Source organism: Branchiibius sp. NY16-3462-2, assembly GCF_001594145.1.
Taxonomy (GTDB): domain Bacteria; phylum Actinomycetota; class Actinomycetes; order Actinomycetales; family Dermatophilaceae; genus Branchiibius.
Map to the genome: position 1 here is coordinate 57,672 of NZ_LVCF01000007.1, position 57,671 is coordinate 115,342.

The window sequence follows — 57,671 nt, forward strand, 5'->3', positions numbered from 1 at the left end:
ACGGGAGCCTCGGGCGCGTCAGAGGAGTCAGCCGGAGCGTTCTCCTCGACGACACCCAGCGACAGCTTGCCGCGCGGGTCGATCTCCTTGAGCTCGACCTGGACCTTCTGGCCGACCTTGAGGACGTCCTCGACCGCGTCGATCCGCTTGCCACCGACGAGCTTGCGCACCTCGGAGATGTGCAGAAGGCCGTCCTTGCCCGGGAGCAACGATACGAACGCACCGAACGTCGTGGTCTTGACCACAGTGCCCAGGAAACGCTCGCCGATCTCGGGCATCTGCGGGTTGGCGATCGCGTTGATCGCGGCCCGCGCCGCCTCGGCCGAGGGGCCGTCGGTCGCACCGATGTAGATGGTGCCGTCGTCCTCGATGGAGATGTCGGCGCCGGTGTCGTCCTGGATCTGGTTGATCATCTTGCCCTTCGGGCCGATGACCTCACCGATCTTGTCGACCGGGACGGTGACGCTGATGACGCGCGGGGCGTACGGCGACATCTCGTCCGGAGCGTCGATGGCCTCGTTCATCACGTCCAGGATGTGCAGGCGGGCGGTGCGCGCCTGGGTCAGGGCACCGGCCAGCACGTCGGCGGGAATGCCGTCGAGCTTGGTGTCCAACTGGATCGCGGTGACGAACTCGCGGGTACCGGCAACCTTGAAGTCCATGTCGCCGAAGGCATCTTCGGCGCCCAGGATGTCGGTCAGCGCGGCGTACTGCGTCTGACCGTCGAGCTGCGCGGAGACCAGACCCATCGCGATACCGGCGACCGGGGCGCGCAGCGGCACACCGGCGTTCAGCAGCGACAGGGTGGAGGCGCAGACCGAACCCATCGAGGTGGACCCGTTCGAGCCGAGCGCCTCGGAGACCTGACGGATCGCGTAGGGGAACTCCTCACGCGTCGGCAGCACCGGCATCAGGGCCCGCTCAGCGAGGGCGCCGTGGCCGATCTCGCGCCGCTTGGGCGAACCCACGCGGCCGGTCTCACCGGTGGAGTACGGCGGGAAGTTGTAGTTGTGCATGTAGCGCTTGCGCGTCACCGGCGACAACGTGTCCAGTTGCTGCTCCATGCGCAGCATGTTCAGCGTGGTGACACCCATGATCTGGGTCTCGCCGCGCTCGAAGATCGCCGAACCGTGCACCCGCGGCAGCACCTCGACCTCAGCCGACAGCGCACGAATGTCCGCCAGGCCACGGCCGTCGATGCGGACCTTGTCACGCAGGATCCGCTCGCGCACGAGCTTCTTCTGCAAGGACCGGTAGGCCGCGGAAACTTCCTTCTCGCGACCCTCGAATTCCTTACCCTCGCCGGCCAATTCAGCCTTCAGGGCGTTCTTGAGTTCATCGAGCTTCTCTTCGCGGTCCTGCTTGCCAGCGATAGTCAACGCGGCGGCGACCTGGTCGTTGCCGACCCGCTCGACGGCGGCGTAGACGTCGTCCTGATAATCCAGGAACAGCGGGAACTCCTGCACCGGCTTGGCGGCGGTGGCGGCCAGCTGCTGCTGCGCCTCGCACAGCACGCGGATGAACTTCTTGGCCGCTTCCAGACCCTGAGCGACGATCTCTTCGGTCGGCGCCTGCTTGCCCTGGTTCTTGACCAGGTCCCAGGTGGACTCGGTGGACTCCGCCTCGACCATCATGATCGCGACGTCGTCACCGACGATGCGACCGGCCACGACCATGTCGAAGGTCGAACGCTCGATGTCGGAGAAGTTCGGGAAGGCGACCCACTGGCCGTCGATGAGCGACACGCGGGTCGCACCGATCGGACCGGAGAACGGCAGACCCGAGATCTGGGTGGACGCCGAGGCACCGTTGATGGCCAGCACGTCGTACTGGTGGTCGGGGTTGAGGGACAGGACCGTGATGACGATCTGCACCTCGTTACGCAGACCCTTGACGAAGGCCGGACGCAACGGCCGGTCGATCAGACGGCAGGTCAGGATCGCGTCCGTGGACGGGCGACCCTCGCGACGGAAGAAGCTGCCCGGGATCTTGCCCGCGGCGTACATCCGCTCCTCGACGTCGACGGTCAGGGGGAAGAAGTCGAACTGGTCCTTGGGCTGCTTGCCCGCGGCAGTTGTCGACAGCAGGGACGTCTCGTCGTCCAAGTAGCACAGCACCGCACCAGCGGCCTGCTTGGCCAGACGGCCAGTCTCGAACCGGACCGTGCGGGTGCCGAAGTCGCCGTTGTCGATGACGGCTTCAGCGAAGGTGATTTCTGGACCCTCCATGGGCCCTCCTCTTCTTGTTTCTTATGTCAGACCGCGCATCATCGTTGTGCGCGGGCTTTCCCTACATACGCCGAAGAGACGGCCACCCCGTGGGTGACCGCCTCTCGGTCGTAACTCTGGTTCAGCGACGCAGACCCAGTCGCTTGATGAGCGAGCGGTAACGCTCGACGTCGACATCCTCCAGGTAGCGCAGCAGGCGCTTGCGCTGGCCGACCAGGAGCAGCAGGCCGCGCCGGCTGTGGTGGTCGTGGGGGTGCTGACGGGAGTGCTCGGTCAGGTCGGTGATGCGCTGCGTGAGCATCGCGATCTGCACCTCGGGCGAACCGGTGTCGCCCTCTTTGGTCCCGTATTCGGAAATGATCTTGGCCTTGGTGGCGGTGTCCAACGGCATAGTCGGGCGACTCCTTCTCGTGAGGTTGCGCGGTGCACCTGGGCATATCCACCAGGGCGCTCTGCGTCCGCGGCCGGTTGTACGGCGATCCAAGGCTACCAGCGGCGCGCCCACCGACCGAATCGGCGACTGCCGCACCTAGTTGCGCGGGTTATCGACGGATGCGCTGGTTACAACCCGCGCATCCGTTGCTAACCCGCGCAAGTCTCCACACCTACGGCAGGTCGTCGGGATAGAAGACCTCGATTTCCTCGATCGTCTTCGGGAAGTCCTTGCGATTGTTGGTCAGGAACGCGTCCGCACCTGCTGCAACCGCCGTCGCCAGATGGACCGCATCGGCCGCCCGCAGTTTGAAGTCCGCTCCATACACGACCGCCAGCTGTGCCACCGCGGAGTCGAGACTCCTCAACTCCACCTGTGCGAGCAATGAGGTGATCTCGGCGACCTCGATACCGCCGGGATCGAGTCGGGTCGGTTTCGCCAGCGTCTCGGGAAGGAGAAGGACCGACCCCACGCAAGCAGTCGCGGCATCCTCGATAACCGTGCGAATAGGCGCCCGCCAACGGTGGCTCGGCGTTCCCGCGTAGATCACCACATCTGCGTCGAACGCAACGACTGGCGGCATCAGTCCCGATCGCGATCTGCCCGGATCTGCCGGATCAGGTCCTCCGCAAACGCAGCCGACAACCCTCCCTCGTCGCGGAGGGGTTGGTTCCGAGCTTCCTCAAGTTGCCGACCGATCTCGTCGGCGCGCTGCCACACCTTCGACGTACGCCGAGTGCGCACCTGATCCGGACTGACCAGGACCGCGACGACCCGGCCATGGCGGGTGATCTCCACCTGCTCCCCCGCCTCGACGCGATCCAACTGCGCGGGCAGGGTCTGTCGCGCCACGGAGGCACTGATCGGATCGGTCATGTACACGATCGTACAACGACGTACAAAAGGGACGCAGCCGCAGATGCGCGGGTCATCGACAGACGCGCGGGTTACAACCCGCGCATCTGTCGATAAGCCGCGCAACGTCGACGCAGCCAGGTCAGCCGGGCCAGGACCAGCCGCTGATCTCCGGGTCGTCCTCGCCGTACTCCCTGGTGTAGGCCCGCGCCGCCAACCGGGCATCGGACATCTCCTGGCGCAACACCGCCTGCGTCGAACCCAGCCCCGGCACCCGGTCGATCACGTCGATGACCAGGTGGAAGCGGTCCAGGTCGTTGAGCATCACCATGTCGAACGGTGTCGTGGTGGTGCCCTCCTCCTTGTAGCCGCGCACGTGGATGTTGCTGTGGTTGGTCCGGCGGTAGGTCAACCGGTGCACCAGCCAGGGGTAGCCGTGGTAGGCGAAGATGACCGGCTTGTCGGTCGTGAACAACGTGTCGAAGTCTCGGGCGGACATCCCGTGCGGGTGCTCGCGCTCGTCCTGCAACCGCATCATGTCCACGACGTTGACGAACCGCACCTTCAGATCCGGCAGTTTCTGCCGCAGGATGTCGGTGGCCGCGAGCGCCTCCAGCGTCGGGATGTCACCGGCGCTGGCGATCACGACGTCGGGTTCGTTGCGGGTGTTGGATGCCCACTCCCAGATACCCAGACCACGGGTGCAGTGCGCGACGGCCTCATCCATCGTCAGATAGGTCAGCGCCGGTTGCTTACCCGCCACGACGACGTTGACGTACTGACGCGACCGCAAGCAGTGGTCGGCCACCGACAGCAACGTGTTGGTGTCCGGCGGCAGGTAGACCCGCACGACCTCTGCCTTCTTGTTGACCACGTGGTCGATGAAGCCGGGGTCCTGGTGGCTGAATCCGTTGTGGTCCTGACGCCAGACGTGCGAGGAGAGAAGGTAGTTCAGCGATGCGATCGGCCGGCGCCACGGGATGTCGTTGGTCGTCTTCAACCACTTCGCGTGCTGGTTGAACATCGCGTCGATGATGTGGATGAACGCCTCATAGCAGTTGAACAGGCCGTGCCGTCCGGTGAGCAGATACCCCTCGAGCCAGCCCTGGCACAGGTGCTCCGAGAGCACCTCCATGACGCGGCCGTTCGGCGCGAGGTGCTCATCGGTGTCCAGGCGCGAACCCTCCCACGCGCGGTCGGTGGCCTCGAACACCGCCTGCAACCGGTTCGAGGCCGTCTCGTCCGGTCCCATCAGCCGGAAGTTGTCCGGGTTCATCCGGATGACGTCCCGCAACCAGGTGCCGAGCACCTTGGTGGCCTCACTGACGGTGACTCCCGGGCGCTCGATCTCGATGCCGTAGTCACGGAAGTCCGGCAGCACCAGATCGTGCAGCAACGCCCCGCCGTTGGCGTGCGGGTTGGCACCCATCCGCCGCTCCCCCTCCGGCGCCAGCTCCGCCAGGGAGTCGATCAGCGCGCCCTCCTCGGTGAAGAGTTCCTCCGGTTTGTAGGACCGCATCCACTCCTCGAGCTGGGCGCGGTGCTCGGGGTTGGTGCGGGTCTCGGCCAGCGGCACCTGGTGCGCACGCCACGTCCCTTCGACCGGCAGCCCGTCGACGATCTTGGGCCCGGTCCAGCCCTTCGGCGTGCGCAGCACGATGGCCGGCCACGCCGGGCGCTCCCCCTCGTGCCCTTCGCGGGCATGGGCCTGGATCGCATGGATCTGGTCGACGGACTTCTCCATCGCCGCGGCCAACTGCTGGTGCACGGACGCTGGTTCGTCGCCGGTGACGAAGATCGGCTCGTAGCCATACCCCGCCAACAGCGACTCGAGTTCGGACTCGGGGATCCGCGCCAGCACCGTCGGGTTGGCGATCTTGTACCCGTTCAGATGCAGGATCGGCAGGACCGCACCATCCTGTGCCGGGTCGAGGAACTTGTTCGAGTGCCAACTGGCGGCCAGTGGGCCGGTCTCGGCCTCACCATCGCCGATCACGCATAGCGCGATCAGGTCCGGGTTGTCGAACGCCGCACCGTAGGCGTGCACCAGCGAGTAACCCAGCTCTCCGCCCTCGTGGATGGACCCCGGAGTCTCCGGCGCCACGTGGCTGGGGATCCCGCCGGGAAAACTGAACTGCCGGAACAGTTTCCGGATGCCGTCCTCGGTCTGCCCGATCGCGGAGTAGAACTCCGAGTACGTGCCCTCGAGGTAGGTATTGGCGACCAGCCCCGGGCCGCCGTGACCGGGACCAGCCAGGTAGATGACGTTCAGATCGCGCTCTTTGATCAACCGGTTCATGTGCGCGTAGATCAGGTTCAGACCCGGCGTCGTCCCCCAGTGGCCGAGCAGCCGCGGCTTGACGTGCTCGGGTTTGAGCGGCTCGCGCAAGAGCGGATTGTCCAGCAGGTAGATCTGACCCACCGACAGATAGTTGGCCGCCCGCCAGTACGCGTCGATCTGTGACAGTTGTTCGTCGCTCAGCGGCGCCGTGCTGGTGTCGGTCATCAGTGCCTCCCGGCCATCAGAAGAGAAACCCGTTGATGCTCCCAACGTAGCCCGACAGCGCCGCCCGGGCGCGCCTTCGGAAGAGGGATTGACGTACGCCGAGTGAACACTTGGTGCCGAGATCACCCCTGGGTGCGCAGCACGTCCCAGATCTGCCGGGCTACCGGTGCTGCCGCATCAGCCCCCGTGCCCGCCTGCTCCAGCATGACCGCGACGACGTATTGGTGGCCGCCGGCGGTCTTCGGCCCGTACGACACGAACCACGACGTCGGCTGCTTGCCGAAAACCTCTGCGGTGCCGGTCTTCCCACACACCCGGTAGCTGGACAGGTCGAACCCCCGGAAGGCAGCGAACGCCGTACCCCGATCACCCGCCGTCACCTCGCACAGCCCGGTCTCCAGGGTCGATCGCGCGGGTGCCGACAGCGCGACCGAGCCGTTCTTGACCGGCGCAACGCCCTGGGTCTTCCCGGCAGCCGTGATGGTCTCTGCCGCCACGTGCGGTTGCCACAGCGTGCCGCCGTTGGCGATGGCGCCGTACGCGACCGCCAACTGCAACGGGGTCACCGACACCGATCCCTGCCCGATCACGAAGTTCACCGCGTCGCCGGGCTGCCACTGGTAACCGGCCGCACAGTTCTCCTTGGCCACCGCGGTCAGATACTCAGCGCGGGCCTTGTCCTTGATCTCTGGATAACCCTTCGCCGCCCGCGCGCAGACCTGCGTCTTGGTCTGCTGCCACTGCTCCAGCTTCCAGGCACGATCCGGGATCAGCCCGGCCACCTCCGACGGCAGATCGACACCGGTGCGTTGCCCGAGGCGGAAGTCCCGCGCCGAGACCGCGAACGGGCTTGCGGTGGAGGGGGATGCCGCCAGACCGCCCTCCTTCTGCCACTGCTCGTAGGCCCACCGGTAGAACACGGTGTCGCACGACACCTCCAAGGCTGTAGTCATCGAGATCGAGCCGTAGGACTCCGACTCGAAGTTGGTGAAGTCGCGGTTGCCGATGCGTAGCGAGGACGGACACGAATAGGTCCCCGACGGGTCGGCGCCTGCGTTGATCGCTCCGGGCAGGGTGACTGCTTTGAAGGTTGATCCCGGCGGCTGCACCTCCGAGATCGCCCGGTTGGGAAGGGCATTGCTGATCTTGGTGTAGTCCGCCTGCGAGATACCTCCGGTCCATACCGCCGGGTCGTACGTCGGCGCGCTGGCCATCGCCACGACACCGCCATCACTGGCGTCGAGGACGACTACCGCCCCGGCGGGGGCCTTCGCCTTGGCCAGGCCAGCCGCGAGCGCCGCCTCGCTCTGGTGCTGGACGGCAGGGATCAGGTGGGTTCGCACGGTGTCGCCCTGGACCGGAGCGCTTTGTGCCGCAACGGAAACCGGTAGACCCCGATCATCGACGGCATAGGTGATCGTGCCCGGTGTGCCCTGCAGCGCCGCGTTGTACGTGCGCTCCAGACCGGCGCGTCCCACCATGTCCTGTGCGGTCAGCTGGGAATCAGCGGCAAGCTCCTGCTGGTTCACCGCACCCAGATAGCCCAGCACCTGCGCGAGGTTGATCCCACCCGGGTGGTCCTGCGGATAGCTGCGCTCGGGGTCTTGCCGCAGCGCGAGCCCGGGATAGTTCGTCGGCTGTTCGAGCATCCCCAGGACCTGCGTCATCGGCGGGTTGTCCAGGATCGGGATCGGCGCGACCGGACTGCCACTGAAGCACAGGGGCACCACCGCGGCACCCCTGGTGCCGCATACCTTGCTCCGTCCGATCAGGTCGGCTGCCGGCACCCCCAGTCCCGCAGCGACGCGGGTGAGCAGCGCGGTGCCGCCGTCCTTCTGATCAGCCAGCACCGTCGGGCTGATCGTGAGCACCGGGTGCAGGGCATTGCCGACCAGCACCGTCCCATCGGCCGCCTGGATCTGCCCACGGGGCGCGGTCACCGGGATGGACCGGGTCGCGCTCTGCCCCAGCAGGGCCGAACCCGGCGTCGCGTCGGTCAGTTGGATCTGGCCCAACCGGAAGATCAACCCGAGGCACACCAGAACGGTCACAGCGAGCACGGCAAGAAGACGCGCCGTCGAGCGAGCCCCGCCGGTCACGCCCACCTCCGCGCCGCGAGCCGGCGTTGCCACACCACCAGTGTTGGCAGCAGCAGCGCACCCAGCAGTGCGGTCAACGCGACGATGCCCAGCGCCGGGCCGATCGGCAGCGACGCACCGAGCGCGGCCCGGCCCAGAAGCCGGATCACCTGGACCACGGCTGCCGCCGCGGCGCTGATGAGGGCCGGAGCCAGCATTGAAGTGCGCCACCACCGGGCACAGACCCCGCCGAGCAGGCCGACGAGCAGATAGCTGAGTGCTCCCACGCCCAACGGTTGCCCGCCCGGGGGCACCAGGTCCAGTAGCCAGCCGACGGCGAGGCCGGCCGCGGCGCCCGCAACCGGTCCCGCGCTCAACCCGACCGACACCACAAGCACCGCCAGCAGGTCCGGTGCGAGCGGGAACCGGGGCAGGACCGTCCCGGCCAGCAGGACGCCGACCAGCGCGAACCCGATGCGCCAGGCCCGCAGCCCCGGCGGCCATAACGTCATGAGGTGAGCACCCCCACGACGTCGAGACTGCTCAGATCGATGGCCGGTCGCACGGTCGCCGACGGCGCCCGGGTGTCGCTGGCCGGGTCGACAGCAGTGACCGTGCCGATGACCAGACCCGGCGGGTAGGGCGTGCCACCGAGGCTTCCCAGAGTCGTGACCTGGTCACCGCGAGCGACCTGTCCCCCGGCGACGACGATCACGCTGACGTCACCGGGTGGGTGCGCCGCGACGCCCGTGGGCGACCTGCCCGTGACCGTTCCCAGTACGCCGCTTCCCACCCGGGCGGCCACCACACTTGACGGGTCGGTCACCAGAGTGACTTCACAGCTGGTTTTCGCGACGGCCGTCACCCGACCCACCAGACCGTCCGCACTGATCACGGCCCGGTCCTGATGGATACCGTTGTTGCTCCCCACGTCCAGGGTGATCCGTTGCACCACGGCCGTTTTCGGGTTGGTCTCAAAGGCGATGACCTGGGCCGCCCGCAACGTGTGGCCGGCGGCGGCCGACGATCCCAGCAGCTTCTCCACGGCGGCGCGGTCCGCGCGCAACTGCTGGGCGTCGGCCAGTTGGCGAGTGGCGGCATCACGCTGTTCGGTCAGGGTGCGCACCCGCTCGTCGGTCGAACCCGCGGCGCGCTGCAGAGGCGACCACACGTCGGCGGCGACGTCCCGCACGGGTGTGAACAGGTGCGGGCTGGCCTGGTCGACGACGGCGATTCCCAACGTTGCCGCCGCAGCCACCCCCACCCAGGCCTTCGCCGATGGTCGTCGCACCGCTCAGCGCACACTTTCGGTGAGCATGGATCGCATCCCGCGGAAGTCCTCGACACAGCGGCCCACGCCGAGCGCCGTACTCCACCGGGGGTTCTCGGCCACCCGCACGGGCACGTGCAGTCCCTCGGACAGGTACTCCGGCAACCCGTGCAGCAGGGCTCCGCCCCCGGTCAGCGTGAGCCCGCCATTGACCAGATCACCGGCCAGTTCCGGCGGCGCCTGCCCGATCAGGGCGGCGAGGGCATCCCGCAGTTCCGCGACGACCGGCGCAAGAGCCGCACGCACGTCATCCGGACTGACCACGACGGTTCGAGGGAGTCCGGAGTCGATGTCACGACCGCGCACGCGCATCGGGCCCACCGGGCCACGGGCACCAGCGGAACCGATCCGGACCTTGATGTCCTCGGCGGTGCGGATACCCAGCAGCAATCGGTGCTCCTGGGTCATCCAGTCCACGATCGCACGATCCAAGGTGTCACCGCCGATGGGCAGCGTCCGGGCCACGACCGTCCCACCCAGGCTGATCAACGCCAGGTCGGTCTTGCCGGCACCGATGTCAGCGATGAGGCATGCCGCCGGACCACTGACCTGTTCCTGCGCTCCGATAGCGGCCGCCAGGGTGCCGTCCACCGTGAAGACCGACCGGGCACCACTGCGCAGCACCGCATCCTCGACCGCGGCCCGCTCCAACGGGCTGACGTGACCGGGCAGTGCCACCGCCATCCTCGGCCGCACGATCCGCGAGGGACGCAGCGAGGTCACGAGATGGCGCACCATCCGCTCGGCGCCGACCGGATCCCGGATGACGCCCCCCACGAGCGGTCGGACCAGTTGCACCTGGCCGGGGGCCCGGCCGAGCATCTCGTAGCCGTCCTGACCCACGGCCAGCAGGGCCCCGGTGCGGGGATCGGTGGCGATCAGCGAGGGCTCGTCGAGCATCACGCCCGCGCCACGCTGGTAGATGACGGTGGTCGCGGTGCCGAGGTCGATGGCCAGATCCGCCCCTAACCCCCACCGCGTCGCCACTGGTGAATGCTAACCGCCCGGTGAGGGGACAGGAGCCGACTGGCAAGATGGGGCACCATGAGCCCGCGCAGACCGCCGCGCGCCAGCGCCACCGCGGTGTACGAAGCCGAGGTCGCCGCGTACATCGCGGCCGGCGGCAACGAGCAGACCCAACGCGTCATCACCGCCGTCCACGGCCTCACCCGCCGCTTGTCGCAGTTCTACAACGCCCAGTTGGTCGACCTCGACGTCTCCGCGGGTGAATGGGGCGTCATCTCCCGCCTGGCCACGACACCCAGGGACGCGATCAGCACTCCGTCGTCGCTGGCCGCGGCGCTGGCGATCGCACCGTCGTCGATGACCCACCGGTTGGACAAGATGTCCGAGCGCGGGCTGATCCTGCGCACCCCCGACACGGCCAACCGGACCCGGATGATCGTCACCCTGACCTCCGCGGGCTGGGAGATGTTCCGCAAGGCCATCCAGGCCAGCGACGTGGTCGAGTCCGATGTGCTTGCCCAACTCAACGAGCGCGAGCGGGAGACGCTCGCCGATCTGTTGGAGCGGGCGATCGCCGGGCTGGACGACGCACTCGACAGCTGAGCTCAGCCGGTCAGCCGGTCAGCCGGTCATCAGCCGAACCAGATGCCGATCTCGCGCTCGGCGGACTCCGGCGCGTCGGAGCCGTGCACGACGTTGGCCTGTACCTTCTCGCCCCAGTCCCGGCCCAGGTCGCCCCGGATGGTGCCCGGCAGCGCAGCGGTCGGGTCAGTCGCCCCCGCGAGCGCCCGGAAGCCCTCGATGCAGCGGTGTCCCTCGACAACGACGAAAGTCGCCGGCCCGGAGGACATGAAGTCGATCAGCGGCTCGTAGAACGGTTTGCCCTCGTGCTCGGCGTAGTGCTGGGCCAGGCGATCACGGTCCGGGGTCTGCACCGTCAGGGCCGCCAGCGTGTAGCCCTTGGCTTCGATGCGACGCAGCACCTCTCCGGTGAGGCCGCGACGATAGCCGTCCGGTTTGACGATGACCAGGGTGCGTTCCAGCGATGTCACACCCACGACCCTAACGGCCGCTCAGGTCGCCGACAGCGCCCCTACCCCCAGCAGCACGAAGAGCAGCACCGCCAGCAGGATCCGGTAGTAGACGAACGGGCGGAAGTTGTGCGTGGAGATCCACCGCAGGAACCAGGCGATCACGGCGTACCCGATGACGAACGAGATCAGGGTGGACACGATGATCGGTCCCCAGCCACCGTCGTCCCCCGCGTGAGCGCCCTTGAGCTCGAACAGGCCGCTGGTCAGCACCGCCGGGATGGCCAGCAGGAAGGAATAGCGGGCCGCCGAGGCCCGGTCGTAGCCCATGAACAGACCACCGGAGATGGTGCCGCCGGAGCGGGACACGCCGGGGATCAGGGACAACGCCTGCCACAGACCGAAGAAGATGCCGTCCTTGACGTTGAGGTCGGCCAGCGTCTTGGTCTGCCGGGCGGTGCTGTCGGCGACGGCAATCACGAGCGCGAAGATCAGCAACATGCTGGCCGTCAGCCACAAGTTGCGGGCGGGTCCCTCGATGGCGTCCTTGAACACCAGACCCAGGATGCCGATCGGGATGGTGCCCAGGATGACGTACCAACCCTCCCGGGCCTTGGGGTCATTGCGCGGCAGTTTGCCGGTGAGCGAGAAGAACCAGTGCTTGAGAATCGTGCCGATGTCGCGGGCGAAGTAGACGATCACTGCCGCCTCGGTGCCCAGCTGGGTGACCGCGGTGAACGCCGCGCCGCCGCCGTCGTTGCCGAAGAACAACCGGGAGACGATCAGCTGGTGGGCTGAGGAGGAGATCGGCAGGAACTCGGTCAGACCCTGCACGATCCCCAGGACGATCGCTTGCAACCAGCTCACGCGGGATGGCTCCTATTCGGTGGGGTGGGCGGCGGTGGGGTGGGCGGCCGCCCAGTCAGCACTCAGCCGGTCCATCTTGCGGCCCTGCACCAGCGCTGTCATCCACAACGCCAGAAATATGACCCCGACCACGAGCATCATCGGCACGATCAGCGCCGAGGCGAGCGTAGCCAGTTGCAGCAGCCAACCCAGCGTGACACCCCAGGGTCGGCGCAAACTTCCCGCCGCGAGGATGCAGGCAGCCATCAGGACCAGACCGACGATCAGGTACGTCGAGTGGCTGGCTTCTCCGTTTGCCCGCCCCAGTTGGAAGGCGACCAGGGTCCCGAAGAACACGACCAGCGACTGACAGCCGATGACGACCCCGGCCAGGCGCCGGGTCATCTTCTCCCCGACGCCGTACACCAGCATCGAGCCGACGTACCTCATATTTCGTTGGTTTTGCCGAGCAGCGCTCGCACGTCCGAGGCAGTCATGATCGAGCCGGTCGCGATGACACCGGCACCCACACCGGCGTCGTCGGCCAGGGCGGCCGCCCGGTCCAGGGCGTCGACGAGCACGGGTTCGATCCGCACGCGGTCCTCCCCGAAGATCTCGATCGCCAACTCCCCCAGCGCCTGGGCCGGCAGCGACCTGGGTGAGGAGTTGCGGGTGACGACGACTTCGTCCAGAACCGGCTCGAGGGTCTGCAGCATCGACTCGGCATCCTTGTCGGCCAGGACCGCGAGGACGCCGACCAGGTGGGTGAACGCGAACGAGTCGGTCAGCGCCTCCGCCAACGCGATGGCACCGCCGGCGTTGTGCGCAGCATCGACCAGCACGGTGGGGCTGCGCCGCACGATCTCCAACCGGCCCGGCGAGGTGACGGCCGCGAGTGCGGACTGCAGCAACTCCAGATCCAGTGGCTGCTCCCCGCCGCCGATGAACGCCTCGACCGCGGCGATGGCCGTGGCGACGTTGTGCGCCTGGTAGTCACCGAAGAGTGGCACGAACAGATCGGGGTAGATGGCGGCAAGACCCTGCACCGTGATCTGCTGACCGCCGACCGCCTGGTCGCGCTCGGTGACCAGGAAAGCCTCGTCCTCGCGCAGCATCGTGGCCTCGACAACGACGACGTGCTCGCGGATGACCTCATCGACCTCGGGCAGTTGCCGACCGATGACAGCCAGCGCGCCCGGTTTGATGATGGCCCGCTTCTCGGTGGCGATCTCCTCGACGGTGTCGCCGAGCAGCCGGGTGTGGTCCAGGGAGATCGGCGTGATCACCGCGACCTTGCCGTCGGCGACGTTGGTCGCGTCCCACAGGCCGCCCAGCCCAACCTCGACGATTGCGACATCCACGGGCGCGTCCGCGAACGCGGCGTAGGCGATGATGACCAGCAGTTCGAAATAGGTGGTGCGGGGACCGCCTTCGGCGACCGAACGCTCATCGACGATCTGCACGTAAGGCATCACCTCGTCGTACGTCGCGACGAACGTCTCGGGGTCAATCGGCTGGCCGTTGAACGCGATCCGCTCCCTGATGTCGTGCAGGTGCGGGGAGGTCATCCGCCCGGTGTTCAGCCCGATCTCGCGCAGGATGCGCTCGATCACCCGGGTCGTGGTGGTCTTGCCGTTGGTGCCGGTCAGGTGGATCACCGGGAAGGCGTCCTGCGGGTCACCGAGCAACTCCATCACCTGCCGGACCCGCTCCAATGACGGCTCGGGCATGTTCTCCGGCGCCCGGGAGTTCAGGTCGCGTTCGATCTCATCGAGCCGCTTGCGCAACTCCAGCTTGCGCTCGGCCTCGCGGCGCGCCGCGTCAGGAGCCCCACTCATGCTTTCTGCACCACGATCTGCGCCTTCTTCCCGTCTGCGAGGTCGACCGGTTCGGCATCGACCGGTGTGCCGGTCGGCGCGGCGCCGACGCTCACCGCCAGCGTCTCACCCATCACCAGTGCTTGGTGCGCCGCAAGGGCGGCCAGCACGTCGGTGTCCCCGACGACCGTCAACGAGATCCGGTCCCCGACGTCCAGCCCGGCATCGCGTCGGGCTTGCTGTACGGCGCGCACCAGGTCCCGCGCGAGACCCTCACCGCGCAACTCGTCGGTGATCTCGGTGTCCAGCACGACGAACCCGCCACCGGGCAGCATCGCGGGCGCACCGGCACCGGAGTCTTCGGAAACGACTGTCTCCAGGGTGTATTCACCTTCCTGGAGGGCAAGACCGCCGCTGCTCACCGTGCCGTCCTCGGCGACGGACCAGTCGCCGGACTTGCTGCCCTTGATGGCCCGTTGGACGTCCTTGCCCAGCCGCGGACCCGCGGCCCGGGCGTTGACCGACAGCCGCTGCGCCACGCCGTACTCCTGCGCTCCGGCACTGGCCAGGTCTGCGAAGGTGACCTTCTTGACGTTCACCTCGTCAGCGATCAACGCCGAGAACGGTTGCAGTGCAGCCGGATCGGCCGTGACCACCGTCAACTCGTTGAGCGGCAGACGTACCCGCAGGCCGCGTGCCTTGCGCAGCGCGGAGGTCGTCGAGCAGACCTGGCGCACCTGGTCCATCGCGGCCACCAGGTCCGGATCGGCCGGAAGGTCGTCCGCCTCCGGCCAGTCGGTCAGGTGCACCGATCGACCGCCGGTGAGACCCCGCCACACCTGCTCCGTGGTGAACGGAAGTAGCGGTGCCGCAACGCGATTCACGACTTCGAGCACGGTGTAGAGGGTGTCGAAGGCGGCAGTGTCCGCTGCGGAGCCCGTGGCCCAGAACCGATCGCGCGAGCGGCGGATGTACCAGTTGGTCAGCACGTCGACGAAGCCGGCGACGGCCTCGCACGCACCGGCGATGTCGTACTCGTCCATCCGGGTGGTCATGTCCACGACGAGATCGTGGGTCTTGGCCAACAGGTAGCGGTCCAGCAGATCGGTGCTGTCGGTGCGCCACGTCGCCTCGTAACCGTTCTCCCCGAAAGAGTTCGCATAGAGGGAGAAGAAGTACCAACTGCTCCACAGCGGGATCATCACCTGCCGCACACCGTCACGGATGCCCTGCTCGGTCACCGCGAGGTTGCCGCCGCGCAGGATCGGGCTGGCCATCAGGAACCAGCGCATTGCGTCGGCGCCGTCGCGATCGAAGACCTCGTTGACGTCGGGATAGTTGCGCAGCGACTTGGACATCTTCAGCCCGTCACTGCCTAGCACGATGCCGTGGCAGATGACGTTCTCGAACGCCGGCTTGTCGAACAGCGCCGAGGCCAGGATGTGCAGCGTGTAGAACCAGCCGCGGGTCTGCCCGATGTATTCGACGATGAAGTCGGCCGGATAGTGGTGCTCGAACCAGTCAGCGTTCTCGAACGGGTAATGCACCTGGCCGTAGGGCATCGAGCCGGAGTCGAACCACACGTCGAGCACATCGGGCACCCGGCGCATCACCGACTGACCCGTGGGGTCGTCGGGGTTCCGGCGCGTCAGCTCGTCGATGTAGGGGCGGTGCAGATCGGTGACCTCGACGCCGAAGTCGCGCTGCAACTCCTCCAACGAGCCGTACACGTCGATCCGCGGATAGGCTGGGTCGTCCGAGCGCCACACCGGAACGGGGCTGCCCCAGAAGCGGTTTCGGGTGATCGACCAGTCGCGGGCGTTTTCCAGCCACTTGCCGAACTGGCCGTCGCGCACGTTGCCCGGCACCCAGTTGATCAGTTGGTTGTTGGCCAGCATCCGGTCCTTGAACTTCGTGACCTCGACGAACCACGAGCTCACCGCCATGTAGATCAGCGGGTTCCGGCACCGCCAGCAGTGCGGGTAGGAGTGGTCGTAGGTCTCGCGGCGCAGCAGCACGGTGCCCTCGGTGGTGCGGCCACCGCCCAGCCCCTTGGTCTGCGACTTGAGGTCGTCGATGATGTGCGGACTGGCGTCGAAAACCTGCATCCCGGCGTATTCCTGCACCGGGAAGGTGAACTTGCCGTCGGCACCCACGGGCACCACGGACTCGATGCCGTGGGCGTCGGCCAGCACCTTGTCCTCCTCACCGAAGGCCGGCGCGAGGTGCACGATGCCGGTGCCGTCCTCGGTGGTGACGTAGTCGGCGGCGAGCATCACGTGACTGTTCGGGTGGCCGACGTAGTAGTCGAAGGGCGGGGTGTAGCGACGACCCACCAGTTCAGATCCCTTGAGCCGCTGCACGATTCGCTCGGCGACGTCTTCGCCGAGTTCCCGTGCGTACGCCGCGAGGCGGGCTTCGGCGAGGACGTAACGCTCCGTTTTGCCGGTGAAGTCGGATTCGACCACGACGTAGTCGATGTCCGGGTGCACGGCCATTGCCAGGTTCGACGGCAAGGTCCAGGGCGTCGTGGTCCAGATCAGCGCCAGTTCGCCGGTCTCCAGCCGGTAGCCGACGGTGACCGCCGGGTCCTGGCGCATCTGGTAGACGTCCTCGTCCATCCGCAACTCGTGGTTGGACAGCGGGGTCTCGTCGTTCCAGCAGTAGGGCAGCACGCGGAAGCCCTCGTAGATCAGGCCCTTGTCGTAGAGGCTCTTGAAGACCCAGAGCACCGACTCCATGAAGGTCAGGTTCAGCGTCTTGTAGTCGTTCTCGAAGTCGACCCACCGGCCCATCCGGTGGACGTACTCCTCCCACTCCCCCGTGTAGCGCAGCACCGAAGCGCGCGCGGCGTCGTTGAACTTGTCGACCCCCATCTCGAGGATCTCGTCCTTGGTCTTCAGTCCCAGTTGCCGCATCGCCTCCAACTCGGCGGGCAGCCCGTGGGTGTCCCACCCGAAGCGGCGTTCGACCCGCTTGCCGCGCATGGTCTGATAGCGCGGCACGAGGTCCTTGACGTATCCGGTCAGCAGGTGGCCGTAATGCGGCAGGCCGTTGGCGAACGGCGGGCCGTCGTAGAAGACGAACTCGTTGTTACCGTCCGTGCCCGGATCGCGTGCCTCCACCGACGCGCAGAAGGTGTCGTCGCGCTGCCAGTAGTCCAGGACCGCCTGCTCGATGGCCGGGAACTTCGGCGTGGCCGCGACACCGCGCGCGGCGTCGTCGGGCGCGGTCAGATCGACCTTGGGATACACGTTGCCGGACATCGGGTGGCACCTTCGCTAGCTCGTCGCTCTCATCGGTGCGAGGACGAAGGACGCATCCTCCGCGGTACCACCCCGCTTGCCGGCGCTGACGCGACGGCCGCTTCGCCCGCTTTGCAACGAGCTTGAGCTGTCACGGGCTCGTCCCGTCCGGTTCTAGTAGGCGGTCACCCGCTGTTCTTCCGGAAGCTCGCCGCTGATGACGGCTCGAACGCTGTTGCCGATCAGTGTACGGCGCGCCGCCCGCCCCCCGCGAATGCGTTTCGCCGACCAGATGCGCGGGTTATCGACAGCTGCGCGGTTTACAACCCGCGCATCTGCGAACAACCCGCGCGTCTGCAGCTGGCTACGGGCGGCTACGTCCGGTCGAGACCCATGATCTGAGTATTGGGTTGCAGACTCCCCAACCTTCCCCACCCATTCCTTAGGTAGAGGCGGACGGCAGGATCGCTGTCATCGTCACTGGTGCTGAGCAGGCATCGACGTCGAACACCGTCGAGCAGACGGTCGTGAAGCGCCTGGCCTACGCCCTTGCCGCGGTCGCTTGGACGGACGGCAAGTTCCACGAACTCGAAATGGCCGCCGATCCACTGTGCAGCCACCCCTGCCGGCAATGCTTCGGCCGCAGCGTCCGACCACCACTGGCCGCGCTGGCCGATGTACCCCCACGAGAACCCAACGACGTGATCGCTGCGTCGCGCCAGGGCGAGACGATATCCGTCTCGGCGAGCATGCCGTTCGAACAGGTCGGAGCGCCACGCTTCGTAGCTGGAGACGTCGCCGAACACCTCGTCGTAACACGGCCAGACGGTCGGGCCCAGGGACACGGCGGCCTCACCAGTCACCACGGAGATAGCGATGTCCTGCTGCATCTATCCGCCTTCCAACCAGATGCGCGGGTATCGACAGCTGCGCGGTTTACAACCCGCGCATCTGCGAACAACCCGCGCGTCTGCAGCCCAGCAGCCGCCTTAAGAGTGAAGCCGCGCCGCCGACGCATGGATCGCGATCAGCTGGGCGACCCCGTCACCCTTGTCCAGCGAATCCGGGGACACCTGCCCGCCATCGACCAACGCCGGCGTGAAGTAGTAGGTCTCCCCCTCGGCCAGCGGACCCAGTTTCGAGCGCGCACCATCGCGCGGTCCGGCAAGGTCGGCCAGATGCGACGACGGCCCGGGCAGATGGTCGTTGAAGAAGGAAGCGACGTCCGAAGCCACGACCGCATTGACCTGGAAGTGCGGGTCGAGGCACTCCACAACTCCGTCCGGCGTCACGTGGTAGAGGTGCCCGAAACTGCTGACCGCGATCGGCACACTGACCACACCGGCCCCGAACCACGCCTGCAGCGCCGGCAGCCACACCCCCGGGTCGACGACCGCCAGGCGCTGCTGACCGTAGAACCCCAGGCCGTGCACGCGCCACAACTGGACGAGTTCGTGGGGAACCAGGCCCTCGGCGTACGTCAAGAAGTCCTCGTCCGGCACCTCGACGCCCGGGTCCGGCGGCAGGGCGGCGACGAAGGGTTCGAGCACGATCGGCTCAGGGGAGAAATCAGACTCGGTCACGACGCCAATCTAACCGGGCACGCACCGCAACGCCGGGAAACCGATTCGCTCGCGTCGCGGTGCGGATGGGACGATGGGAGGTATGACTGATCCCACCAACGCCGCACCGCAGGGCATCCCCGACAAGCCGACCGTCGACGGCCTCGAGGAGCGCTGGGGCGCGGTATGGCAGGAGCAGAACACCTACACCTTCGACCGTGCGCGGGCGCTGACCGGACCCCGGGAACAGCTCTTCGTGATCGACACCCCGCCGCCGACGGCCAGCGGCAGCCTGCACGTGGGGCACGTCTTCTCCTACACCCACACCGACTGCATGGCCCGCTACCAGCGGATGCGCGGCAAGGAGGTGTTCTACCCGATCGGTTGGGACGACAACGGTCTGCCCACCGAGCGCCGGGTGCAGAACTACTACGGCGTACGCGGTGACTCGACCAAGGACTACATCCCCGACTACACCCCGCCGCTGCAGGGCGCGCAGGGCAAGTCGGTCAAGGCCGCCGACCAGCAGCCGATCAGCCGCGCCAACTTCATCGAGTTGTGCGATGAGCTGACGGTCAAGGACGAGGAGACCTTCGAGTCGCTCTTCCGCCGCCTGGGGATCTCCTTCGACTGGTCCCAGAGCTACCGCACCATCGACGAGCGCTCGCGTGCGGTCGCGCAGCAGGCATTCCTGCACAACGTGCAGCGGGGCGAGGCCTACCAGGCCGAGGCGCCCGGGCTGTGGGATGTCACCTTCCAGACCGCCGTGGCGCAGGCCGAGTTGGAGGCGCGCGACTATCCGGGCGCCTACCACCGGGTGGCGTTCCATGCCGCCGACGGCCCGATCTACATCGAGACCACCCGCCCGGAGTTGATCCCGTCCGTGGTGGCCCTGATTGCGCACCCGGACGATGAGAGGTACGCCGATCGATTCGGTACGACGGTGACCTCGCCCCTGTTCGGGGTCGAGGTGCCGATCCTCGCCCACAGTGCCGCCGAGCCGGACAAGGGTGCCGGTATCGCGATGTGCTGCACCTTCGGTGACCTGACCGACGTGATGTGGTGGCGCGAGTTGCAGCTGCCGATCCGCTCCCTGGTGACCCGCAACGGCCGGATGCAGGCCGAGACCCCCGACTGGATCGCCGGTGGCCCGGGCGAGGAGCTCTACGCCGACAAGCTGGCCACCAAGACCATGTTCTCGGCCCGCGAGGCCGTGGTGGACGCGCTGCGTGAGTCCGGCGACCTGGACGGCGAGCCGAAGCCCACCCAGCGCAAGGCCAACTTCTACGAGAAGGGCGACAAGCCGCTGGAGATCGTGACCAGCCGGCAGTGGTACATCCGCAACGGCGGCCGCGACGCCGATCTGCGCGACGCCCTCATCAAGCGCGGTGAGCAGATCGACTTCCACCCCGCCTTCATGCGCAGCCGCTACACCAACTGGGTGGCCGGCCTGAACGGCGACTGGTTGATCAGCCGCCAGCGCTTCTTCGGCGTGCCCTTCCCGGTCTGGTATCCCGTGGATGCCGACGGCGAGACCGACTACGAGCACCCGATCCTGGCCGCTGAGGACACCTTGCCGGTGGACCCGGCAACCGACGTACCGCCCGGTTTCGCGCCCGAACAGCGAGGTGTCGCAGGCGGATTCGTCGGCGACCCGGACATCATGGACACCTGGGCGACCTCCTCCCTCACCCCGCAGATCGTCCTCGGCTGGCCGGTCGCCAGCGACGCCGGCGGCCGCAACGACGCGGAGTTCTTCGAGGCCGCGTTCCCGGCCGACATGCGCCCGCAGGCGCACGACATCATCCGGACGTGGTTGTTCTCCACGGTCGTGCGCAGCCACTTCGAGCACGACAGCGTGCCGTGGACCAACGCTGCGATCAGCGGCTGGATCCTGGACCCGGACCGCAAGAAGATGTCCAAGTCCAAGGGCAACGCCGAGACCCCCGAGGACGTCGTGCAGCAACACGGCGCCGACGCCGTGCGCTACTGGGCCGCGTCCGGCCGCCTGGGCACCGACGCGGCGTACGACACGGGTCAGATGAAGGTCGGCCGACGCCTGGCGATGAAACTGCTCAACGCCAGCAAGTTCGCGCTCACCATGGGCCGGCCCGAGGGCGACCTGGCAGCGCAGGTCACCCACCCGCTGGACCTGGGGATGCTCGCCAATCTGCGCACGGTCGTGCAGGACGCCACGCGGGGCTTCGAGTCGTGGGACTACACCCGCTCGCTGGAGTTGACCGAGCAGTTCTTCTGGACCTTCTGCGATGACTACATCGAGTTGGTGAAGGACCGCGCGTACGGCGCTCAGGGTCCAGAAGCGGCCGCGAGCGCGCAGGCCGCGCTGCGGATCGCCCTCGATGTCCAGTTGCGGTTGTTCGCACCGTTCCTGCCCTACGCGACCGAAGAGGTGTGGTCGTGGTGGCAGTCCGGCTCGGTGCACCGCGCGCCGTGGCCGCTGCCGGAAGAGTGCGGCGAGGGCGGCGACCCGGCCGCTTTGGAAGCCCTGGGAGCAGCGCTCGCCGGAATCCGCAAGGCCAAGTCGGACGCCAAGCTCGGCATGCGGGCCCAGGTGACCGCGATGACCCTGGCGGCTCCGGCGACAACGCAGGACCTGGTGCGTGCCGCCGAGGCGGATCTGCGGGCCGCCGGCAAGGTGACTGATCTGACGTACGCCGATGGGCAGGTCCTGGAGGTCCGTGACGTCGAGTTGGTGCCCCCGCCGCCGCGCAACTAACCGCTTGGCGCTGGTCGCGGGCTAGGCTCGGCCTGTGCCGCGCGACCTCCCACGACTCCACGGTCGCGGGGCGGTCCTCGGTGCCGGTCTCGCGCTCGCTGTCATCACGATTGCGGCGGTGGTCGTTCAGTCACCGCCGATGATCCACGCGCCCAGCAAGGACCGTGACTTCGCGCTGTTCCACTACGCCCAGCCCAGCTACTCCATTCCGGCTGCGACCATCTCGGAGCGCCGCCATCATGGCAACGAGCTAGTGCCGCAGGCCCTTTCCGGGGTGGTCATCGTCTTCGCGTTGATCCTGCTGTTCGGGGCCATCTTCGGCCTGGGCTGGTTGTTCCTGGCCTGGTGGGACCGCCGTCCCCGTCGATCCGACCGGCCCGTCCGCGTCGCCGAGCCCGTGCCGGAACTGCTCGCCGGTGTCGATGAAGCCCAGCGCCGGTTGCTCGGTGGCCAGCCCGCCAACGCCATCGTGGCCTGTTGGATGGCCGTCGAAGAGGCGGCTGCGCGCAGCGGTGTGCCCCCGCTGGCCAGTGACACATCGGCCGAGTTCACGCTGCGTCTCTTGGACTCACTTGACGTGGATTCCGAAGCGCTGCAACAGCTTTCGCTGCTCTACCGGCGTGCGCGGTTCGGCTCCGATCCGATCAACGAGGACCAGCGCGAGCTGGCCGCGTCCTATCTCCGGCGCATCCGCGACGACCTGGATGCCCGGGTGCCCACCGCATGAGCAGCCTGACCCGCCAGTGGGTACGCCGAGGCCTGGCTGCCGTCGTCGTCGGAGCTATCGCGTGGCTGGTCATGTCGTACTTCTACCTCGGCCCCTGGCTGCCGGGAGTCCTTGCCGTGGCCCTCGTCCTGACGGCGATCGTGGCGATGATCCTGGATGCCGGCACCGGGTGGATCGAGGACCGTTGGCCGATCCGCGGCGACGAGGATCCGCCTGGCGCCGCTGCCCTGCCGTCCGATCCCCGGACCCGGCGGTTGCGGCGGTTGTGCGCCCAGGTGACCAGCGGCGCAGCCACCGACGTTGAAGCAGCGGAACTCGCGGGAGTCCTGGCGGCCCTGGCACCCGGCCGGCCGCTACCCGACGTACGTCGCATCGACGCCGCCTCCCTTGCCCGGATCGTCACGTTGATCGAGGAGACATGAGCACACCCACCGCACAGGACGTCCCCACCACGGCGGCTCTCGCCGGCCGGGTTCTGGACCAGGTCGAACAGGTCGTGGTCGGCAAACGCGATGCCCTGGAGCTGATTCTGGCCACGATCCTCGCCGGGGGGCACGTCCTGATCGAGGACAACCCGGGCCTGGGCAAGACGCTCGCCGCCCGTAGCCTGGCGCAATCCCTCGGCCTGGAGTTCACGCGGGCCCAGTTCACGCCGGATCTGTTGCCGGCGGACCTGACCGGGTCGTTCCTGTTCAACCAGCGCACCGGTGAGTTCGACTTCCGCCGCGGCCCGATCTTCACCGGGCTGCTGCTGGCCGACGAGATCAACCGCACGCCGCCGAAGACCCAGGCGGCGCTGTTGGAGGCGATGCAGGAGGGCCAGGTCACCATCGAGGGCGAGACGTTCGGACTACCCCGACCGTTCCACGTCATCGCGACCGCGAATCCCGTTGAATACGAGGGCACTTACCCACTTCCCGAAGCCCAGCTCGACCGGTTCCTGACCCGGGTCAGCTTCGGCTACCCCACTGCGGCAGAGGAATTCGACGTGCTCGCCCGACGGGTGGGCCGACGCACCGAGCAGACCACGCTGGATCCGATCACCGACGCCGATGGTCTGCTGGCGATGCAACAGGTCGTGGAAACCGTGCCGGTCGAGCAGAGCGTCATGACCTACTGCGTCGACCTGGCGGGCGCCACCCGGACCGACGAACGGCTCGCCATCGGTTCATCACCGCGCGGCTCCCTCGGCCTTCTCTTGCTTGCACGGTCCCTGGCAGTGCTGCGCGGCCGCAACTACGTGACACCGGAGGACGTCAAACACGTCGCCGTCAGCGTCCTGGCCCACCGCGTCACCGTCCGCCCGGAGTTGTGGATGACCCAGGTGGACGGCAAGAGCGTTGTCCGCGAACTCATTTCGGCAGTTCCCACCCCACCGACCCATGGCGCGTCACCGACGACCGACCTACCGGCCTGATCGGGTCATCATGAATTGGCGAGCAACGTCGTGGCTGATCGGGGCGGTCGTTGTCGCCGCGACCGGGCTCGCTCTCGCCGTCCTGCTGCGCCGTCCGGACCTGCTGATCCTCTCGTTCGCACCCGCCGGGATCGCGCTGTGGTCCCTGGCCGCGCGGCCGTCGGTCACCCCCGAGCTCGACCCGGCGGGCGTCTCACCGACCACCGCCGCCGGTCAGCAGAGCGTGTGGTCCTTACACGGGCGTCAGCTCGAGGGCGCCGAGCAATGGTGGGCCCAGTGCTCCCCCGCCGACGGAATCCGTTGGGAGCAGGACCTTCTCGGCGGTTACCTCCGCGCATCCGCTTCCCGCCTGGACGGCCGGTGGACCGCAGAACGGATCGGTGGTGCCAGTGTGGGCGCCGCGCTCACCGAACTCATCTCTCCCTGGGCGGCCTACCGGGTCGGCCCACTGCGGATCCCGGCCACCGAGGTCCGGGTGCGACCGCAACCGTCCCCGGTCGCAGGCCAGCTGCAGCTGCCGCATCCGGTGGGGTTGGTCGGAGCCAATCGCAGTTCGGCGCGAGGGTCCGGATCCGAGTTCGCCGACGTGCGCGCCTACCGGCCCGGGGATCGGCTCCGGGCAATTCACTGGCCACGGACCGCTCGCACCGGCGAACTGCACGTCCGGGACAACTACGCCGAGCAGGACGCGGCGGTCCTGGTGGTCGTCGACGGGTCCGGCGGCGGGCCGAGTTGGCAACGCGGACTACAGGGCGCAGCCACTGTTGCTGAGTTCTTCATCCGGCACGGCGACCGGGTCGCACTGGTCGTCCTCGGCGCCGGTCGCCCGGCGTACCTGCCCTACGGCGCCGGCCTGCGCAACTACCATCGCATCGCCGATGTGCTCAGCGCCGCCCGCGAACCCGCGCCGAGCGAGCCGCCCCGCCGGGTGCGGTTGCCCGTCGGGCCCGGCTGCACCGTGCTGATGCTGTCCTCGATCCTCACCGATGTCGCACCCACGATCACGCTGGCACTGGCCCAACGTGGGGTGCCGATGATCGTGCTGGACACGGTGCCGGACGCCCCCGACATCGAAGACCCGCTCAGCCAGCTGGCCCTGCGACTTCGACTGCTCGAGCGCCGTACCGTGATCGAGCGACTCACCCAGGCCGGCGCCCAGGTCACCCCCTGGGTCGGCGCTGGAAGCCTCGAACTACCCATGCGGCGCCTGGCGCGTCGGCCACCGGTGCGGGTGCGGTCATGACCTGGTGGCCGCGACTGGCCGTTCTCGACCGCACCCGGATCATGGCCTATCTGGTCGCCGGCGTGGCGGCACTGATATTCCTCGGATGCGCAAGTGCTGCAGGGCATTTGGTGCTGTGGGGCGGATTGCTGATCGTGCTGGGCTGGCTCGCGGCGCTGGTGGACGGCTCGGCGGCGGGGCTCGCGCTGTTCGCGGCGGCCCTCCTGCTCGACTGGATCGTCAGTTCGCCATCACCCACCACCTGGTGGGTACTGCCTGCCGTGGTTCTGCTGGCCGTTAGTTGGTCCCTGTGCGTGCTGGCCGGAGCCGGCCCGCACAACGCGCCGCTTCCGCGGCCGTTGGTGCGGGTGTGGCTGGTCCGCACCGGGCTGCTGGCAGCCGGATGCGCCGTCCTCGGCGCGTTGGTGCTCGCGGTCACCGGTCGGGTCGCCATCGGATCGCCGGTCCTGGTCACCCTCGCACTGTTGTCGATCGCAGCGACGGCGGTGTGGTTCTCGGTGCGCGGCGCCGACTGAGTCGCCTGGAGCGATCCGTCAGGCGGATTCCTTGCGCGGGGCGCGTTTGCGGATCGGGGTCTGCTTGCGCACGATCGTGGGGTTCACGTTGTCCAGGACGACTTCCCGGGTCACGACGACGCGGGCGATGTCGTCATCGCTGGGAACGTCGAACATCACCGGCAGGAGGACTTCCTCCATGATTGCCCGTACGCCGCGTGCGCCGGTCCCGCGCAACATGGCCTGATCGGCGATCGCCTCGACCGCGTCGTCGGTGAACTCCAGCTCCACACCGTCGATCTCGAACATCCGCTGGTACTGCTTGACCAGGGCGTTGCGCGGCTCGGTCAGGATGGACACCAGCGCCTCCCGGTCCAGCGGCTCGACCGTGGTGATCATCGGCAACCGACCGATGAACTCCGGGATCAGCCCGAACTTGACCAGGTCCTCGGGCAGGACGTCGCTGAAACTCTCCAGCTCGTTCTTCTTACTGCGCAGTTGCGCACCGAAGCCCAGTCCCTGACGGCCGATCCGGTCCTTGATGATGGTCTCGAGACCGGCGAACGCGCCACCCACGATGAACAACACATTCGTCGTGTCGATCTGGATGAACTCCTGATGCGGGTGCTTGCGTCCACCCTGCGGCGGCACCGACGCCGAGGTGCCCTCCAGGATCTTCAACAGCGCCTGCTGCACACCCTCACCGGACACGTCCCGGGTGATCGAGGGGTTCTCGCTCTTGCGCGCAACCTTGTCGATCTCGTCGATGTAGATGATGCCGGTCTCGGCCTTCTTCACATCGAAGTCCGCAGCCTGGATCAGCTTCAACAGGATGTTCTCGACGTCCTCACCGACGTAGCCGGCCTCGGTCAGCGCGGTCGCATCCGCAATCGCGAAGGGCACGTTGAGCATCCGGGCCAACGTCTGCGCCAGATAGGTCTTGCCGCAACCGGTCGGGCCGATCAGCAGGATGTTGGACTTGGCCACCTCGACGGCGTCTCCGTGCTTGCCGATCTCCTCGGCGACCCGGATCCGCTTGTAGTGGTTGTAGACCGCGACGGCGAGCGCCCGCTTGGCATCGGACTGCCCCACGACGTACTGCTCGAGGAAGTCGAAGATCTCCTTGGGCTTGGGCAGGTACTCCAGCCCCAGCTCGGAGGTCTCGGCCAACTCCTCCTCGATGATCTCGTTGCACAACTCGATGCACTCATCGCAGATGTAGACCCCGGGGCCGGCGATGAGCTTCTTGACCTGCTTCTGGCTCTTGCCGCAGAAGTTGCACTTGAGCAGGTCGCCACCTTCACCTATGCGTGCCACGGGTGGCTCCTTCCCCTGCTGTCATCATCGTGCTGCGGTCGTTCGTCCTATTGAACTATCTCTAGCCCATTGTGACCGGCTTGCCGGCCAGCGCGTCGAGCGTGTTTGCTCAGGGCGCAACTGGCCGGCCTCGGTCCTACGGCTGCAACGAGGCCTTGCGGCTGGACAACACCTGATCGATCAACCCGTACTCGACGGCTTGTTCGGCGGTGAGGATCTTGTCCCGCTCGATGTCGTTGCGAACGTCTTCCTCGTCGCGACCGGTGTGGTGGGCCAGCGTCTTTTCCAGCCACTCACGCATCCGGAAGATCTCGTTGGCGGTGATCTCCAGGTCCGTCGCGGTACCCCCGGTGCCTTCCATGGCCGGCTGGTGGATCAGGATCCGCGCGTTGGGCAGGGCGAACCGCTTGCCCTTGGCGCCGGCGCCCAACAGAATCGCCGCGGCGGAGGCGGCCTGACCGATCACGAAGGTCTGCACGTCGGGTTGGATGTACTGCATCGTGTCGTAGATCGCCGTCAACGCGGTGAACGAGCCACCCGGGGAGTTGATGTACATCAGGATGTCCCGGTCGGGGTCCTGGCTCTCCAGCACGATCAGCTGCGCGATGATGTCGTCCGCCGAAGCGTCGTCAACCTGCACGCCAAGGAAGATGATGCGGTCTTCGAAGAGCTTGTTGTAGGGATCGGAACGCTTCATGCCGTAGGACGTGCGCTCCTCGAACTGCGGGAGGATGTAGCGCGAGGTCGGGTTCATCGTGGCTCCTGCTTGGAGGTTGACGGAGGTGGGGTCGAACAGTCGGCCGGTCATTCCGCCACCCCGCCCGCGTTGCTGTCCGGTGCGTCGGTCGACCGCTCGAAGACGTGGTCGACGAAGCCGTACTCTTTGGCCTCCTCGGCGGAGAACCAGCGGTCCCGCTCGGAGTCGGAGGTGATCTGCTCGACGGTCTGTCCGGTGTGCTCGGCAATCAGCTCGGCCATCTGGCGCTTGATGAAGACCAACTGCTCGGCCTGGATCTTGATGTCGGAGGCGGTGCCCCCGATCCCACCGGACGGCTGGTGCATCATCACCCGCGCGTGCGGCGTCGCGTAGCGCTTGCCCGGTGTGCCCGCAGACAGCAGGAACTGGCCCATGCTGGCGGCCATACCCATCGCAACGGTCGCGACATCGTTGGGGATCCAGTTCATCGTGTCGAAGATGGCCATACCCGCCGAGATCGAACCGCCCGGGGAGTTGATGTAGAGCCAGATGTCCTTGTCCGGGTCTTCTGCGGCCAGCAACAACAGCTGCGCGCAGATGGCGTTCGCGTTGTCGTCGCGGACGTCTGAACCCAGGAAGATGATTCGTTCCTTCAGGAGCCGGTTGTAGATCTGGTCATCCAGTCCGCCGGCTCGCTCGGTGGCCGCAGTGGGCTGCGCCAATACTGTTCCGCTCACGTCGTCCTTCTTCACATCGTTGAATTGCTGGCCTTCATTGGACCCTAACGCCCGCATCCGGCCGCTTCGTCCCGGATACCCGCCCTGTTCGCCGTGAGCGCAAGAGCACCCTCCGCAGCACAGAGCCCGCCGCCTGGCGATGCAGGCGGCGGGCTCGTGAAGTACGGCGCGGTGATCAGGCGGTCGGTGTCGACTCGCCCTTCTCGTCGGCCTCGATCTCTTCGGCGTCGTCCAGCTCCGCCTCGTCGAGGTCGATGTCCTCGAGCTCGTCGTCGATCTCATCCTCGAGGGCGTCGTCGATCTCGTCCTCGAACTCGGTGTCCAGGGCGTTGAGGTCTACCGCCTCGCCGTTGGTGTCCTTGATCGTGACCTTCTCCAGCACAGCGGCCAGCGCCTTGCGGCGGCCGACCTCACCCATGATCGAGGGGATCTGACCCTGCTGGTCCAGCATCTGTGCGAACTGGTTGGGGTCCAGCCCGTACTGGCCGGCGCTGGCGATGATGAACTCGATCAGATCCTGCTGTCCGACCTCCACCTTCTCGTCCTGGGCGATGCGGTCCAACACGAACTGGGTCTGGATCTGCTTGCGGGTCGACTCGGTGACCTCGGCGCGGTGCTCGTCGTCCTCAAGGCGTTCCTCACCCTCCAGGTGCGAGTGAACCTCAGCCTCGATGAGCGCCTCGGGGACCGGAAGGTCCAAGGTGTCCAGCAGGTGGTCCAGGACCTTGTCGCGAGCCTGGACGCCCTGCTCCATCTTCTTACCTCGCTCGACCTGCTCACGGATCGCCGAGCGCAGTTCGTCCAGGTTCTCGTAGTCACCGGAGACGGTGGTCGCGAAGTCGTCGTCGAGCTCCGGCAGCGTGCGCTCGGAGACTGAGTTGACGGTCACCGTGATGGCGGCGTCCTCGCCCTCGTGCTCGCCACCGATCAGCGGGGAGGTGAAGTCCTTGGTGTCACCTGCCGACAGGCCGATGACCGCCTCGTCCAGACCGTCGAGCATGTTGCCCGCACCGATCAGGTAGTCGACGGCGGCAACGTCGTCGATCTCTTCGCCGCCGATCTCGGCGCGCAGGCCGATGTTGACCGTGTCGCCGTCCTGGGCGGCGCGGTCGACGGCGGCCACGGTGCCGAACCGCTCACGCAAAGCGTCCAACTCGGCATTCACGTCGTCGTCGCTGATCGACACCGGGTCGACCTCGACGGTGACGTCCTCGAAAGCGGGCAACTCGAATTCGGGGACGACGTCGACCTCGACGGTGAAGCTCAGGTCGTCACCGTCCGCCGCGGGAACCGCAGTGACATCGACCTCGGGCTGACCGATGGGCTGGATCTCCTGCTGGTCGACAGCGTCACTGTAGAACTGCGGCAGGGCCTCGTTGACCGCCTCCTGGACGACCGCGCCGCGGCCGACCCGCTGGTCGATGATCCGCGCAGGAACCTTGCCCTGCCGGAAACCGGGCACCTGCACCTGGCTGGCGATCGTCGCGTACGCGGCGTCGAGGCTGGGCTTCAGCTCCTCGAACGGCACGTCGATGGTGAGCTTGACCCGGGTGGGGCCGACATGTTCTACGGCACTCTTCACTGCTGCGATCTCCAAGTTGAGTTCGGGGTGGGCATCAGAGGTTGCTCTGACATCAATCCGGACGACCGATCAGTGGCCGTCACACCAAGAGACCATGCTAACGGTCGGGGTAGCCGGATTCGAACCGGCGGCCTTCCGCTCCCAAAGCGGACGCGCTACCAAGCTGCGCCATACCCCGCGGCTGATCGCCCGTTTTGGGTGGTACGACCTGCGGGCAGTAGGCTAACCGCTCGGCAGATCCAGCCAGTGACCGGGCTCCCATCGCAGGCCCGGAACGCACCGCAGATCAGCCACGCGGGTGTAGCTCAATGGTAGAGCCCCAGTCTTCCAAACTGGCTACGCGAGTTCGATTCTCGTCACCCGCTCCAGCATTGTTGCGTTTCCGTTGTCCACTGCATCTCACGCGGCGTATACACCACATCTCAGTTCGCGCAATACCCTTCCGTTCGTCGTCATCCTGGGGTTGACTGGTGGTCAACTCCATCCGGAGGCATCAGGACCGCCGTTCGGGGCGGAGAACGACGAAGGAGAACAACATGGGATTGCTTGACGACGCCAAGGACAAGCTCGAAGAGGCCAAGGACAAGGTCGAGGAGTTCATCCACGAGCACAAGGACGAGGCCAACGACTCCGTTGAGAAGGCCGGGGACTTCGTGGACGAGAAGACCGGCGGCAAGTACGCCGACAAGGTCGACCAGGCGCAGTCCTTCGCCAAGGAGCAGGTTGACAAGCTCGACGGCCCGAACTGAGCCGTAGACGCCACGAAGGAGGGCCGGGAATCATCCCGGCCCTCCTTTCCGCGTGCGTAGCGCGCGGCGGCGGTCAGTTACGCCAGAGCAGCACGATCGCGCGATCGTCGGTCTCCCCCGACCGCGCCGCGGCACACAGCCGACCGGCAGCGCCACTGAATCCCGTGGCAGCGGCGCGGTCGGCCTGGCCGAGCAACCGGTCAAGACCCTGGAACAGGTCGAACCCGGGTGCTTCGATCACACCGTCGGTGAACAACAACAACGCATCGCCGCGCTCCATGACTCCGTGGGCGCGCGGGTAGTCCGCCGGACCCTGTTGGTCAAGGACACCCAGGAGAACTCCGCTGGCTCCGGACACCGGTTGCCACCGTCCCCGGCCGGCCTGGAAGTGCACGGCCGCCGGATGACCCGCGGATCCCACACTGAACTGACCGGTGTCCAGGTCGATCGCCGCGTGGATCGCCGTCGCAAAGCCCTCCGACCACCCCTGACGCACCAGATGCTGGTTGGCCGAGGGCAGGAAGCGGTCGGGTTCGACCGCGCCAAGCAGACCCGACAGCGCTCCGCCCAGCAGCAGCGACCGGCTGCCGGCCGTGCAGCCCTTACCCGACACATCCACGACCGCGATCTCCAGCGTGCTGGTCGTGGGGCAGTCGGCGACCACGAAGTCACCGGAGAAACTGTCGCCGTGCGCCGGAGCGATGCACGAGTCAAGGTTCCAGCCGCAAGGCAGCACCGGCAGGCGCCCCTGCGCCCGCAGCCGCTCGCGCAGGTCGACCAACATGGAGGTACCGACTGCCGCCGGGATGCCGACCTCGCCGCGACGACGGTCCGCGACCAGCAGAACCCCCATTGTCACCGCGAGCACCACCAGGAAACTGCCCACCGTGTGTTTGGGAGCCTCCGGCACCAGACTGCTGGCCACACCGGCCGCGCCGAGCGCTATGTAGCTGGCCAGGAGCTGCGTGCCGTGCAGCAACGTTGCAGCGGCCACCGCGACGAAGACGAACGCGGCGTAGGACACAGAATGGGGAAAGCGCACCACGAGTGCCGTGATCGATGCCGTCAGAACGACGATGATCGCCGTCATCGCCCAGGCACGGGTCGGGCGTGCCGTTGCCGCGTCCCGACCGAGCAGGCGGCGTGGCGCGAGCGCCGCGTCGATAACCATGTTCGGAAACTACGATGTGCGAGGCCGGTGAAAATAGTTTCTTTACTGTGTTCTTAACTCACCGAGACGCAACCTGGAATCAGCCCCGACAAGCATTCACCCCTGCGGAGGCAGCGCGCCGGACTCCTCGTATGCCGCCACTTCGGCCAGCCGCCGCGCATGCCGCTCGACACCGGAGAACGGCGTTTCCAGAAAGATCTTGGTCATCGCCTTTGCCTGCTCCAACGTCGTGAAGCGACCCCCGAAGGAGATGATCTGCGCGTCGTTGTGCTCCCGGGCCAGTTGGGCCAGTTCGGTGGTGTAGCACAGCGCCGCCCGGATGCCTTTGACCTTGTTCGCGGCCATCTGCTCACCGTTGCCGGAACCGCCCAGCACGATCCCGAGCGACCCCGGGTCGGCGGCGACCGCCTCCGCTGCGCGCAGCACGCAGACGGGGTAGTCGTCCTCGGCGTCGTATTCCACGGGACCGTGGTCGACCACCTCGTAACCCTCCCCCGGCAACCAGGCAACCAGTGCCCGTTGCAGGTCGTACGCCGCATGGTCGCCGCCCAGATGAACTCGCATGTTCGCTCCTTGCTCGGGGAAGGTCAGGAAAAGTCCGGACCCTTGGTCCGGGTCCGCTTCAACTCGTAGAAACCAGGGGTGCTGGCCACCAGCACGCAGCCGTCCCAGAGCTTGCCGGCGGCCTCCCCCTTGGGGGCCGGCGTGACCACGGGGCCGAAGAACGACGTACCGGCGACGCTGACAACGGGGGTGCCCACGTCCTCGCCGACCAACGCGATCGCCCGCTTGTGGGAGGACCGCAGGGCGACGTCCACCTCGTCGCCGGGCACGTTGTCGTAGGCGTCGATCAGTTCGGGCGGCAGGCCGACGTCGGCGAGGGATTCGACGACCACGGCCCGAAGGTCGTCCGCGTCCTTGCCGCGGCCGCCGGGGTGCAGACGGGTGCCGATGGCGTCGTACAACTGCTTCTTCACCTCTTCGCCGTGGGCCAGCGCCGCGGCAATGACCACCCGCACGGGGCCCCAACCGCGGTCGAGCATGGCCCGATAGTCCGGCGGCAGGTCCCGGCCCTCGTTCAGGACCGACAGGCTCATGACCGACCAGGTCACGTTGATATCGCGGACCTTCTCGACTTCCATCAGCCAGCGCGAGGTCATCCAGGCCCACGGGCACAACGGGTCGAACCACATCTCAACGTTCTCGGTAGTCACCGCCCCATCGTGCCGCACCGGGTGCGCGACCGCACCACCGGAACGGCAGGCGGATGCCGACGCAGCTGCGTGACAGGATGATCAGCATGCCGGGGACCAACCTGACCCATGCCGAGGCGAACGCTCGGTCACTGCTCCTGACCGTCGTGCACTATGACGTGCACGTCGACGTCACGCAGGGCGCCGAGTTCTTCTCGACCCGATCGACGATTGCCTTTCACTGCTCGCAGCCAGGGGCGACAACCTTTCTCGACTTCATCGGGGAATCCGTCGAGTCCGTCGTCCTCAACGGCGAATCCCTTATGCCTGCAGCGGTTTACGACGGCGCTCGGATCGAGCTGCCGCAACTCGGCGTGGACAACGTCGTGGAGGTCCGGGCCACCGGCCGCTTCATGAACACCGGCGAGGGGTTGCACCGGTTCGTCGATCCTGCCGATCAGGAGGTCTACCTCTACACGCAGTTCGAGGTCGCCGACGCCCGCCGGATGTTCGCCGTCTTCGAGCAGCCGGACCTGAAGGCCACCTTCGCCTTCACGATCACCGCGCCGGCTCGCTGGGAGGTCCTGTCCAACCAGCCCACTCCGGAGCCGGAGCCCGCGGACGGCACCTATGTCGGTCCCGGTGGGTCGCCCGAACCCGTCGCGACGTGGCGGTTCGAACCCACGCCGCGCCTGGCGTCGTACGTCACGGCACTGGTCGCCGGGCCCTACCACCTGGTGCGCTCGAGCGCGCAGACCCGGGACGGCGAACTGGCCCTGGCCGTGGGCTGCCGTAAATCGTTGGCCCAGTACCTCGACGCGGACAACATCTTTGATGTCACCAGGCGCGGATTCGCTTACTACGAGGACATGTTCGACTACCCGTACCCGTTCGCGAAGTACGACCAGATCCTGGTGCCGGAGTTCAACGCAGGGGCCATGGAGAACGCCGGCTGCGTGACCTTCGCCGAGGCCTACGTCTTTCGTGGTGCGGTCACCGAGGCCATCGTCGAGGCCCGGGCGCAGACGATCCTGCACGAGATGGCGCACATGTGGTTCGGCGACCTGGTGACCATGCGCTGGTGGGACGACCTGTGGCTCAACGAGTCCTTCGCCGAGTGGTCAGCGACGACCTGTGCCGCCGAGGCCACCCAGTGGTCAGCGGTGTGGACCTCCTTCGCCGTTGCCGACAAGGCGTGGGCCTACAACCAGGACCAGTTGGCCTCCACGCACCCGATCGTGGCGGAGATTCCCGACCTGGAGGCGGTGGAGAGCAACTTCGACGGCATCACCTACGCCAAGGGCGCCTCCGTCCTGAAGCAGCTGGTCGCCTACGTCGGCCGCGACAATTTCGTCGCTGGCCTGCGCAACTACTTCCGCAAGCACGCCTTCGGCAACACCGTGCTGGACGACCTGCTCACTGAACTCGAGGCAACGTCGGGTCGGGATCTGCGGGCGTGGAGTTCCCTGTGGCTGCAGACGGCCGGGGTCAACACTCTGACACCGGTCGTCACGCTGGATGACCAGGGCCGATACCAGGAGGTGGTTCTGGAGCAGACCGCACCGGCAGAGCATCCGACCCTGCGGCCGCAGGCGATCGCCGTCGGACTGTTCGACCTCATCGACAACACGCTGCACCAGCGCCTGCAGGTGCGCCTCGACGTCGACGGTCCGCGCAGCATCGTCACCGACCTGGTCGGGCAGCCCCAGGCCGACCTGCTCCTGGTCAACGACGAGGACCTGGGATACATCAAGACCCGGTTGGACGCGCGTTCCCTGCAGACAGTCGTGGCAAATCCGTTGGCGCTGAAGGACTCTTTGGCACAGGCGGTCGTCCTCGGCGCGGCCTGGGACATGACTCGCGACGCCGCCATGTCCGGTCGGGATTTCGTCACGATGGTCCTGGCGAGCATCACCGATCCGATGAGTTCGATGATGCTGCGCACCGTGTTGCGGCAGATGACGCACACGGCACGCTTCTTCGTGGCACCGCAGCATCGGGCACAGGTCGATGCCCAGATCGCCGACGAGCTACGCGCCGCGGCGCAGCAGGCGCCGGCCGGCAGTGACGCACAACTGCAACTGGTCAGCGCGTTTGCGGCGGCTGCCACCGACCCCGAGGATGTCGCCTGGCTCGGCGCCCTCCTCGATGGCTCCTCGGAGCTGCCCGGCCTCGCGGTGGACACCGAGATGCGGTGGACCCTGCTCACCGGCCTGTGCTCCATGGGTGCCGCCGGCGATGAGCAGATCGAGGCGGAGCTGCAACGCGACCCGTCCGCCACTGGTCACGAACGCGCCGCGCGAGCGCGGGCGTCCATCCCGACCGCGGAAGCGAAGCAAGCGGCGTGGGACACGTTGATCAACGACCCCACCGTGCCCAACCAGACCATCAACGCCATCGCTCTTGGGTTCAGCACACCGCACGACCCGCAGCTGCTCCGCCCGTTCGTCCAACCCTACTTCCAGGAGCTCGAAAACATCTGGGAGGCAAGGACATTCGCGATTGCCCAGGCGATCACGTCGTTGTCGTTCCCGGGCTCGCTGGCCGATCAGGAGTTGCTGGACGCCACCAACACCTGGCTCGACGCCCATCCGCAGGCGCCCTCGGGAGCCCGCCGGGCGGTCGCCGACCACCGGGATGGCTTGGAGCGGGCGCTGACCGCCCAGGCGTACGACGCCGCGCACTGACCGCTGGTCAGTCGCCTTCGGCGCGGCGCACTGCGTCGTTGACCTTGCGCAGCAGTTTCTTGCCGCGTCGGGAGCGCATGACGTCGCCCAGGAGCAGGGGACGGCGGTCCGGCCCGGCAATCGGTAGCCGCCAGTTCGGGTACTCGTCGTTGGTGCCGGGCTGGTTGATCGTGCGCACATCCCCGACCAGGTCGTTGACCGAGACACCCAACAACCGACTGGGCGCCGCGGCGAGGTAGACATACAGCGCCTCGACGATGTCCTCGATCGAGGCGTCCTGCCCAAGCAGTCCTGCCCCGCGCAACGCCGACACCATGGCATCGCGCTGCGCGCTGTCCTCAGCCAGCTCCTCCGACCAGTCGCGGGTCAGCAGGCCGAGCCGGCGGCGGACCTGCAGGTGCTCACCCTGCAGATAACCGGCGGTAGGCGGCAGATCATGCACGGTGACCGTCGCGAGCGCCAGCTTGCGGTATGTGGCCGGCGGCCGCGGCGTGCGGCCGTCCTGTTGCCTCTCGAACCAGAGGACCGACGTACCCAACAGGCCTCTGTCCGTGAGGTAGTCGCGCACGTTGGGCGCCACAGTGCCCAGGTCCTCCCCCACGACGACCGCACCCGCCCGGTGGGCCTCGAGCACCAGGACGCTGATCATCGCCTCGTGGTCGTAGCGCACGTAGGTGCCATCGGTCGGCTTCATCCCCTGCGGGATCCACCACAGCCGGAACAGGCCCAGGATGTGGTCGATGCGCAACCCGCCAGCCATCGCAAGAGTCGTGCGCAGCATGTCCCGCAGCGGCCGATACGCTTGCTGCTCAAGGCGATCGGGGCGCCACGGCGGTTGGCTCCAGTCCTGTCCGAGCTGGTTGTAGTCATCCGGCGGCGCGCCCACGGACACGCCCGCAGCGAAGATCTCCGGACCGGCCCACACCTCGGCGCCACCGGGGTGCACACCGACGGCGATGTCGTGCACAACCCCGACGCGCATCCCGGCGGCCCGGGCCTCCCGATGCGCACTGGCGAGTTGGTCCTGCACGACCCACTGCAACCAGCAGTGGAAATCGACCTCGTCGGCCAGTTCGGTGCGGGCGGCGGCCACGGCGTCGCTACGGGGGTCGTGCAATTCCCTGGGCCACTGACCGGCGGGGAGGCCGTGTTTCTCGGCCAAAGCGCACCAGGTCGCGAAGTCGATCAGCGCCTGCCCCTCGCGGGCGCAGAACGCGGCGAAGTCGCGGGAGTGCCGCCCGCTGCGCTGGCCGCGGTGCAGCACGCGTAGGGCCGCACGCTTGGCCGCCCAGGCCGCATCGCGGTCCAGGAAGTCGAATTCGTTCAACCGTCGCGCATCGTCGGCGTGCCATTCGATCAGTTGCCGCTCGGCGGCACCGAGGTAGCCGATGTCGGCCACTTCTTCCACCCGGATGTAGATCGGGTTGACGAACCGGCGCGAGGTCGGCAGATACGGAGAGGGTTCCATCGGCGCGATCGGCTCGGCGGCGTGCACCGGATTGACCAGCAGGAAGTCGGCTGCGTTGCTGGCCGCCCACGTCCCCAGCTCCGCCAGGTCAGCAGCATCGCCCAGTCCCCACGACCGCTCGGAGCGCACGGAGTACACCTGGGCGGCCAGACCCCAGGCCGGTTGCTGCGCCAGGGAATCGGGCAGGTCCAGGGTGTTCGGGGCGACGATCACCTCGGCGGTCTGCGGCGGCTGCCCCGCGATCTTCACCTCCAGGAGGTGATACCCGGTCGGCAGGTCACCCGGGAGGGCCACCGCCGCCTCGCCGATGAGGACCTTGTCGATCGTCAGCGGCTCCACGACGTGCTCGACGGTGCGAACGGGCACTGTGCCCCCGTCCTCCAGACGGACCTGGGCGGTGAACTGTTCGCCGTGCGGCAGGTGGATCAGGACCGTCGGCGTCCACCCTTCCCGGGCGACAACGACCGGGGGCAACGTACGGCGCCAGGCGGCGGAGCGTTGATCCTCCAGTGCCGCCCGGGCTGACTCGTCATCACTCACCACGACACCGAGCGCGCCCAGCACCGCCCGGATGGTGTCGCTGCCGACCTGCACATGGTTGCCGGTCCAGTCGTGGTACTCGGTCGCGACCCCGCACACACCGGCCAGTTCCAGCAGCGCTGCAGAGGGTTTCGGGTCAGTGGTCGTGCTGTCGGCCGCCATGATGCAAGTTTGTCAGAGCCCAGGGACCAAGATGGGTGCCATGCGTGTCTTGGACTGGCTCTGGCGGCTCGATGACAACCAGGTCAGTGGCCAACCCCTTCACGAGTGGCTGCTTCACACCGGTCTGCTCATCGTCATCGTCATCGCTTTCGGCGTGGCTGTCCGCTGGCTGATCTACCGGGCGATCAATCGTGGTGTACGGGTGATGCAGAACAACCAGGAGCGCCGCGGCGGCCCCAGCGGGCAGCGGATCGTCCGCCCCGCAGATGAATTGGAGACCGAACGGCGCAAACAGCGCGCGCTGACGGTGGGTGCGTTGCTGAAGTCGGTCACGACCGTCGTCACCGCCGTGGTCATCGCACTGACCGTCCTGGCCATGCTCGGAGTGCCCCTCGCGCCGCTGGTCACGACCGCCGGCGTCGGTGGTGTGGCCCTCGGCTTCGGCGCGCAGAGTCTGGTCAAGGACTACCTGTCCGGTATCACCATGATCATCGAGGACCAGTACGGCGTGGGCGACGTCATCGACACGGGCCAGGCCATCGGCACCGTCGAGGAAGTGACGCTGCGGATCACCCGTCTGCGAGACGCGCAGGGCGTGGTCTGGTACGTCCGCAACGGGGAGATCCTGCGCCTGGGCAACAAGTCCCAGGGCTGGGCCAACACGCGGGTGGATATGCCCATCCGTTACGACCAGGACGTCGAGAAGGCGCTGGGGGTCCTGCGGGGCGTTGCGGCCGACTTCGCTGCCGACGAGACGTGGAACGCCGTCCTGGTTGACCAACCCGATGTTGTGGGCGTCGACTCGGTCGCCGGTGGTGCGGTGACCCTGACCACCATCCTGTCCTGCCTGCCGGGGCAGCAACTGCCCGCGGCCCGCGAGTTCCGGACCCGTGTGAAGGTCGCCATGGATAACGCCGGTATCGTCATGGCGACCACTCCCCCGGCGACCGGCGCGACACCCCCGACCGGTTCGTGACATGGACGCCCAAGGGAGACTGGGACAGTGACGGACACGTTCTACGACCAGGTCGGCGGCGCGGAGACCTTCCGCAAGTTGGTGACCGCCTTCTACGAGGGAGTGCGCTCCGATGAGCCCCTCCGCGCGCTCTATCCCGAGGAGGACCTCGAACCTGCCGAGCGGCGACTGCGGATGTTCCTCGAGCAGTACTGGGGCGGTCCGACCACCTACTCCCAGGAGCGCGGACATCCTCGCCTGCGCATGCGGCACATGCCGTTTGCGGTCACTCCGGACATGCGCGACCGGTGGTTGCTGCACATGATGAGTGCGGTCGACAGCCTCGAACTCGACCCGACACACGACCTGATCCTGCGCGACTATCTGACCCGCGCGGCGTACTCCTTGGTGAACACCCTCGACGACGAGCAGGAGACCATCTCGTGACCAGCCCCGCGCCGTGGTGGCGCGAAGCCGTCATCTACCAGATCTACCCCCGCTCCTGGGCGGACGCCAACGGCGACGGGATCGGTGACCTGCCTGGTATCACTGCCCGATTGCCCTACCTGGCCGACCTGGGCGTCGACGCCGTGTGGTTGTCGCCGTTCTACGTCTCACCACAGGCCGACGCCGGCTACGACGTGGCCGACTACCGCGATATTGATCCGGTCTTCGGCACGTTGCCAGACGCCGACGCCCTGATCGCACGTGCCCATGAACTGGGTCTGCGGGTGATCGTCGACCTGGTCCCCAACCACACCTCCGACGAGCACGCGTGGTTCCAGGCGGCGCTCGCGGCCGGCCCGGGTTCTCCCGAACGCGACCGGTACATGTTCCGCGACGGCGTCGGCGTCGACGGCTCGCAACCGCCGAACGACTGGAGCAGCGTCTTCGGCGGGACGGCCTGGACCCGGATCACCGAGCCCGACGGGTCGCCCGGTCAGTGGTATCTGCATCTTTTCGATGTCAAACAACCCGACCTGAACTGGCAGAACCCCCAGGTACGAACCGAATTCGAGGACATCCTGCGCTTCTGGCTGGACCGGGGTGTGGACGGTTTCCGGGTCGACGTCGCGCACGGACTGGTCAAGGCCGAGGGGCTGCCCGCCTGGTCCGGGCCGATGAACATGCTCGACCTGCCGGACCCGACGCAGCGACCGCCGATGTGGGACCAGGACGGTGTCCACGAGATCTATCGATCGTGGCGGGCGATCCTGGACGATTACAACCCGCCGGAGGCGCTTGACCATGACCCGTCCCGGGACCGGGCGATGTGCGCCGAGGCGTGGGTCGATCCGCCCGAGCGGCTGGCTCGCTACGTGCGCCCCGATGAGTTCCACCAGGCGTTCAACTTCGACTACCTGAACGCGCCGTGGCAGGCCGACTCGCTGCGCGAGACCATTACCGCGTCACTGGCCGCTGACGACGCCGTCGGCGCGCCGACGACCTGGGTGCTGTCCAACCACGACGTGGTCCGGCACGTCAGCCGCCTCGGTCTGCCGGTGGGCACGCCCCGCCCGAACGGCATCGGGGCAGAAGACACCCAGCCGGATCCCGAAGTGGGCGCGCACCGCGCGCGGGCGGCCACGGCGATCATGTTGGCCCTGCCCGGTGGCGCCTACATCTACCAGGGCGAGGAGCTGGGGCTGCCCGAGCACACCGCGCTTCCGGACGAGGTGCGCCAGGATCCCACCTTCGCCCGTACGGCGGGTGCGGAGTTGGGGCGGGACGGCTGCCGGATCCCGATGGCCTGGGAAAAAGACTCTCCTGCTTACGGATTCAACGAGACCGGGGCTTCGTGGTTACCGCAGCCGGCCGAGTTCGCTGACCTGGCCGCGGATCAACAGGTCGGGGTCGCCGGATCATCGTTCGAGCTCTACCGGCGGCTGCTGGCCACTCGCCGTGAGCGAGGTATCGGCGCGGGGACGTTGTCCTGGAACGAGGCCGGACCCGACGTGTTGAGCTTCACGGTGCACGGTGCGACGGGTGAGCAGACCACCCTGCTGGCCAACCTGTCGGCGGAGTCGGTGGCCATTCCCGCGGGTCACGAGGTGCTTGTCGGCTCCGACCTGTCCGGGGACAGCACTCTGGTAGCGCCGGATGCGGCCGTCTGGTTGCGACCGATGTCCTGACTCCTTAGCGCACGAGGACGTGGCCGGCGGGAGTGGTCAGGCGATACCACCGGCCGGCGGTGTAGACCGTTGCCTCGTCGCCGACCAGGAAGCCCAGCGCGTGCGCACCAAGAGCGACGCTGGCGCTCAGGCCGTCCGCGGCGGCCGGCAGCGGGATGCTCGCGGACCACACCCGCTGGCGTTCGGACTCCTGACGTACGGCGCTCAGCGGCTCCCGCGCGGACACCGCCAGCGCTTCCAGGCCGTCCGTCGCCGTACGCCGCAACGTCTCGACGGGGACCTGGGTGACCGGTCGCCAGCCGCTGCGCGGTGGGGAGACCGCCGCCCAGGTCGTCTGCACCGTCATCGGCGGAATCGGTAACTCATGATCCTCCGTGGGTCTGGCCAGCCGGTCCGCGACCGCTGAAAGACCCACCACCACATCGACATTCGCAGGTTGCGCGAGTTCGAGGACCCGTAGGCCGACGGTCGTCCCCTCACCCAGCAGACCACGGCCCTTGACGACTCCCACCCAGGCAGCGAGCGACGTACCGGAGGCTTGCAGACGGATCGCACCGTCCTCCTCCAACCGGCGGGCGCGGGCGACGTACGTCGTCAGGTCCGCCCACGTCTCCTGGTCGGCCAGGTGCAGACTGCTCATGCCCCCCGCCGCTTCATCGCCACCGGAGGCCCGCTGTGCGCGTCGAGGACCTCACGCAGGTCGTCGGGGATCCGGACCGGTTTCTGATCGGTCAGGTCGAAGGCGACCTGGGTTGTCAGCGCGCGGGCGCAGAGCTTCGCGTCCGACTCGGGCGAGTCGTACAACTCGTAACTGGTGTCGAACGACGCGCCTGCGACCCGGGAGACCCACAGGTGCACCGCGACAGCCTGACCGCGGAAGTGCAGTTGGTCCAGATAGTCGATCTCGGCGTGGGCGACCAGCAGGCCGTTCGAGCGGCGCACCGGGCCGAACCACTCGTGGAAGGCCTTGATGCGCGCCTCCTCGAGCAGCCGCAGGAACTGCACGTTGTTCACGTGCCGCAGGGCGTCCAGATCCGACCAGCGCAGGTCAACGGTCACGATGGTCGGCGATTCGGGCATGGGTCCATCCTTGCAAAGCGGTCGGGCGGGACCTGGATAGAGTCAGCGACTGTGAGTTCGCTACCGCCTTCCGATGACGCCGCCCCTAGCGCAGCGGGTACCTTCCGGCAGTTGCTCGAGGTGCTCGACCTCCAGCCTGCCGGCAGCTGGTCGCTGGAGGTCAGTGACACTACCGGCGCCTTCAGCGACGGGTCGCAACGCGACATGGAACTGTTCGTCGGCACCAGCCAACCGACACCGCAACGGCGCGCCTTCGGCGGCCAGGTGCTCGCCCAGACGGTCATGGCGGGCGGTCTCAGCGTGCGCGCCGCCGGCCTGCCCGACCGACGGATCCACAGCCTGCACGCCTACTTCATCCGGCCGGGCGACTCCTCGGCGCCCATCAACTTCGCCGTGGAGAACCTGCGGGACGGAAACTCCTTCTCCCAGAGGCGGGTCCACGCGCAGCAAGGCGGTCAGACGATCCTGTCGGGCACGCTGTCCTTCCAGGAGCCCGCCGAGGGCCTGGACCACCAGGCACCGATGCCCGCGGTCCCGGACCCGGAGCGGGTGTGGACCGCGGCTGAAGAACTCGAGGGCCTGGCCGGTCTGCACCCCGCGGTCGACCACTGGATCAACCGGGCGGTCGATGTCCGCACGGTGGAGGGAGCGCTCTACTTCGAGCCCGGACGCCAGCGTTACGCCGGCCAGAACGTGTGGATGAAGGCCGTCGAGCCGTTGCCCGATGACCCGCTGATCCACGCCGCGGTCATGGCCTACGCCAGCGACTACACCCTGCTGGAGCCGGTGTTGCGCCGGCACGGTCTGGTGTGGTCCGACAAGAGGCTGCGCCCCGCGAGCCTGGATCACTCGATGTGGTTCCACCGCCCGGCCCGCATTGACGAGTGGGTGCTCTACACCCAGGAGTCGCCGTCCGCGTCCGGTGGCCGGGGGCTCGGCATCGGCAAGATCTATACGCAGGACGGCACGCTGGCGTGCACGGTTGCGCAAGAAGGCATGGTCCGCGTCAAGGACGACACGACCAAGAGCCGCTACGACTCTTAGACCTTTTTAGCCAAGCTGTGCTTTCTGCGCGCTCCGCCCCGCTCCCGCTCCGGCCGCCGACTCCGCTGGCGCTCCGTCGACAACCTCCACTTCGCAGGACGTCGCCGCGCTAGTCGCGGTGCAACTTCCGGTGCGTCACCCGGTGCGGACGCGCCGCATCCGGACCGAGGCGCTCGATCTTGTTCTCCTCGTACGCCGCGAAGTTGCCCTCGAACCAGTACCACTTCGAGGGATCCTCATCGGTGCCCTCGTAGGCCAGGATGTGCGTCGCGACGCGGTCCAGGAACCACCGGTCGTGGCTGATGACGACGGCGCATCCGGGGAACGCCAGCAGCGCGTTCTCCAACGACCCGAGGGTCTCGACGTCCAGGTCGTTGGTCGGCTCGTCCAGCAGCAACAGGTTGCCGCCCTGCTTCAACGTCAGCGCTAGGTTGAGCCGGTTGCGCTCACCACCGGAGAGGACGCCCGCCTTCTTCTGCTGGTCCGGGCCTTTGAAGCCGAACTGCGAAACGTAAGCACGAGAAGGGATTTCGACCTTGCCGACGACAATGTGGTCGAGGCCGTCGGACACGACCTCCCACAGCGACTTGTCGGGGTCGATGCCAGCACGGTTCTGGTCGACGTAGCTGATCTGGACCGTCTCACCGACCTTGACGGAGCCGGCGTCCGGCTCCTCCATACCCACGATCGTCTTGAACAGCGTCGTCTTACCGACACCGTTCGGACCGATCACGCCGACGATGCCGTTGCGCGGCAGGGTGAACGACAGGTCATCGATGAGCACCCGTTCGCCGAAGCCCTTGCTCAGATCGTCCACCTCGATGACCTGGGCACCCAGGCGGGGACCCGGCGGGATCTGGATCTCCTCGAAGTCCAACTTGCGCGTCCGGTCGGCTTCGGCGGCCATCTCCTCGTAGCGGGCCAGACGCGCCTTGCTCTTGGTCTGGCGGGCCTTGGCGTTGGAGCGCACCCACTCCAGCTCATCGCGCAACCGCTTGGCGAGTTTGGCGTCCTTCTTGCCCTGGACCTGGAGGCGCTCTTCCTTCTTCTGCAGGTACGTCGAGTAGTTGCCCTCGTAGGGGTAGAGCCGCCCGCGGTCGACCTCGGCGATCCACTGCGCCACGTTGTCCAGGAAGTACCGGTCGTGGGTCACGGCCAGGACGGTGCCCGGGTAGGCGGCCAGGTGCTGCTCCAGCCAGTTCACCGACTCCGCGTCCAGGTGGTTGGTGGGCTCATCCAGCAGCAGCAGATCCGGTTTGGACAGCAGCAGTTTGGCCAGCGCGACGCGTCGACGCTCACCTCCGGACAGCACGGTGACATCGGCGTCGCCCGGGGGGCACTGCAGCGCGTCCATCGCCTGCTCGATCTGGGAGTCGAGGTCCCATGCGTCGGCGGCGTCGATCTTCTCCTGCAGCGTGCCCATCTCGGCCATCAGCGCATCGAAGTCCGCGTCCGGGTCGGCCATCAGCGCGGAGATCTCGTTGAACCGGTCGAGGTCGGCCTTGATCTGGCCCATCCCCTCTTCGACGTTGCCGCGAACGTCCTTCTCCTCGTTCAGCGGCGGCTCCTGCAGCAGGATGCCGACGGAGTAACCGGGGCTCAGGCGCGCTTCACCGTTGGACGGCTGGTCCAGACCGGCCATGATCTTCAGGATCGTCGACTTACCGGCACCGTTCGGCCCCACGACGCCGATCTTGGCGCCGGGGTAGAACGACATGCTGACGTCGTCAAGGATCAGCTTGTCGCCAACGGCCTTACGCGCCTTGGTCATGGTGTAGATGAACTCGGCCATGCCGCAAGGCTATCGGGCGCCCAACCGCACACCCAATCGAGAACTCAGCGGTCGTCGGCGTCCAGGGTCGGGATCCCGCCAGTGCCGGTTCCGAAGTTCCCGCTGGGTTTGATCACGCTCAGGTTGCCCTTGGCCGGATGCGCTTTGCCCATCGGTCCCTGGCTCATCGCGCGCAGCAGATTCCCGGTCACGGTGGTGACGAACGCGCTGGAGGCCGCGGTGATCCCGGTGGGGCCGTTGGTCTGGTTGATGCCCACCGCCCACTGCATCGAACCCGTCGCGACGACACCTGCGCCCGACGGCACGGTGTAGTAGCTGAAGTCAGAGAACGTCATGCCTTTATTCGCGCACTGGGCAGGCGAGTGACCCACGACCTGCAGGTTGGACGGGGTCTGCGTCTTGGAGTTCACGGGATACGCGCGGTCGATCTCGACGCCGACGACACCGGGGTAGGTGGAGCCCTGCTTCGCGCCGGTGCCGGCGAACAGGAAGAACGACGGGTCGAACACCTTGAAACCGGCGCGGGCCGGGAAGCACTCGTACATCAGCCCCGTCAACGCCGCCTCGGGCCGTGGGTAAGGCGCCGAACGCCAGAGATTCGTCGTCGTCCGGTCGTTGGCGACCGGATCCAGTGACGGCGACTTGTAGGTCGTCATGTGCCGATTGCCCGCTTCGAAACGCACCCGCCAGTACTCCGCATTAGCACCGAGGAACGCCAGGTTGGTGCCCCGGTTGCGCGCCGCCTGGTAGGAGTCACGCATCGCGGTGTCCCAGTACTCGTCGTGATTGGGAGAGACCACGCCGAGCGCGCCGTCCAGCAGGTGGGAGTACGCGGAGATGTCGGTATCGGTGACGTACGCCAGCGGCAGACCGAGCCGTTCTGCCTCACCGGTGATCTCCTGCTCCCCGGCAGTGACATAGCGCGCGCCCGAGCGGTCGTAGGGCCGGTCGAAGGAGACCGTGTAGGCACGGTCGCCGAAGCCCTGCTTGCCGTGATAGACCGAGTACCCGCCGTACGCGTTGTACGCCTGGTAGGTGGCGTCCGCATTGACCAGCGCCAGTCGACCGCGGGTGCTTGCAGAACGCACCGTGAGCGGTACGTACTTGCCTTTGCCGTCCGCCCCGAGCAGTTTGATCAGGTAGAGCCCCTCGGGCCAGTTCGTCGTCGGGATCGTGGTTGCGACCGACCACTTGCTGCAGTCCACCATCCGGTTGGCCCGCACCGCGCACGTGGGTTGCACCGTGCCCCGCAGAGCTGCCGACTTCCAGATCTGCCGACCCTTCTTACCGCCGTACCAACCCAGCCGGTACGCCGTGGCCGTGTACGAGTGCTCGGTGCTGGTGACGTGCAGCTTCAACGCAGTGCCCGGCCGGATCGAAGAGTGGTCCACCCACCCCGCGAGTTGGGTGTCCGATGCCCAATCCTGACCGGGCAGCCCCCAGGCGCTGGTCCCCGGTTTGGCGTTCTCGGCGCGGACGTCGAAGCCGCCCGACGCCGCGGGTGCGGCAACCGCTACCGGTGCCTGCGAACGACTCGTCGCCGCCACGTGGTGGGTGTCGGTACACGCGGCCAGCAACGACACCGCCGCTACGGCGACCGCCGGCCCCACCATGCGCATGACCACCCACTGTAACGACAGGCGCACCCCGGCCCGGCAGGTTTCAGCAAGCCCGGGACGCGGGCTCCGGCGACCGGTTCCGGGCGGCATCCCACCCGCCCGGAACCTTGTTGCTCACGCGCTCAGGGCCTCCTGGTCACCTGTATCGCCCTGCCCGGCCTCGTCGCCCACCACGTCGTAGGAGCCGGAGTACCCCGTCTCGCTCTCCGACGGCTCCCCGGGTTGCTGCCCAGCCCACTGCGAGCGACCGTTCTGCGCATCCGGCGCCGCGTTGTCGGCGCTGCGACCACCCCACTGACGCGGCCGGTAGAACGCGGTGCCGAACCGCAGGTCCGGGCCGACGTGCTCGGCGGTCACTTCGACGCGCTCCACGGTTCGACCGTCGGATGGGTAGCTGTTCACCCGCAGAGTCCCGTGCACCACCACGCCGTTGCCCTTGTGCAGGCACTCCATGACCTCCCTGCCCAACTCGCCCCACGCGGACACCGTGTAGAAGCTGGACTTGCCGTCCGAGTAGCCGCCGTCGGGGTCCTTCTTGCGCTCGTTGACGGCGACTCGCATGGTCGCGAGGTCGCCCTTGGCGGTCTGGCGCCGTTCCGGGTCGGCGACCAGGCGGCCGCAGATGGTCACTGATGTCTTGTTCATTGCTGACTCCCCTCTGACTGCGCGCTGGTGCGCGCGATGGGATACAGCGTGGATCCGCAGCAGGTAGAGAAACCAGACCGTGAACGCGTTGTGTGGATAACGCGCCAGGGCCTGTGGATTGTGCGTACGGCGAGTTACTCGCGCGCCGCCCGGGCGAGGTTCTCGCGCACCGTGCGATGGGTGTCCAGGACCTCCTGGACCGGGTCCAGGACCTGCTTCTGCGCGACCTGTTCGATCGCACCCCGCAGGCGACGGTCAACGGCCGCGGCACGCCGCCGGGCGCCGATACCGGCCAACCAACGCGACAGCATGGCGGTCACCACTCCGGCCAGCGCACCGCCGCCGACCAACCAGAACGGGGCCGGCACACCCAACCATCGCGGTACGCCGATGCTCAGGTTCAGCATGCCCAGCACCCCCGCGGCCACGAGCCAGAGCACTCCCACGACGAGCGCCGCGAAGGCGACCCACTGGATCGCCGACACGACACCCCACCATTTCGGACGACGGGCACTGATGTCGGTTGCCAGCACGGCCTGGTCCAACGCATCCCGCAGGTCGGCCGACCGCGGATCCGCCACGTCGGCAATCCGATTCGCCCACACGGCGGGCAGACCCGCGCTCGCTTCGTCGACCAGATGATGCGCAGCCAGGTCCACCTCGGCTCTCGCGGCCGCGGTCGGCTCGGGCAGCGACGTACGACCCAGCAGCCGCTTGGCCTCGCTACGGCCGATCCGTTCGGACACCACGTCCTGCAGGTGCAGCCGGTCCAGCGGCGAGCGCCGCAACCGCGCGGCCCACCGGGTTAGCGGCCAACCACCGGATTTGCTGGCTTCGCGGCGGTAGTCGCGGCGTACCGCATCCACCACCGCAGGCACTCCGGCGGCTTTGGACAGGGCGCCCACCAACTCCGAGGAGCCCGCGGACAACTCCGGCTCCCGCGACCCGACCAGGGGCTGCAGCCGCGTCGCCGCGCTCGCAAGGTCACCGACCAACCGACGTTCGGCGGCGTTGTGCTCCTGGACCACCGCACCGATCCGTGCCGCGAGGTCATCGACCCCCCGGCCCTCGACGGCCGAGGTCTGCACGACCTCCACGGACTCGATGCCGTCCGAGGCCAGCAACCGGCTCAGATCCTCGGCACACGCCGCGGCGCTGTCGGCATCCAGTCGATCGACCTGGTTCAGGACGGCCAGCGTGTGCGCCCGGCGGGCGGCCAGGGTGCGCACATACTCGTCGTGCAGCAGCGCATCGGCGTACTTCTGGGGATCGGTGACCCAGACGAAGACGTCCGCGCGCTCCAGCACCCGGTCGGCCTCACGGCGATGGGCCGGCACCCGGGAGTCGAAGTCCGGCAGGTCCAGCAGCACCAGCCCGTCCAGCAGGTCCGCGTACCGGTCATCGGCCGGGACTTGGTGACGCGTGGCCACCCCCAACCAGTCCAGCAGCGGCCCGGCGGCATCGTCTCCCCACACCGCCGCACTGGGCCGCGAGGTCGTCGGACGGCGGGCACCGATACGCGAAACCGGCTCTGCAGCAAGGGCATTGAACAACGACGACTTCCCGCTGCCGGTTGCTCCTGCGAGCGCGACGACGGTGCGCGAGCCACCGATGGCGGTCCGTTGACCCACCTTCTCCAAAACCTTGCGCGCGGTGTCGAGGTCAGCATCGGGCAGGATCCCGGCACTGGCACTGACCGCCTTGCGCAGCGCGTCCCCCCGGCCCCGCACCTCGCCGTCATCGATCGCGGCGACACCGGACCGGTCCAGTTCTTCAGTCCTACTCATCGGCTTGCGTGCACCGCCTTGGTCGCTGCGGTGAGGTCGTGACGCACGGTGGCGATGTCCTCGTCCTGGACGACGGCTTCCAGCCGGGCCGCCTCGCTGTCGTAGAGCGCCTCGACCCGCTCCAGCAGATCCTTACGGGCCATCTCGGACAGGTTGCGCACCGCCTGGTCGCCGAAGACCGCCTCCAGCAGCCGTTGGGCCACGACCGCCGACCCACCGGCGATACCCACTTCGGCACCGGTCAGCCCGGCCGTGGCGGAGAAGGTCACCAGCATCAACAGGACCGCGATGCCGTTGACACCGAAGGCCAGGAACCGGGCCGTCATGCGCTTGTTACCGGCCTGCGACCGCACCAGGTCCAGCAGGCCGTTCTGCCAGTCGCGCACCAGACGCTGGGCCGCTGCCGTGAACTGCTCGGAGGGGTGGGCCAGGGCGGGGTTGGCGTCAGCCAGGGGCGCGCCACCCGGAATCAGGCGCCACGCACGCACGGCCGTGGCCGGCGCCGAGGTGCCCCCGGAAAGAATGAGAGCGGCGACGCCGTCCTGCAACGCCTCGCCCAACTGCTCGGTGGCCGCGGGTGCAGACTGCCCTTTCAGGAATCCACCCACCCGGTCGCGCATCCGGCTGACGCCGGCATCGAGTTGCCGTAGGAGCTCACCCGTTCCGACGAACTCCTGCCAGCGCGCGAGCACCTCGCCGCGCAGCAGCGTCCCGTCCCGCATCCCGTCCCCGACGTGGGTCAATGCGTCGTCGTACGCCGAGTCCACGGCCCCGCGCAAACTCACCGTTGCCGCCTCCTGGGCGCCGAGCGCCGCATCCAACTGGTCGACCCGGCCGGCGAGCGAATCCAGTGCACCATCAAGGGTTCGCCGGATCACCACGTTGCGCGCGAAGGCATCGGCGGCCAGTGACTGCAACCAGCTCTGGATCCGGGAGATCTCCGAGGCGGGCAGCAATCCGTCGACCAGCGGTACTTCACCGACGGCGAAGATCGGTGATTGGCCCAGACCGTTATCGCGCAGCATCCCGGCCAGGTCGGCCCGCACCTCGGCCATCGCTCCACTGGGAACCCGGTTGAGCACCACGGCAACCGAGGTGCCGCGCGCAACGGCCTGATGCAGCAGCTGCCAGGGCACAGCATCCGCATAACGGGCAGCGGTGGTCACGAAGATCCACAGATCAGCGGCACCGAGCAACTGCCGGGCCAGGTCGCGGTTGGCTTCCACCACGGAGTCGATATCGGGCGCGTCCAGGATGGCCAGCCCCTGCGGCAGCGAGTCGTCCGACACCAGGCGCACCGTGCGCGGGTCCGCCGACTCACCCGATCCGCCGGTCGTGCGCGCCAGGCCGGGCAGCACCCGGGTCCCGGAGAACCAGTCGATGTCACCGGGGTGATGGATCAGCGTCGAGGCCCGGGTCGTGGGGCGCAGTACGCCGGCCGCGGTGACCTGGTGGCCGAGGATCGAGTTGACCAGGGTCGACTTGCCAGCGCCCGTCGAGCCGCCGACGACGGCCAGCAACGGAGCGTCCAGGGAGCTGGCCCGAGGGATCAGGTAGTCGTCGAGTTGCGCGGTCAGTTCCTCGCACTGCCGACGCGCCTCCTGGACGCCGTCGATCTGCAACGGCAACCGGACCTCGGCGATAGCACGACGCAGGCCGACCAATGACTCCAGCAATGTGGAGGCGGGCGCGTCGTTCACGGCCCAAGCATCCCCCGTCGCGGGCCCTCGGACCAACTCAACACGAGTTGGCGGGTTCATTGGACGCCCGCAGTCAGGTACGGCTAACCTCAGATCGGTTAGGCAACCCTCATAACAAGAACGGTAGGAGTCAGGTCGACGTGTTGGCAACGTTCATCATCGGGCTCCGTGAGGGGCTCGAGGCGGCGCTCATCGTCAGCATCGTGGCCACGTTCCTCAAGCGCAACGGCCAGCCGTTGCGGCCGATGTGGATCGGCGTTGCGGCAGCCGTCACCCTGAGCATTGTGGTCGGTGTTGTCCTGAGCGTGATCGAGGGCAGCCTGCCGCAGGCGGCACAAGAGGGCATGGAATCGATCATCAACGCGATCGCGGTGGTGCTGGTCACCACGATGATCCTGTGGATGGCCAAACATGCCCGCGGCATGAAGCGCGAGTTGGAGACCGCCGCCAGCGACGCCCTGGCCTCCGGCACGTCGCGCGCGTTGGTGCTCATGGCCTTCCTCGCGGTCCTGAAAGAGGGCTTCGAGACCTCCGTCTTCCTGCTGGCCACCTTTTCCGCGGCCAGCAACACCTGGTTCGCCGCGGCCGGCGCCGTGCTCGGAATCGCCGCGGCCGTCGTGCTCGGCTACGGGCTCTACACCGGCGGCGTGAAGCTGAACCTCGCGAAGTTCTTCAAATACACCAGCGTCTTCCTGGTCCTGGTCGCTGCCGGGCTGCTGGTCTCCGCGCTGCGTACGGCTCACGAGGCCGGGTGGCTGAACGCGGCGCAGCAGCGCACGGTGGACCTCGGCTGGCTGGCGCCGACCGGGTCGGTGCGGGGCGCCGTACTCACCGGGGTGCTGGGGATCCCGGCCGACCCCCGCATCATCGAGGTGCTTGCCTGGGTGGCGTACGTCGTACCCATGCTGCTCATCATCTTCTGGCCGCAGTCCCGTCGCCCTGGCGCCGCAGCTAGCCGCCGGATCAAGGTGGCGGTCGCCGCCGCGTGCGCGCTGGTCGCCGTCGCGCTGATGATCGGGGTGCGTACGCCGACCGTCAGCCTGCCCGCATCGGCGCCCATCGTGGGGTCTGACGGGCAGACGATCGGCAGCGCGGCACTGACCGGACACACCCTTCACACCCAGATCGACGCCACGACGAGCACCCTGGCTCTCACCCCGGCCGGCCAGCGCACCCACCAGGGCATCCCGGCCACCCTCCTGACCGGCGGCAGCGACGAGCAGGTCAGCACGCGCACGGTCAGCCTCAGCGAGTTGGCGCAACTGAACGGTGGGCGACTGCCCGTGGGTGTCGTGGCCGAACGCAACCCGGGACCGTTCACGGTGCGGGAGAGCCGCACCGGATCGGTGACGGTCTACTCCGCGCAGGACCACTTGCTGGACGCGGCCAACAACCGGCAGATCGTCGCAACCGTGAGCGGCGGCGGGTTGAGCACCGCCCGCACGATCAGCCTGCCGGGCGACACCTGGTCGGTGTCTCCGACGTACGTAGCGACCGCCACCAGTGCACTCAACGACTTCGCGTCGGCGCAGGCCGAGCGCCGGTTCTGGCGCTGGGTCGTCCCCGGCGTGCTCCTGCTGAGCGCCGCGGCATTGCTGGCGGCCGCGTGGCGGTCCCGGCGGACCGACGCGATTCTTCCCTCCCAATCCCCCGTGGGCGTGCCGGTCGGCACACCGTGACGAACAACCGACAGCACCGTCCGCTGTCATCACCAAGGAGTAGACGCATGTCCTCGTTCCCCCGTTCAGCGACCGTTGCTGTGGCCGGTGCCGCGCTGTGCACCGCTCTGGCCGCGTGCGGCTCCGGCACCTCGGCCGGCGCTGGGTCCAGCGCTGCCGGTTCCACGGCAACCTCGGGCGCCGCGACCGGAGCCCCGGTGAAGAACGGCGCGGCGCAGGTCGCGATCACGTTGAAGGACAACGACTGCTCGGTCGATCACACGACCGCGGCCGCCGGCCCGGTCACCTTCACCGTCAAGAACGAGAGCGCGCCCGGGATCAGCGAGGTCGAGCTCCTCAGCCAGGAGCGGATCCTCGGGGAGAAGGAGAACCTGGCACCCGGACTGGCCGCGACCAACTTCACGTTGACCCTCACCGGCGGGCAGTACCAGATCTACTGCCCGGGTGCCACGACGGAGAACCGCACGTTCACGGTCACCGGAACCGCCGCCAGCACGGGCGCGAGCACGACCCAGCAGCTGCTGGCCGATGGCGCCAAGGGCTACGGAACCTACGTCGCCAACACCCTCGCCGACATGGTCGTGGCCGTCGGCAACCTCAAGACCGCCGTCGACTCCGGTGACGTGGCGAAGGCCAAGGAGGCCTACGCCAAGGCCCGGCCCTTCTACGAAAAGATCGAGTCCGACGTCGAGGGCTTCGTGCTGCCGGGCAAGGACGCGACGGACAACAAGTTCAACCTGGACTACCTGATCGACATGCGCGCATCGAACCTTGACCCGGCCGTCGGGTGGTCCGGCTTCCACGCCATCGAGCGCGATCTGTGGCAGAACGGCAAGATCACCGACCAGACCAAGACGTACGCCGCGGACCTGCAGAAGAACGTCGGCACCCTCGCGGGTCTGGCCAAGTCGCTGACCTACAAGCCGGAGGATCTGGCCAACGGCGCCGCGAGCCTCTTGGAAGAGGTACAGAGCAACAAGATCAAGGGTGAGGAGGAGTCCTACAGCCACCTCGACCTGGTCGATTTCGCCGCGAACGTGGAGGGTGCGCAGCAGGCGTTCGCCTACCTCAAGCCGGGTCTGGACAAGATCGACCCGACGCTTTCCGCGCAAGTGGCCACCCAGTTCAAGAACGTCGAAACGGCCCTGGAGAAGTACCGCGACGACAGCGCCCTCGGCGGCTACAAGGCGTGGACACCGGAGTTGCGCGCGACCGATGCCGCCGCGTTGAGCAAGGCCGTCCAAGCCCTGCAGGACCCGCTGTCCCGCATCGCCGAGAAGGTCGCCACCGCGCAGTAATGGTGGCCGGAGCACTACTTGCGTAGTGGGAAAATGGAACTATGAGCAGCAACACCCCTGACCCGCAGAACACCTCGGGTGAGGACCGCGGCCTGTCGCGCCGCCGGTTGGTGCAGGGCGCCGCCGGTGGTGCGGCGGTCGGCGCGCTGGCGGCCGGCGGCAGCGCGTGGGCCATGACCGGGCGCCCCAGCACGGCCGCGGAGTCCGATAAGGAAGTCGACCGTGACATGGTCGACCTGTCGCAGTCTCATCCGTTCTACGGATCCGGGGTCCAGGCCGGAATCTTCACTCCCCCGCAGCGGCATGCGCTCTTCATGACGTTCACGATGGTCGCGGGGACCACGGCCACTGACCTGCAGACGCTGCTCGCCCGCTGGTCGGCGGCGATCGCGCAACTGACCCAGGGCAAGTCGATCGGTGCTGTCGAACCCACCCGGGCGGGAGCGGTGGCACCGGACACCGGTGAGGCGTTGAACCTCGACCCCGCCAGCCTGACCGTCACGATCGGGCTCGGGCCCTCACTGTTCGACGACCGTTTCGGTCTGAAGGACAAGCGGCCGGCGTTGCTCACCGATCTGCCGGACCTGCCCTCGGACTCCCTGCAGCCAGCGCTCACCGGTGGCGATCTATCCCTGCAGGCCTGCGCTGACGACCCACAGGTCGCCTACCACGCGATCCGCAACCTGGCACGGATGGTGCGGGGTACCGCCGAAACCCATTGGAGCGTGATGGGATTCGGCCGCGCCTCCGCTGGGGCCAGTCAGTACACCCCCCGCAACCTGATGGGGTTCAAGGACGGCACCCGCAACATCACGCAGGACGCCGACCGCACGAAATTCGTCACCATCGCAGGCGCCGATCAGAAATGGCTCGACGGCGGCACCTATCAGGTCGTGCGCAAGATCGAGATGGACATCGAGATCTGGGATGCCGACCCGGTCAGCGACCAGCAGCACGTCTTCGGACGCACCAAGGACGAGGGCGCACCGCTGTCGGGTTCCAAGGAGTTCGACACTCCTGACTTCCACAAGGCCGGCGACGTCGGTGGACTCGCCATCCCCGCGACGTCGCATGTCGCCCTGTCCGCACCGGAGAACAACGGCGGCACCAAGATCCTGCGCCGCGGTTACAACTACACCGACGGCATCAACCAGTTCGGCCAGTTGGATGCCGGCCTGCTGTTCATCGCCTACATGAACGACCCGGCGCACTTCATCACCTTGCAGAAGAAGCTGGGCTCCTCCGATCGGCTGAACGAGTACATCTCGCACATCGGCTCCGGCCTGTTCGCGGTGCCACCCGCACCGGCCACCGGACACTACGTGGGCGAGACCCTCTTCTCCTGACCGCGCCTTCTACACTGAACGCGCCCAGCCCCCGTAGCTCAGCTGGATAGAGCAAGGGCCTTCTAATCCCTAGGTCGCAGGTTCGAGTCCTGCCGGGGGCGCCTTCGGACACAGCGTTGGAGTTGCGACAGCTCATCGCAGATGAAGGAGATCACCGTGGAGAAGAGGTCACTGACCGCTCTTGGCCGTGAGTTGATGGACGACGCCAGGGCTGCCCGCAACGGCCGCAGCGCGCGGACCGTCTACGGAGGCCACGAGCACACGCTGCGCCAGACGCTTCTGGCACTGACGGCCACGAGCGCACTCGACGAGCATGACAGCCCGGGCGAAGCCACCCTGCTGGTCCTGTCCGGCCGGGTCCGGCTCAGCACAGCCGACACCAGTTGGGATGGCGCGACCGGCGACCACCTGAACATTCCGCTGTCGCGTCACTCGTTGACCGCGGTGGAGGACTCCGTGGTGTTACTGACCGTGGCCAAGGCGCATTCCTGACCGCTCACAGCAGCGTGGCGCTGCCTGCCACGGTGATGCCGCCTGCGTCCGGCACGGTGACGGTGAGCAGACTCGGTCGACCGACGTGGCTGCCTTGGTGGATGGTGATGGCCGACTCTGGCGATGTGTAGCCGATGCTGCGCAGATACGCCCCGACGGACGCCGCTGCGGACCCCGTCGCGGGGTCTTCGGTGATCCGCCCGACCGGGAAGATGTTTCGTCCCTCGAAGTCGTTGCGTCCTACCTCTCGCAGAACGGTGATCGTGCCGGTCCAGCCCTGCCGGATCATCAACTCGGCCACGGGTTTCGGGGCGAACCGGAACTGGTTGAAGATCTCGCGGTCAGCCAGCACCAGCACCGGGTGCCAGTTGCCGGCGAAGGACTCTCGCGGCGGGAACCGCGGGTCGAGGTCGGCCGGAACCAGCCCCAACAGGTCCAACAACGAGTCCAGCGCCACGGGGTCGAGGTCCCGGATTTCGGGCCGCACACTGGTCATGGCGACCTGGATGGCGCCGTGGTCGTCCCGCTTCGTGTCGATCGCCACGTCGCCCGCTTGCGTGGCCAACGTCAGACCACCCACCCCGTCGCGTTCGGCCAGGGCCACCGCGGTCGCCACCGACGCGTGTCCACAGAACGGAACCTCAGCGGCCGGAGACCAGTACCGCACGTTGTAACGACGGCCGGACGGTTCGTCCACCACCGCCCCGACGAATGCAGTCTCTGAGTAGCCGACCTCCTGGGCGATACGCAGCATCTGGTCGTCGCTCAAGTCGGCAGCATCGAGTACGACACCTGCCGGGTTGCCGCCGTCCTCGCCATCGGCGAAGGCGCTCATCCGCAGAACGTTCGTCACGACCGGGTTTCCAGAGCGCGTCGGTAGCGCTGCATTCCGGCGATCCAGCGGTCGATGTCGGCGGTCTTGCGCTCGCGGTAGGTCGCGACCTCGGGGTGTGGCAGCACCAGGAAGCCGCCTTCGATCACCCCGCGGATTGCTTCTCGGGCAACGACTTCCGGGCTGAGCACGTCTCCCGCGGACGTCACGGCCGCCGTACCCGCCTGCACCACCGGGTCATCCGAGGCGAGCCCGTCGCGGACCATCGCGGTGTCCACCCCCATCGGGCACAGGCAGGTGACCCCGACGCCCCGGTCGCCGTACGTCGCGGCCAGCCACTCGGCGTACGCCACCGCTGCGTGTTTGGTGACCGAGTACGTCGGGCTGCCCAGTTGGGTGAGCAAACCCGCTGCGGAGGCGGTCGACAGGAAGTGCCCGCTGCCCCGCTCGAGCCAACCCGGCAGCAGCAACTCCGCTGCCTTCACATGAGCCATCACGTTGACGCGCCACGACACGTCCCAGTCGGTCGGCTGCACGTCCGGCTCGAACCCACGCAGGACGCCGGCATTGGCGGCGTACAGATCCACCGGGCCGAACTCCCGCTCGGCAATATCGATGGAAGCTCGGATGTCGTTGGTGCTAGCGGCATCCCCCGGCAACGTGCGCACCGCGTCCGACGAAGGCAGCGCCGTGGCCAGTGCGTCGGGGTTGAGGTCAGTGGCCACCACCCGGGCGCCCCGGGTCACCAACTCCTTGACCAGGGCAGCGCCGATGCCGCCGCCAGCGCCCGTCACGATCGCGACCGAACCTTCCACCTGCACGTCAATCTCCTTCTGGTTGAGAGTTTTTCGCCCGGTACGCCGCGTGAGCCGTCGCGTCGTACTGCATCATCCCCAGGGCGAACCTGGCGTACTCCTGCGCGATCTGCTCCGGGCTGGAGGCTCCGCCCAGCTTGAACCATTGCGGCAGGGACGTGCACATCGTGGAGACGGCCCGGCCGGCGTCGTGCCAGTCCTGTGCCTTCAACAGCCCGAGTTTCCTTGCCTGCTGGACCTGTTCGTCCATCAGGTACTGAATCTCGTTGCGCAATGCGGCAATCCGCACCCGTTGCACCGGATCGAGGCTACGCATCTCACTGGCACCGATCAGCGCGAGCTCCCCGTAATAGGTGTGGAAGAGCGCGAGCGCCTCGACGATGTTGCTGAACCGCTCCACCGGGTCAGCACCACTGTCCCTGGCCGCCTCGACCCGTGGCCGCAACTCGGCCATCGTGCGATCGAGACCGGCGACCAGCAGTGCGTACTTGCTGTCGTAGTGGTGATAGACACCGGCCACACTCATCCCGGCCTCCAGCGCGATCATCCGCATCGTCGCCCCGTGATACCCGGTGCGCATGAAGACCCGGATGGCAGCAGCCAGCACGGGGTCGAACGCGAGTGGCCCGAAGTGCCG

The 57,671-nt window shown here is 67.6% G+C and carries 51 protein-coding genes and 3 tRNA genes (2 of these 54 cut by a window edge); 19 read left to right on the plus strand and 35 right to left on the minus strand.

Annotated features, from left to right (window positions below; translation table 11 throughout):
* From AZH51_RS04715 to AZH51_RS04755, 9 genes are all read right to left on the minus strand, one after another.
* Positions 1 to 2,228 carry the 5' portion of a polyribonucleotide nucleotidyltransferase gene (locus AZH51_RS04715; protein ID WP_291521859.1) on the minus strand. Its footprint begins 181 nt before the window's first position, so the window shows 2,228 of its 2,409 coding nt (coding positions 1-2,228); its start codon is at positions 2,226 to 2,228; the stop codon falls past the left edge of the window.
* 121 nt (positions 2,229 to 2,349) lie between these two features.
* Positions 2,350 to 2,619 carry a 30S ribosomal protein S15 gene (gene rpsO, locus AZH51_RS04720; RefSeq protein WP_109684141.1) on the minus strand — a complete coding sequence of 90 codons (270 nt, stop codon included), beginning with the start codon at positions 2,617 to 2,619 and terminating at the stop codon, positions 2,350 to 2,352.
* Between the two features lie 214 nt (positions 2,620 to 2,833).
* Entirely contained in the window at positions 2,834 to 3,244 is a 411-nt protein-coding gene (locus AZH51_RS04725; RefSeq protein ID WP_291521864.1) for a PIN domain-containing protein, read from the minus strand.
* Positions 3,244 to 3,537 carry a type II toxin-antitoxin system Phd/YefM family antitoxin gene (locus AZH51_RS04730; RefSeq protein ID WP_291521866.1) on the minus strand — a complete coding sequence of 98 codons (294 nt, stop codon included), beginning with the start codon at positions 3,535 to 3,537 and terminating at the stop codon, positions 3,244 to 3,246. The genes AZH51_RS04725 and AZH51_RS04730 overlap by 1 nt, the downstream gene beginning before the upstream one ends.
* Positions 3,538 to 3,658: 121 nt before the next feature.
* Complete coding sequence (locus tag AZH51_RS04735) at positions 3,659 to 6,022, minus strand: phosphoketolase (protein WP_291521868.1); 2,364 nt, start codon at positions 6,020 to 6,022, stop codon at positions 3,659 to 3,661.
* Between the two features lie 122 nt (positions 6,023 to 6,144).
* Positions 6,145 to 8,154, minus strand: a complete 2,010-nt coding sequence (locus tag AZH51_RS04740; protein ID WP_291521870.1) for a penicillin-binding transpeptidase domain-containing protein — start codon at positions 8,152 to 8,154, stop codon at positions 6,145 to 6,147.
* The gene (mreD, locus tag AZH51_RS04745; protein WP_291521872.1) at positions 8,118 to 8,612 is read right to left on the minus strand and encodes a rod shape-determining protein MreD; all 495 of its coding nucleotides are present in this window, start codon (positions 8,610 to 8,612) and stop codon (positions 8,118 to 8,120) included. Before mreD ends, AZH51_RS04740 begins: the two co-directional genes overlap by 37 nt.
* Positions 8,609 to 9,391, minus strand: coding sequence for a rod shape-determining protein MreC (gene mreC, locus AZH51_RS04750; protein ID WP_291521874.1), 783 nt, complete (start codon positions 9,389 to 9,391; stop codon positions 8,609 to 8,611). Before mreC ends, mreD begins: the two co-directional genes overlap by 4 nt.
* Positions 9,392 to 9,394: 3 nt before the next feature.
* Positions 9,395 to 10,417: a rod shape-determining protein gene (locus AZH51_RS04755; RefSeq protein ID WP_291521876.1), complete on the minus strand. Its 1,023-nt coding sequence runs from the start codon at positions 10,415 to 10,417 to the stop codon at positions 9,395 to 9,397.
* 57 nt (positions 10,418 to 10,474) lie between these two features.
* Here AZH51_RS04755 and AZH51_RS04760 point away from each other — a divergent pair, with 57 nt between their 5' ends.
* Positions 10,475 to 10,999, plus strand: coding sequence for a MarR family winged helix-turn-helix transcriptional regulator (locus AZH51_RS04760; protein WP_291521878.1), 525 nt, complete (start codon positions 10,475 to 10,477; stop codon positions 10,997 to 10,999).
* A gap of 29 nt (positions 11,000 to 11,028) precedes the next feature.
* Here AZH51_RS04760 and ndk read toward each other — a convergent pair whose 3' ends face one another.
* The 7 genes from ndk to AZH51_RS04795 form a co-directional block, all read right to left on the minus strand.
* Entirely contained in the window at positions 11,029 to 11,448 is a 420-nt protein-coding gene (gene ndk, locus AZH51_RS04765) for a nucleoside-diphosphate kinase (RefSeq protein WP_291521880.1), read from the minus strand.
* Positions 11,449 to 11,469: 21 nt separating this feature from the next.
* The gene (locus AZH51_RS04770) at positions 11,470 to 12,294 is read right to left on the minus strand and encodes an undecaprenyl-diphosphate phosphatase (RefSeq protein WP_291521881.1); all 825 of its coding nucleotides are present in this window, start codon (positions 12,292 to 12,294) and stop codon (positions 11,470 to 11,472) included.
* 12 nt (positions 12,295 to 12,306) lie between these two features.
* Entirely contained in the window at positions 12,307 to 12,723 is a 417-nt protein-coding gene (locus tag AZH51_RS04775; RefSeq protein WP_291521883.1) for a DUF4233 domain-containing protein, read from the minus strand.
* Positions 12,720 to 14,111, minus strand: coding sequence for a folylpolyglutamate synthase/dihydrofolate synthase family protein (locus AZH51_RS04780; RefSeq protein ID WP_291521885.1), 1,392 nt, complete (start codon positions 14,109 to 14,111; stop codon positions 12,720 to 12,722). Before AZH51_RS04780 ends, AZH51_RS04775 begins: the two co-directional genes overlap by 4 nt.
* Complete coding sequence (gene ileS / locus AZH51_RS04785) at positions 14,108 to 17,356, minus strand: isoleucine--tRNA ligase (RefSeq protein ID WP_291521887.1); 3,249 nt, start codon at positions 17,354 to 17,356, stop codon at positions 14,108 to 14,110. Before ileS ends, AZH51_RS04780 begins: the two co-directional genes overlap by 4 nt.
* Positions 17,357 to 17,709: 353 nt before the next feature.
* The gene (locus AZH51_RS04790; protein ID WP_291521890.1) at positions 17,710 to 18,225 is read right to left on the minus strand and encodes a GNAT family N-acetyltransferase; all 516 of its coding nucleotides are present in this window, start codon (positions 18,223 to 18,225) and stop codon (positions 17,710 to 17,712) included.
* Between the two features lie 99 nt (positions 18,226 to 18,324).
* On the minus strand, positions 18,325 to 18,918 hold the full coding sequence (locus AZH51_RS04795; protein WP_291521892.1) for a GAD-like domain-containing protein: 594 nt from the start codon (positions 18,916 to 18,918) through the stop codon (positions 18,325 to 18,327).
* Between the two features lie 82 nt (positions 18,919 to 19,000).
* Here AZH51_RS04795 and valS point away from each other — a divergent pair, with 82 nt between their 5' ends.
* Genes valS through AZH51_RS04825 form a run of 6 tightly spaced genes read left to right on the plus strand, consistent with a single transcriptional unit; the run spans position 19,001 to position 25,536 of the window.
* Positions 19,001 to 21,634: a valine--tRNA ligase gene (gene valS, locus AZH51_RS04800; protein WP_291521894.1), complete on the plus strand. Its 2,634-nt coding sequence runs from the start codon at positions 19,001 to 19,003 to the stop codon at positions 21,632 to 21,634.
* A gap of 34 nt (positions 21,635 to 21,668) precedes the next feature.
* Positions 21,669 to 22,361, plus strand: a complete 693-nt coding sequence (locus tag AZH51_RS04805; protein ID WP_291521895.1) for a DUF4129 domain-containing protein — start codon at positions 21,669 to 21,671, stop codon at positions 22,359 to 22,361.
* Positions 22,358 to 22,783, plus strand: coding sequence for a hypothetical protein (locus tag AZH51_RS04810; protein WP_291521897.1), 426 nt, complete (start codon positions 22,358 to 22,360; stop codon positions 22,781 to 22,783). Before AZH51_RS04805 ends, AZH51_RS04810 begins: the two co-directional genes overlap by 4 nt.
* Positions 22,780 to 23,778: a MoxR family ATPase gene (locus tag AZH51_RS04815; RefSeq protein ID WP_291521900.1), complete on the plus strand. Its 999-nt coding sequence runs from the start codon at positions 22,780 to 22,782 to the stop codon at positions 23,776 to 23,778. Before AZH51_RS04810 ends, AZH51_RS04815 begins: the two co-directional genes overlap by 4 nt.
* 10 nt (positions 23,779 to 23,788) lie before the next feature.
* On the plus strand, positions 23,789 to 25,021 hold the full coding sequence (locus tag AZH51_RS04820; RefSeq protein ID WP_291521901.1) for a DUF58 domain-containing protein: 1,233 nt from the start codon (positions 23,789 to 23,791) through the stop codon (positions 25,019 to 25,021).
* Complete coding sequence (locus tag AZH51_RS04825; protein ID WP_291521903.1) at positions 25,018 to 25,536, plus strand: hypothetical protein; 519 nt, start codon at positions 25,018 to 25,020, stop codon at positions 25,534 to 25,536. The genes AZH51_RS04820 and AZH51_RS04825 overlap by 4 nt, the downstream gene beginning before the upstream one ends.
* Before the next feature lie 18 nt (positions 25,537 to 25,554).
* On the opposite strand, the gene clpX is transcribed toward AZH51_RS04825, so the two are convergent.
* From clpX to AZH51_RS04850, 5 genes are all read right to left on the minus strand, one after another.
* Positions 25,555 to 26,832 (minus strand): ATP-dependent Clp protease ATP-binding subunit ClpX, encoded by a 1,278-nt coding sequence (gene clpX / locus AZH51_RS04830; RefSeq protein WP_291521905.1) that lies wholly within the window; start codon positions 26,830 to 26,832, stop codon positions 25,555 to 25,557.
* Between the two features lie 136 nt (positions 26,833 to 26,968).
* Positions 26,969 to 27,640: an ATP-dependent Clp protease proteolytic subunit gene (locus tag AZH51_RS04835; RefSeq protein WP_291521907.1), complete on the minus strand. Its 672-nt coding sequence runs from the start codon at positions 27,638 to 27,640 to the stop codon at positions 26,969 to 26,971.
* Positions 27,637 to 28,266 (minus strand): ATP-dependent Clp protease proteolytic subunit, encoded by a 630-nt coding sequence (locus AZH51_RS04840; protein WP_291521909.1) that lies wholly within the window; start codon positions 28,264 to 28,266, stop codon positions 27,637 to 27,639. Before AZH51_RS04840 ends, AZH51_RS04835 begins: the two co-directional genes overlap by 4 nt.
* A 175-nt stretch (positions 28,267 to 28,441) precedes the next feature.
* Positions 28,442 to 29,848, minus strand: a complete 1,407-nt coding sequence (gene tig, locus AZH51_RS04845; RefSeq protein WP_291521911.1) for a trigger factor — start codon at positions 29,846 to 29,848, stop codon at positions 28,442 to 28,444.
* A 104-nt stretch (positions 29,849 to 29,952) separates the two neighbouring features.
* Positions 29,953 to 30,026, minus strand: a tRNA-Pro gene (locus AZH51_RS04850).
* Positions 30,027 to 30,142: 116 nt separating this feature from the next.
* On the opposite strand from AZH51_RS04850, the gene AZH51_RS04855 reads away from it, so the two are divergent.
* A tRNA-Gly gene (locus AZH51_RS04855) sits at positions 30,143 to 30,216 on the plus strand.
* Positions 30,217 to 30,384: 168 nt separating this feature from the next.
* Positions 30,385 to 30,597, plus strand: a complete 213-nt coding sequence (locus AZH51_RS04860) for an antitoxin (protein WP_291521913.1) — start codon at positions 30,385 to 30,387, stop codon at positions 30,595 to 30,597.
* A 73-nt stretch (positions 30,598 to 30,670) separates the two neighbouring features.
* Here AZH51_RS04860 and AZH51_RS04865 read toward each other — a convergent pair whose 3' ends face one another.
* From AZH51_RS04865 to AZH51_RS04875, 3 genes are all read right to left on the minus strand, one after another.
* Entirely contained in the window at positions 30,671 to 31,768 is a 1,098-nt protein-coding gene (locus tag AZH51_RS04865; RefSeq protein ID WP_291521915.1) for a PP2C family protein-serine/threonine phosphatase, read from the minus strand.
* Between the two features lie 96 nt (positions 31,769 to 31,864).
* Positions 31,865 to 32,332, minus strand: coding sequence for a ribose-5-phosphate isomerase (locus AZH51_RS04870; protein WP_291521917.1), 468 nt, complete (start codon positions 32,330 to 32,332; stop codon positions 31,865 to 31,867).
* Positions 32,333 to 32,355: 23 nt separating this feature from the next.
* On the minus strand, positions 32,356 to 32,961 hold the full coding sequence (locus AZH51_RS04875; protein ID WP_291521986.1) for a disulfide bond formation protein DsbA: 606 nt from the start codon (positions 32,959 to 32,961) through the stop codon (positions 32,356 to 32,358).
* A gap of 107 nt (positions 32,962 to 33,068) precedes the next feature.
* Between AZH51_RS04875 and pepN the strand changes: the two genes are divergently transcribed.
* The gene (gene pepN / locus AZH51_RS04880) at positions 33,069 to 35,648 is read left to right on the plus strand and encodes an aminopeptidase N (RefSeq protein ID WP_291521919.1); all 2,580 of its coding nucleotides are present in this window, start codon (positions 33,069 to 33,071) and stop codon (positions 35,646 to 35,648) included.
* A 7-nt stretch (positions 35,649 to 35,655) separates the two neighbouring features.
* Here pepN and malQ read toward each other — a convergent pair whose 3' ends face one another.
* Positions 35,656 to 37,818 carry a 4-alpha-glucanotransferase gene (gene malQ, locus AZH51_RS04885; RefSeq protein WP_291521922.1) on the minus strand — a complete coding sequence of 721 codons (2,163 nt, stop codon included), beginning with the start codon at positions 37,816 to 37,818 and terminating at the stop codon, positions 35,656 to 35,658.
* A gap of 40 nt (positions 37,819 to 37,858) precedes the next feature.
* On the opposite strand from malQ, the gene AZH51_RS04890 reads away from it, so the two are divergent.
* From AZH51_RS04890 to AZH51_RS04900, 3 genes are read left to right on the plus strand one after another with little or no spacing between them, the layout of a single operon-like run.
* Entirely contained in the window at positions 37,859 to 38,794 is a 936-nt protein-coding gene (locus AZH51_RS04890; RefSeq protein WP_291521924.1) for a mechanosensitive ion channel domain-containing protein, read from the plus strand.
* A 27-nt stretch (positions 38,795 to 38,821) separates the two neighbouring features.
* The gene (locus AZH51_RS04895) at positions 38,822 to 39,220 is read left to right on the plus strand and encodes a globin (RefSeq protein ID WP_291521926.1); all 399 of its coding nucleotides are present in this window, start codon (positions 38,822 to 38,824) and stop codon (positions 39,218 to 39,220) included.
* Positions 39,217 to 40,905 carry a glycoside hydrolase family 13 protein gene (locus AZH51_RS04900; RefSeq protein ID WP_291521927.1) on the plus strand — a complete coding sequence of 563 codons (1,689 nt, stop codon included), beginning with the start codon at positions 39,217 to 39,219 and terminating at the stop codon, positions 40,903 to 40,905. Before AZH51_RS04895 ends, AZH51_RS04900 begins: the two co-directional genes overlap by 4 nt.
* 4 nt (positions 40,906 to 40,909) lie before the next feature.
* On the opposite strand, the gene AZH51_RS04905 is transcribed toward AZH51_RS04900, so the two are convergent.
* Complete coding sequence (locus tag AZH51_RS04905) at positions 40,910 to 41,545, minus strand: hypothetical protein (protein WP_291521929.1); 636 nt, start codon at positions 41,543 to 41,545, stop codon at positions 40,910 to 40,912.
* Positions 41,542 to 41,985 (minus strand): thioesterase family protein, encoded by a 444-nt coding sequence (locus AZH51_RS04910; RefSeq protein WP_291521931.1) that lies wholly within the window; start codon positions 41,983 to 41,985, stop codon positions 41,542 to 41,544. Before AZH51_RS04910 ends, AZH51_RS04905 begins: the two co-directional genes overlap by 4 nt.
* 51 nt (positions 41,986 to 42,036) lie before the next feature.
* Between AZH51_RS04910 and AZH51_RS04915 the strand changes: the two genes are divergently transcribed.
* Positions 42,037 to 43,029 carry an acyl-CoA thioesterase II gene (locus AZH51_RS04915; RefSeq protein ID WP_291521933.1) on the plus strand — a complete coding sequence of 331 codons (993 nt, stop codon included), beginning with the start codon at positions 42,037 to 42,039 and terminating at the stop codon, positions 43,027 to 43,029.
* A gap of 109 nt (positions 43,030 to 43,138) precedes the next feature.
* Here AZH51_RS04915 and ettA read toward each other — a convergent pair whose 3' ends face one another.
* The 5 genes from ettA to AZH51_RS04940 form a co-directional block, all read right to left on the minus strand.
* On the minus strand, positions 43,139 to 44,821 hold the full coding sequence (gene ettA, locus AZH51_RS04920; RefSeq protein WP_291521935.1) for an energy-dependent translational throttle protein EttA: 1,683 nt from the start codon (positions 44,819 to 44,821) through the stop codon (positions 43,139 to 43,141).
* Between the two features lie 44 nt (positions 44,822 to 44,865).
* Positions 44,866 to 46,440 carry a N,N-dimethylformamidase beta subunit family domain-containing protein gene (locus tag AZH51_RS04925; protein ID WP_291521936.1) on the minus strand — a complete coding sequence of 525 codons (1,575 nt, stop codon included), beginning with the start codon at positions 46,438 to 46,440 and terminating at the stop codon, positions 44,866 to 44,868.
* A 114-nt stretch (positions 46,441 to 46,554) separates the two neighbouring features.
* Positions 46,555 to 47,085, minus strand: coding sequence for a single-stranded DNA-binding protein (locus AZH51_RS04930; protein ID WP_291521938.1), 531 nt, complete (start codon positions 47,083 to 47,085; stop codon positions 46,555 to 46,557).
* Positions 47,086 to 47,219: 134 nt separating this feature from the next.
* The gene (locus AZH51_RS04935; RefSeq protein ID WP_291521940.1) at positions 47,220 to 48,872 is read right to left on the minus strand and encodes a GTPase; all 1,653 of its coding nucleotides are present in this window, start codon (positions 48,870 to 48,872) and stop codon (positions 47,220 to 47,222) included.
* Positions 48,869 to 50,572 (minus strand): dynamin family protein, encoded by a 1,704-nt coding sequence (locus AZH51_RS04940; RefSeq protein ID WP_291521942.1) that lies wholly within the window; start codon positions 50,570 to 50,572, stop codon positions 48,869 to 48,871. Before AZH51_RS04940 ends, AZH51_RS04935 begins: the two co-directional genes overlap by 4 nt.
* A gap of 143 nt (positions 50,573 to 50,715) precedes the next feature.
* Here AZH51_RS04940 and efeU point away from each other — a divergent pair, with 143 nt between their 5' ends.
* The 5 genes from efeU to AZH51_RS04965 all read left to right on the plus strand — a co-directional run bounded on the left by efeU (position 50,716) and on the right by AZH51_RS04965 (position 55,387).
* The gene (efeU, locus tag AZH51_RS04945; RefSeq protein ID WP_291521944.1) at positions 50,716 to 52,251 is read left to right on the plus strand and encodes an iron uptake transporter permease EfeU; all 1,536 of its coding nucleotides are present in this window, start codon (positions 50,716 to 50,718) and stop codon (positions 52,249 to 52,251) included.
* Between the two features lie 47 nt (positions 52,252 to 52,298).
* Positions 52,299 to 53,549 (plus strand): iron uptake system protein EfeO, encoded by a 1,251-nt coding sequence (gene efeO / locus AZH51_RS04950; protein WP_291521946.1) that lies wholly within the window; start codon positions 52,299 to 52,301, stop codon positions 53,547 to 53,549.
* Positions 53,550 to 53,590: 41 nt separating this feature from the next.
* Positions 53,591 to 54,895: an iron uptake transporter deferrochelatase/peroxidase subunit gene (gene efeB / locus AZH51_RS04955; RefSeq protein ID WP_291521948.1), complete on the plus strand. Its 1,305-nt coding sequence runs from the start codon at positions 53,591 to 53,593 to the stop codon at positions 54,893 to 54,895.
* A 27-nt stretch (positions 54,896 to 54,922) separates the two neighbouring features.
* Positions 54,923 to 54,996 (plus strand) — tRNA-Arg (locus AZH51_RS04960).
* Positions 54,997 to 55,036: 40 nt separating this feature from the next.
* On the plus strand, positions 55,037 to 55,387 hold the full coding sequence (locus tag AZH51_RS04965; protein WP_291521950.1) for a cupin domain-containing protein: 351 nt from the start codon (positions 55,037 to 55,039) through the stop codon (positions 55,385 to 55,387).
* A gap of 4 nt (positions 55,388 to 55,391) precedes the next feature.
* Here the strand turns inward: AZH51_RS04965 and AZH51_RS04970 are convergent, their stop codons facing one another.
* The 3 genes in view from AZH51_RS04970 to AZH51_RS04980 are tightly spaced (at most 14 nt apart) and all read right to left on the minus strand, a layout consistent with a single transcriptional unit that may run on beyond the window.
* Positions 55,392 to 56,222, minus strand: a complete 831-nt coding sequence (locus tag AZH51_RS04970) for a PhzF family phenazine biosynthesis protein (protein WP_291521952.1) — start codon at positions 56,220 to 56,222, stop codon at positions 55,392 to 55,394.
* A gap of 14 nt (positions 56,223 to 56,236) precedes the next feature.
* Positions 56,237 to 57,040, minus strand: coding sequence for an SDR family oxidoreductase (locus AZH51_RS04975; protein WP_291521954.1), 804 nt, complete (start codon positions 57,038 to 57,040; stop codon positions 56,237 to 56,239).
* A gap of 1 nt (position 57,041) precedes the next feature.
* Positions 57,042 to 57,671 carry the 3' portion of a TetR family transcriptional regulator gene (locus AZH51_RS04980; RefSeq protein WP_291521956.1) on the minus strand. It continues 312 nt past the right edge of the window, so 630 of the gene's 942 nt are visible here — the last part of the coding sequence; its start codon lies beyond the right edge, outside the window; it ends in the stop codon at positions 57,042 to 57,044.

Coding starts and splice junctions, on each gene's coding strand:
- rpsO (WP_109684141.1), bottom strand. CDS start 2,619: ATGCCGTTGGACACCGCCACCAAGGCCAAGATCATTTCCGAATACGGG.
- AZH51_RS04725 (WP_291521864.1), bottom strand. CDS start 3,244: ATGCCGCCAGTCGTTGCGTTCGACGCAGATGTGGTGATCTACGCGGGA.
- AZH51_RS04730 (WP_291521866.1), bottom strand. CDS start 3,537: ATGACCGATCCGATCAGTGCCTCCGTGGCGCGACAGACCCTGCCCGCG.
- AZH51_RS04735 (WP_291521868.1), bottom strand. CDS start 6,022: ATGACCGACACCAGCACGGCGCCGCTGAGCGACGAACAACTGTCACAG.
- mreD (WP_291521872.1), bottom strand. CDS start 8,612: ATGACGTTATGGCCGCCGGGGCTGCGGGCCTGGCGCATCGGGTTCGCG.
- AZH51_RS04760 (WP_291521878.1), top strand. CDS start 10,475: ATGAGCCCGCGCAGACCGCCGCGCGCCAGCGCCACCGCGGTGTACGAA.
- AZH51_RS04775 (WP_291521883.1), bottom strand. CDS start 12,723: ATGAGGTACGTCGGCTCGATGCTGGTGTACGGCGTCGGGGAGAAGATG.
- AZH51_RS04780 (WP_291521885.1), bottom strand. CDS start 14,111: ATGAGTGGGGCTCCTGACGCGGCGCGCCGCGAGGCCGAGCGCAAGCTG.
- ileS (WP_291521887.1), bottom strand. CDS start 17,356: ATGTCCGGCAACGTGTATCCCAAGGTCGATCTGACCGCGCCCGACGAC.
- AZH51_RS04790 (WP_291521890.1), bottom strand. CDS start 18,225: ATGCAGCAGGACATCGCTATCTCCGTGGTGACTGGTGAGGCCGCCGTG.
- valS (WP_291521894.1), top strand. CDS start 19,001: ATGACTGATCCCACCAACGCCGCACCGCAGGGCATCCCCGACAAGCCG.
- AZH51_RS04810 (WP_291521897.1), top strand. CDS start 22,358: ATGAGCAGCCTGACCCGCCAGTGGGTACGCCGAGGCCTGGCTGCCGTC.
- AZH51_RS04815 (WP_291521900.1), top strand. CDS start 22,780: ATGAGCACACCCACCGCACAGGACGTCCCCACCACGGCGGCTCTCGCC.
- AZH51_RS04820 (WP_291521901.1), top strand. CDS start 23,789: ATGAATTGGCGAGCAACGTCGTGGCTGATCGGGGCGGTCGTTGTCGCC.
- AZH51_RS04825 (WP_291521903.1), top strand. CDS start 25,018: ATGACCTGGTGGCCGCGACTGGCCGTTCTCGACCGCACCCGGATCATG.
- AZH51_RS04835 (WP_291521907.1), bottom strand. CDS start 27,640: ATGACCGGCCGACTGTTCGACCCCACCTCCGTCAACCTCCAAGCAGGA.
- AZH51_RS04860 (WP_291521913.1), top strand. CDS start 30,385: ATGGGATTGCTTGACGACGCCAAGGACAAGCTCGAAGAGGCCAAGGAC.
- AZH51_RS04865 (WP_291521915.1), bottom strand. CDS start 31,768: ATGGTTATCGACGCGGCGCTCGCGCCACGCCGCCTGCTCGGTCGGGAC.
- AZH51_RS04870 (WP_291521917.1), bottom strand. CDS start 32,332: ATGCGAGTTCATCTGGGCGGCGACCATGCGGCGTACGACCTGCAACGG.
- AZH51_RS04875 (WP_291521986.1), bottom strand. CDS start 32,961: ATGTGGTTCGACCCGTTGTGCCCGTGGGCCTGGATGACCTCGCGCTGG.
- pepN (WP_291521919.1), top strand. CDS start 33,069: ATGCCGGGGACCAACCTGACCCATGCCGAGGCGAACGCTCGGTCACTG.
- malQ (WP_291521922.1), bottom strand. CDS start 37,818: ATGGCGGCCGACAGCACGACCACTGACCCGAAACCCTCTGCAGCGCTG.
- AZH51_RS04890 (WP_291521924.1), top strand. CDS start 37,859: ATGCGTGTCTTGGACTGGCTCTGGCGGCTCGATGACAACCAGGTCAGT.
- AZH51_RS04905 (WP_291521929.1), bottom strand. CDS start 41,545: ATGAGCAGTCTGCACCTGGCCGACCAGGAGACGTGGGCGGACCTGACG.
- AZH51_RS04910 (WP_291521931.1), bottom strand. CDS start 41,985: ATGCCCGAATCGCCGACCATCGTGACCGTTGACCTGCGCTGGTCGGAT.
- ettA (WP_291521935.1), bottom strand. CDS start 44,821: ATGGCCGAGTTCATCTACACCATGACCAAGGCGCGTAAGGCCGTTGGC.
- AZH51_RS04925 (WP_291521936.1), bottom strand. CDS start 46,440: ATGCGCATGGTGGGGCCGGCGGTCGCCGTAGCGGCGGTGTCGTTGCTG.
- AZH51_RS04930 (WP_291521938.1), bottom strand. CDS start 47,085: ATGAACAAGACATCAGTGACCATCTGCGGCCGCCTGGTCGCCGACCCG.
- AZH51_RS04935 (WP_291521940.1), bottom strand. CDS start 48,872: ATGAGTAGGACTGAAGAACTGGACCGGTCCGGTGTCGCCGCGATCGAT.
- efeO (WP_291521946.1), top strand. CDS start 52,299: ATGTCCTCGTTCCCCCGTTCAGCGACCGTTGCTGTGGCCGGTGCCGCG.
- efeB (WP_291521948.1), top strand. CDS start 53,591: ATGAGCAGCAACACCCCTGACCCGCAGAACACCTCGGGTGAGGACCGC.
- AZH51_RS04965 (WP_291521950.1), top strand. CDS start 55,037: ATGAAGGAGATCACCGTGGAGAAGAGGTCACTGACCGCTCTTGGCCGT.
- AZH51_RS04970 (WP_291521952.1), bottom strand. CDS start 56,222: ATGAGCGCCTTCGCCGATGGCGAGGACGGCGGCAACCCGGCAGGTGTC.